This window comes from Rhizobium sp. SVR5-9E (assembly GCF_056755095.1).
Genome location: NZ_JBNDHS010000007.1, coordinates 55,331 through 112,083, shown reverse-complemented (window position 1 = coordinate 112,083; position 56,753 = coordinate 55,331). Strand labels below are relative to the sequence as shown.

Annotated in this window: 53 protein-coding genes (2 of these 53 running past the window's edge); 32 read left to right on the top strand and 21 right to left on the bottom strand. The window is 59.1% G+C overall.

Annotated elements, in window-relative coordinates; genetic code table 11:
• A protein-coding gene (locus tag ACPYOJ_RS06345; RefSeq protein ID WP_481415493.1) for a DUF2950 family protein crosses the window boundary here: on the top strand, window positions 1–688 show its 3' portion. The gene continues 248 nt to the left of window position 1, outside the view; only the last 688 of its 936 coding nucleotides appear in the window; the start codon falls outside the window, past its left edge; the stop codon is at window positions 686–688.
• A gap of 288 nt (window positions 689–976) precedes the next feature.
• Here ACPYOJ_RS06345 and ACPYOJ_RS06340 read toward each other — a convergent pair whose 3' ends face one another.
• The 3 genes from ACPYOJ_RS06340 to ACPYOJ_RS06330 form a co-directional block, all read right to left on the bottom strand.
• Complete coding sequence (locus ACPYOJ_RS06340) at window positions 977–1,444, bottom strand: hypothetical protein (protein WP_481415492.1); 468 nt, start codon at window positions 1,442–1,444, stop codon at window positions 977–979.
• Window positions 1,445–1,585: 141 nt separating this feature from the next.
• Complete coding sequence (locus ACPYOJ_RS06335; RefSeq protein ID WP_481415491.1) at window positions 1,586–2,497, bottom strand: hypothetical protein; 912 nt, start codon at window positions 2,495–2,497, stop codon at window positions 1,586–1,588.
• Window positions 2,498–2,581: 84 nt separating this feature from the next.
• Entirely contained in the window at window positions 2,582–3,157 is a 576-nt protein-coding gene (locus tag ACPYOJ_RS06330; protein WP_481415490.1) for an alpha-ketoglutarate-dependent dioxygenase AlkB, read from the bottom strand.
• Window positions 3,158–3,491: 334 nt separating this feature from the next.
• On the opposite strand from ACPYOJ_RS06330, the gene ACPYOJ_RS06325 reads away from it, so the two are divergent.
• The 9 genes from ACPYOJ_RS06325 (at window position 3,492) to ACPYOJ_RS06285 (ending at window position 11,957) form a co-directional block, all read left to right on the top strand.
• Window positions 3,492–4,079, top strand: a complete 588-nt coding sequence (locus ACPYOJ_RS06325) for a thioredoxin family protein (protein ID WP_481415489.1) — start codon at window positions 3,492–3,494, stop codon at window positions 4,077–4,079.
• A gap of 60 nt (window positions 4,080–4,139) precedes the next feature.
• The gene (locus ACPYOJ_RS06320; RefSeq protein WP_481415488.1) at window positions 4,140–5,771 is read left to right on the top strand and encodes an FAD-dependent oxidoreductase; all 1,632 of its coding nucleotides are present in this window, start codon (window positions 4,140–4,142) and stop codon (window positions 5,769–5,771) included.
• On the top strand, window positions 5,768–6,094 hold the full coding sequence (locus ACPYOJ_RS06315) for a 4Fe-4S binding protein (RefSeq protein ID WP_481415487.1): 327 nt from the start codon (window positions 5,768–5,770) through the stop codon (window positions 6,092–6,094). The genes ACPYOJ_RS06320 and ACPYOJ_RS06315 overlap by 4 nt, the downstream gene beginning before the upstream one ends.
• Window positions 6,095–6,113: 19 nt before the next feature.
• The gene (locus ACPYOJ_RS06310; RefSeq protein WP_481415486.1) at window positions 6,114–6,950 is read left to right on the top strand and encodes an ABC transporter ATP-binding protein; all 837 of its coding nucleotides are present in this window, start codon (window positions 6,114–6,116) and stop codon (window positions 6,948–6,950) included.
• Window positions 6,951–6,965: 15 nt separating this feature from the next.
• On the top strand, window positions 6,966–7,820 hold the full coding sequence (locus tag ACPYOJ_RS06305) for an ABC transporter permease (RefSeq protein WP_481415485.1): 855 nt from the start codon (window positions 6,966–6,968) through the stop codon (window positions 7,818–7,820).
• 27 nt (window positions 7,821–7,847) lie between these two features.
• The gene (locus ACPYOJ_RS06300; protein ID WP_481415484.1) at window positions 7,848–8,876 is read left to right on the top strand and encodes an aliphatic sulfonate ABC transporter substrate-binding protein; all 1,029 of its coding nucleotides are present in this window, start codon (window positions 7,848–7,850) and stop codon (window positions 8,874–8,876) included.
• Between the two features lie 265 nt (window positions 8,877–9,141).
• Entirely contained in the window at window positions 9,142–9,531 is a 390-nt protein-coding gene (locus ACPYOJ_RS06295) for a c-type cytochrome (protein WP_481415483.1), read from the top strand.
• Between the two features lie 194 nt (window positions 9,532–9,725).
• Window positions 9,726–10,730, top strand: a complete 1,005-nt coding sequence (locus ACPYOJ_RS06290; protein ID WP_481415482.1) for a PQQ-dependent sugar dehydrogenase — start codon at window positions 9,726–9,728, stop codon at window positions 10,728–10,730.
• A gap of 141 nt (window positions 10,731–10,871) precedes the next feature.
• Window positions 10,872–11,957, top strand: coding sequence for a nucleotidyltransferase family protein (locus ACPYOJ_RS06285; RefSeq protein WP_481415481.1), 1,086 nt, complete (start codon window positions 10,872–10,874; stop codon window positions 11,955–11,957).
• Between the two features lie 53 nt (window positions 11,958–12,010).
• Here the strand turns inward: ACPYOJ_RS06285 and ACPYOJ_RS06280 are convergent, their stop codons facing one another.
• On the bottom strand, window positions 12,011–13,027 hold the full coding sequence (locus tag ACPYOJ_RS06280; RefSeq protein ID WP_481415480.1) for a GntR family transcriptional regulator: 1,017 nt from the start codon (window positions 13,025–13,027) through the stop codon (window positions 12,011–12,013).
• Window positions 13,003–14,541 carry a UxaA family hydrolase gene (locus ACPYOJ_RS06275; RefSeq protein WP_481415479.1) on the bottom strand — a complete coding sequence of 513 codons (1,539 nt, stop codon included), beginning with the start codon at window positions 14,539–14,541 and terminating at the stop codon, window positions 13,003–13,005. Before ACPYOJ_RS06275 ends, ACPYOJ_RS06280 begins: the two co-directional genes overlap by 25 nt.
• A gap of 204 nt (window positions 14,542–14,745) precedes the next feature.
• Between ACPYOJ_RS06275 and ACPYOJ_RS06270 the strand changes: the two genes are divergently transcribed.
• The 8 genes from ACPYOJ_RS06270 (at window position 14,746) to ACPYOJ_RS06235 (ending at window position 22,816) form a co-directional block, all read left to right on the top strand.
• Window positions 14,746–15,429, top strand: a complete 684-nt coding sequence (locus ACPYOJ_RS06270) for an amino acid ABC transporter permease (protein ID WP_481415478.1) — start codon at window positions 14,746–14,748, stop codon at window positions 15,427–15,429.
• 10 nt (window positions 15,430–15,439) lie between these two features.
• On the top strand, window positions 15,440–16,084 hold the full coding sequence (locus tag ACPYOJ_RS06265) for an amino acid ABC transporter permease (protein ID WP_481415477.1): 645 nt from the start codon (window positions 15,440–15,442) through the stop codon (window positions 16,082–16,084).
• Window positions 16,085–16,153: 69 nt separating this feature from the next.
• Window positions 16,154–16,894 (top strand): amino acid ABC transporter ATP-binding protein, encoded by a 741-nt coding sequence (locus tag ACPYOJ_RS06260; protein WP_481415505.1) that lies wholly within the window; start codon window positions 16,154–16,156, stop codon window positions 16,892–16,894.
• Window positions 16,895–16,940: 46 nt separating this feature from the next.
• Window positions 16,941–17,750 (top strand): transporter substrate-binding domain-containing protein, encoded by an 810-nt coding sequence (locus ACPYOJ_RS06255; protein WP_481415476.1) that lies wholly within the window; start codon window positions 16,941–16,943, stop codon window positions 17,748–17,750.
• A gap of 85 nt (window positions 17,751–17,835) precedes the next feature.
• Entirely contained in the window at window positions 17,836–18,765 is a 930-nt protein-coding gene (locus ACPYOJ_RS06250) for a dihydrodipicolinate synthase family protein (protein WP_481415475.1), read from the top strand.
• Window positions 18,766–18,781: 16 nt separating this feature from the next.
• Window positions 18,782–20,356 (top strand): aldehyde dehydrogenase (NADP(+)), encoded by a 1,575-nt coding sequence (locus ACPYOJ_RS06245; protein WP_481415474.1) that lies wholly within the window; start codon window positions 18,782–18,784, stop codon window positions 20,354–20,356.
• Window positions 20,353–21,159, top strand: a complete 807-nt coding sequence (locus ACPYOJ_RS06240) for a shikimate dehydrogenase family protein (protein ID WP_481415473.1) — start codon at window positions 20,353–20,355, stop codon at window positions 21,157–21,159. Before ACPYOJ_RS06245 ends, ACPYOJ_RS06240 begins: the two co-directional genes overlap by 4 nt.
• Window positions 21,160–21,583: 424 nt before the next feature.
• Entirely contained in the window at window positions 21,584–22,816 is a 1,233-nt protein-coding gene (locus ACPYOJ_RS06235) for a rhamnosyltransferase WsaF family glycosyltransferase (RefSeq protein WP_481415472.1), read from the top strand.
• 2 nt (window positions 22,817–22,818) lie between these two features.
• On the opposite strand, the gene ACPYOJ_RS06230 is transcribed toward ACPYOJ_RS06235, so the two are convergent.
• From ACPYOJ_RS06230 to ACPYOJ_RS06220, 3 genes are all read right to left on the bottom strand, one after another.
• Window positions 22,819–23,940, bottom strand: coding sequence for a glycosyltransferase (locus ACPYOJ_RS06230; RefSeq protein ID WP_481415471.1), 1,122 nt, complete (start codon window positions 23,938–23,940; stop codon window positions 22,819–22,821).
• Between the two features lie 102 nt (window positions 23,941–24,042).
• Window positions 24,043–24,954, bottom strand: a complete 912-nt coding sequence (locus tag ACPYOJ_RS06225; RefSeq protein WP_481415504.1) for a DUF6492 family protein — start codon at window positions 24,952–24,954, stop codon at window positions 24,043–24,045.
• A 75-nt stretch (window positions 24,955–25,029) separates the two neighbouring features.
• A complete protein-coding gene (locus ACPYOJ_RS06220) occupies window positions 25,030–26,478 on the bottom strand; it encodes an O-antigen ligase family protein (RefSeq protein WP_481415470.1) in 1,449 nt (482 codons plus the stop codon).
• Window positions 26,479–26,803: 325 nt separating this feature from the next.
• Here ACPYOJ_RS06220 and ACPYOJ_RS06215 point away from each other — a divergent pair, with 325 nt between their 5' ends.
• A complete protein-coding gene (locus tag ACPYOJ_RS06215; RefSeq protein ID WP_481415469.1) occupies window positions 26,804–27,997 on the top strand; it encodes a hypothetical protein in 1,194 nt (397 codons plus the stop codon).
• A 59-nt stretch (window positions 27,998–28,056) separates the two neighbouring features.
• Here ACPYOJ_RS06215 and ACPYOJ_RS06210 read toward each other — a convergent pair whose 3' ends face one another.
• Window positions 28,057–28,941, bottom strand: a complete 885-nt coding sequence (locus ACPYOJ_RS06210; RefSeq protein ID WP_481415468.1) for an FkbM family methyltransferase — start codon at window positions 28,939–28,941, stop codon at window positions 28,057–28,059.
• A gap of 54 nt (window positions 28,942–28,995) precedes the next feature.
• Window positions 28,996–30,309, bottom strand: coding sequence for a glycosyltransferase family 2 protein (locus ACPYOJ_RS06205; RefSeq protein WP_481415467.1), 1,314 nt, complete (start codon window positions 30,307–30,309; stop codon window positions 28,996–28,998).
• Window positions 30,310–30,511: 202 nt separating this feature from the next.
• On the opposite strand from ACPYOJ_RS06205, the gene ACPYOJ_RS06200 reads away from it, so the two are divergent.
• The gene (locus tag ACPYOJ_RS06200; protein WP_481415466.1) at window positions 30,512–31,309 is read left to right on the top strand and encodes a WecB/TagA/CpsF family glycosyltransferase; all 798 of its coding nucleotides are present in this window, start codon (window positions 30,512–30,514) and stop codon (window positions 31,307–31,309) included.
• An 81-nt stretch (window positions 31,310–31,390) separates the two neighbouring features.
• On the opposite strand, the gene ACPYOJ_RS06195 is transcribed toward ACPYOJ_RS06200, so the two are convergent.
• From ACPYOJ_RS06195 to ACPYOJ_RS06180, 4 genes are all read right to left on the bottom strand, one after another.
• Complete coding sequence (locus tag ACPYOJ_RS06195; RefSeq protein WP_481415465.1) at window positions 31,391–32,311, bottom strand: glycosyltransferase family 2 protein; 921 nt, start codon at window positions 32,309–32,311, stop codon at window positions 31,391–31,393.
• Window positions 32,312–32,383: 72 nt separating this feature from the next.
• Window positions 32,384–33,202 carry a CpsD/CapB family tyrosine-protein kinase gene (locus tag ACPYOJ_RS06190; protein ID WP_481415464.1) on the bottom strand — a complete coding sequence of 273 codons (819 nt, stop codon included), beginning with the start codon at window positions 33,200–33,202 and terminating at the stop codon, window positions 32,384–32,386.
• A gap of 39 nt (window positions 33,203–33,241) precedes the next feature.
• Window positions 33,242–34,357, bottom strand: a complete 1,116-nt coding sequence (locus tag ACPYOJ_RS06185; RefSeq protein WP_481415463.1) for a GumC domain-containing protein — start codon at window positions 34,355–34,357, stop codon at window positions 33,242–33,244.
• A gap of 1,113 nt (window positions 34,358–35,470) precedes the next feature.
• A complete protein-coding gene (locus ACPYOJ_RS06180) occupies window positions 35,471–36,271 on the bottom strand; it encodes a LuxR C-terminal-related transcriptional regulator (RefSeq protein WP_481415462.1) in 801 nt (266 codons plus the stop codon).
• A gap of 570 nt (window positions 36,272–36,841) precedes the next feature.
• On the opposite strand from ACPYOJ_RS06180, the gene ACPYOJ_RS06175 reads away from it, so the two are divergent.
• Genes ACPYOJ_RS06175 through ACPYOJ_RS06150 form a run of 6 tightly spaced genes read left to right on the top strand, consistent with a single transcriptional unit; the run spans window position 36,842 to window position 42,345 of the window.
• Window positions 36,842–37,348 carry an acyltransferase gene (locus ACPYOJ_RS06175; RefSeq protein WP_481415461.1) on the top strand — a complete coding sequence of 169 codons (507 nt, stop codon included), beginning with the start codon at window positions 36,842–36,844 and terminating at the stop codon, window positions 37,346–37,348.
• Entirely contained in the window at window positions 37,345–38,382 is a 1,038-nt protein-coding gene (locus ACPYOJ_RS06170; RefSeq protein ID WP_481415460.1) for a Gfo/Idh/MocA family protein, read from the top strand. The genes ACPYOJ_RS06175 and ACPYOJ_RS06170 overlap by 4 nt, the downstream gene beginning before the upstream one ends.
• Window positions 38,379–39,482, top strand: a complete 1,104-nt coding sequence (locus ACPYOJ_RS06165) for a DegT/DnrJ/EryC1/StrS family aminotransferase (protein WP_481415459.1) — start codon at window positions 38,379–38,381, stop codon at window positions 39,480–39,482. Before ACPYOJ_RS06170 ends, ACPYOJ_RS06165 begins: the two co-directional genes overlap by 4 nt.
• Entirely contained in the window at window positions 39,472–40,197 is a 726-nt protein-coding gene (locus ACPYOJ_RS06160) for an acyltransferase (RefSeq protein WP_481415458.1), read from the top strand. The genes ACPYOJ_RS06165 and ACPYOJ_RS06160 overlap by 11 nt, the downstream gene beginning before the upstream one ends.
• Window positions 40,187–41,161, top strand: coding sequence for an NAD-dependent epimerase/dehydratase family protein (locus tag ACPYOJ_RS06155; protein ID WP_481415457.1), 975 nt, complete (start codon window positions 40,187–40,189; stop codon window positions 41,159–41,161). Before ACPYOJ_RS06160 ends, ACPYOJ_RS06155 begins: the two co-directional genes overlap by 11 nt.
• Window positions 41,158–42,345: a DegT/DnrJ/EryC1/StrS family aminotransferase gene (locus tag ACPYOJ_RS06150; protein ID WP_481415456.1), complete on the top strand. Its 1,188-nt coding sequence runs from the start codon at window positions 41,158–41,160 to the stop codon at window positions 42,343–42,345. The genes ACPYOJ_RS06155 and ACPYOJ_RS06150 overlap by 4 nt, the downstream gene beginning before the upstream one ends.
• Before the next feature lie 73 nt (window positions 42,346–42,418).
• On the opposite strand, the gene ACPYOJ_RS06145 is transcribed toward ACPYOJ_RS06150, so the two are convergent.
• The 7 genes from ACPYOJ_RS06145 to mctS all read right to left on the bottom strand — a co-directional run bounded on the left by ACPYOJ_RS06145 (window position 42,419) and on the right by mctS (window position 50,523).
• Window positions 42,419–43,927 carry an O-antigen translocase gene (locus ACPYOJ_RS06145; RefSeq protein ID WP_481415455.1) on the bottom strand — a complete coding sequence of 503 codons (1,509 nt, stop codon included), beginning with the start codon at window positions 43,925–43,927 and terminating at the stop codon, window positions 42,419–42,421.
• A gap of 10 nt (window positions 43,928–43,937) precedes the next feature.
• Window positions 43,938–44,855, bottom strand: coding sequence for a glucose-1-phosphate thymidylyltransferase RfbA (rfbA, locus tag ACPYOJ_RS06140; protein WP_481415454.1), 918 nt, complete (start codon window positions 44,853–44,855; stop codon window positions 43,938–43,940).
• Window positions 44,856–44,937: 82 nt separating this feature from the next.
• On the bottom strand, window positions 44,938–46,248 hold the full coding sequence (locus tag ACPYOJ_RS06135) for a polysaccharide biosynthesis/export family protein (protein WP_481415453.1): 1,311 nt from the start codon (window positions 46,246–46,248) through the stop codon (window positions 44,938–44,940).
• A 313-nt stretch (window positions 46,249–46,561) separates the two neighbouring features.
• Entirely contained in the window at window positions 46,562–48,037 is a 1,476-nt protein-coding gene (mctP, locus tag ACPYOJ_RS06130; RefSeq protein WP_481415452.1) for a monocarboxylate uptake permease MctP, read from the bottom strand.
• Window positions 48,027–48,224: a DUF3311 domain-containing protein gene (locus tag ACPYOJ_RS06125; RefSeq protein ID WP_481415451.1), complete on the bottom strand. Its 198-nt coding sequence runs from the start codon at window positions 48,222–48,224 to the stop codon at window positions 48,027–48,029. The genes mctP and ACPYOJ_RS06125 overlap by 11 nt, the downstream gene beginning before the upstream one ends.
• 272 nt (window positions 48,225–48,496) lie before the next feature.
• Window positions 48,497–49,141: a two-component system response regulator MctR gene (gene mctR, locus ACPYOJ_RS06120; protein WP_481415450.1), complete on the bottom strand. Its 645-nt coding sequence runs from the start codon at window positions 49,139–49,141 to the stop codon at window positions 48,497–48,499.
• Window positions 49,138–50,523 carry a two-component system sensor histidine kinase MctS gene (gene mctS / locus ACPYOJ_RS06115; RefSeq protein ID WP_481415449.1) on the bottom strand — a complete coding sequence of 462 codons (1,386 nt, stop codon included), beginning with the start codon at window positions 50,521–50,523 and terminating at the stop codon, window positions 49,138–49,140. The genes mctR and mctS overlap by 4 nt, the downstream gene beginning before the upstream one ends.
• A 400-nt stretch (window positions 50,524–50,923) precedes the next feature.
• Between mctS and ACPYOJ_RS06110 the strand changes: the two genes are divergently transcribed.
• From ACPYOJ_RS06110 to ACPYOJ_RS06085, 6 genes are all read left to right on the top strand, one after another.
• Window positions 50,924–51,805 (top strand): MurR/RpiR family transcriptional regulator, encoded by an 882-nt coding sequence (locus ACPYOJ_RS06110; protein ID WP_481415448.1) that lies wholly within the window; start codon window positions 50,924–50,926, stop codon window positions 51,803–51,805.
• A gap of 110 nt (window positions 51,806–51,915) precedes the next feature.
• Window positions 51,916–52,917, top strand: coding sequence for an ABC transporter substrate-binding protein (locus ACPYOJ_RS06105; RefSeq protein ID WP_481415447.1), 1,002 nt, complete (start codon window positions 51,916–51,918; stop codon window positions 52,915–52,917).
• Window positions 52,918–52,987: 70 nt separating this feature from the next.
• Window positions 52,988–54,706: an ABC transporter permease gene (locus tag ACPYOJ_RS06100; protein ID WP_481415446.1), complete on the top strand. Its 1,719-nt coding sequence runs from the start codon at window positions 52,988–52,990 to the stop codon at window positions 54,704–54,706.
• On the top strand, window positions 54,703–55,749 hold the full coding sequence (locus ACPYOJ_RS06095) for an ABC transporter ATP-binding protein (protein WP_481415445.1): 1,047 nt from the start codon (window positions 54,703–54,705) through the stop codon (window positions 55,747–55,749). Before ACPYOJ_RS06100 ends, ACPYOJ_RS06095 begins: the two co-directional genes overlap by 4 nt.
• A gap of 34 nt (window positions 55,750–55,783) precedes the next feature.
• Window positions 55,784–56,539 (top strand): COG4280 domain-containing protein, encoded by a 756-nt coding sequence (locus ACPYOJ_RS06090; RefSeq protein WP_481415444.1) that lies wholly within the window; start codon window positions 55,784–55,786, stop codon window positions 56,537–56,539.
• On the top strand, window positions 56,536–56,753 hold the 5' portion of the coding sequence (locus ACPYOJ_RS06085; RefSeq protein WP_481415443.1) for a hypothetical protein. It continues 25 nt past the right edge of the window; only the first 218 of its 243 coding nucleotides appear in the window; its start codon is at window positions 56,536–56,538; its stop codon lies off the right edge, out of view. Before ACPYOJ_RS06090 ends, ACPYOJ_RS06085 begins: the two co-directional genes overlap by 4 nt.

The window sequence follows — 56,753 nt, the reverse complement described above, 5'->3', positions numbered from 1 at the left end:
GGCAAGCTATGGCCTCATCCGCCAGGGCGCGGCACGGCAGTTGCGCCTTCAGGCTGTAGGAGATCGCCAGATCGTTCAAGTGGGAGATGTCCTCTGGCCGTTGCCATTCCCGCTGTCGAAGGACAAGAATGGCAAGTGGGCGTTCGATACCGAGGTTGGGCTGCAGGAAATCGTCAACCGTCGCATCGGCGAGAATGAACTCTCGACGATCCAGACCATGCACGACTATGTCGCGGCCCAGCGCGAATATGCGTCCGAGGATCGGGATGGGGACGGCATTTACGAATATGCCCAAAGGCTGATCAGCAGTCCCGGCAAGGTGGACGGTCTGTACTGGGATCCAAGTGTGTATGGTGAAGAAAGCCCGGCAGGCGCTATGGTTGAAACGGCCGCCTTCGACAAAGCCAAGCGCGGTGAGGGCTACTTTGGATATCGCTATCGCATCCTGACGGGGCAGGGAGACAATGTGCTCGGCGGCAAGCAAAGCTATATCGTCAACGGCCACATGACTGGCGGCTTTGCGCTGCTCGCCTGGCCGGTCAAATATCGGGTGACCGGCGTGCAGACATTCATCATCAACGGAGTGAGCGTCGTCTACCAACGCGACCTGGGGCCGCAGACGGAAGAGCGGGCCGCGGCGATCAAGGACTTCAATCCCGATTCCAACTGGACTGTCGTTCGCGACTAGCGCGGACCGGCGATGTCGTGCGCGACGGCGGAGAGCGCCCGCCTTCGCGCGATTGGAGTACCGCCGCCCGCCAGCGTTCGCCCACGCCGTCGGGGCAGGGCGGGGATCTCTTCGCTCGTCATTTCATGCAGATCGTCCATCAATCGACGGGCGTGCACGGAATTCTGATCATGTTTGTATAGGGTAGCCTTACTGCAAGACATCGGTCAGCCGGCGCCATTGCGCCAGCTACCGTTGCAGACCAAAGACTTTCGCGCAATTTCTCCGCCGATACCAAAGCGGGAACGATCACTCGATGGGCGGCTCCCACGTCAGGAACAAGCCGACGTCGCCCGGCATGCCGTCCGGAAAGTTGATGATCGCTGCCTTCAGCCCGTAGCCCTGGGGCTTGGCGATCTGCTCGAAAAGCTCATGCAGTTCCTTGGCCTTCCCCTGGAGCGTCTGCTGCCAGCCGGGAAGGTTATTGTTGATAGCACGGCCGCTATCGGTGCAGAAGCTCGAAGGGAAACTATAGATCAGGGCTTCGTACTTTCCGTCGGTGGCCGCTTTCATGACCAGCCGCTTGATGACGGCGCGCTCGGTTTCATCGATATGCTTGCGGAAAAAATCATCCACGAACTCGGCGTGCTTCTTTGCCTCGCGCGCCTTTATCTTTTCGTCGCGCTCCATCTCCTTAAGCTGAAGCTCAAGGGCCCGTTTGCGCAGTTCTTCCGCGCTGGTCATTGGATGGGATTTGGACGTCTCCGTTGATGTCATCGCCATAGCCTCCAAAATTTGAGGAGATGATAGGGCGATTGAAGACGCTAAGGCAGTAAAATACGCGTCCCTGGAGGTAGCATACGGTAGGTTACGTTTGGCGTTTTTTGGCGGTTAGCGGAAACCGACGCGTTGTGCCGATCAGGCTTCCAGATGATGGGGTAGTGCCTGAGAAGCCCTATGCCGCCGCCGCTCTAACGAACGAGCCGTTTTCCGCGCCGTGCGCAGTTGGTCGATCGTGGGCTGCCACCAAATGGCACCAGCGGTTTCTTGGGCCGTGCCGGGCCGCGATGGCCATGTTCTGACGAGTTCCTCCAGTGTTGCGGGACGCCAGCGTCCCCAAATGTACGTATCGTCTGCAGGAATGTCGGCGTAGAAGGAACGAAGGATTTCCGGATCGACCAGTTCCCCGCCGATGCCGGTAAAGATGACGATGCCATAGGTCGGCGTCATCACCGGGCGGCCGAGGGGTGGAGGGTCGTCGGGCACCAACGGGTAGCGCCGGCGGCGCCGTTCGCCTGCGCGGAGACGCGAGGCTCTTTCCTTGTCCGTTCCGCGTCGTTCCGCCTGCCGCCTTTTGCGCTCCTCAGGCTCGTTGCGCCTAGCAGCGGCCTCGATATGATCCCAGTGGCCGCGTAGCGCCTCGTAAGACCGATAAGGAACCGTCCAGATCCTCCGGTCCGGATCCCACGAAGCAAACGGCACTTGGCGCATCTCATCAACGACTGTTCGAGAATAAGGTGTCCTCACCTCCAGACGATCGTCATACAGGATGAGATAATACGAGATGATAGGATCGAAAGCATAGGCGTCGCGGCCCTTGAGATCCGCGTAGGCGTCCGAGGCGGCGGCCTCCTGTTCCAGCCAGCGATCGATGCGTTGCTCGGCAGTCTTTCCCGGGACGAACCAGGCCTTAAGATCGTCATTCCAACGCGCGCGCGGAAAGGTCTTGCGAAACCGCTCGACGGTCATGCGGTCATAGGGAAATGCCGCCGTCGCGCCGGACCGGCCGCCACCCTCAATATCCTGCCCGTCTTCGCTCTTCGTGCTCATGGTGTTGCGAATGCCGTCTACGAAAGAACGTTCCACCGCAGATTACGGTTCATCGGATCCGCCAATCTGTCTTTACCGACAACCTCAGAGAAGCTCGCGGAACGTAACAGAATAGCGAAGCTGTTCGACCGGTGGAATGGAATGCTCCCATTCCGTCCGGGCCGCGCCCGACAATAGATAAGCGGAGCCGGGTTCGGCGACTATGGAAGCGCGTTGCCATTTGCCGCCTCTCTGGAGTCTCAGCCTGAAGGTACACGGCGAAAGAAGCGAGATACCGACAACCCTGCCGAACACGTGCTTGTCCTTATGCCAGCCGATCGGCGCGCCCGGCGCATATTCGCTGACAAGAGCCTGCTGCAACCGGTCGGGTTCAATGCCCGCGAAGGCCGCCGCGACATCTCGCACCGGCCGAAGGAAGGACGGGATCTCCTCCGCGCGCCTCACGCGCTGGCTCTCGAAGTCATATTTCCAGCCAAAGGACAAAACGCGCCGTTTGCCCTCGAAGCCATGGAAGTCGAAGGGCTTCAGCGGCAACTGCGGAATCTCACGAAGCAACTCCGACTGAAGATCCTCCGGGACGATATCGGGCGCGTATCGGAAGCCGTCCGGCAGGGCAGGCGGTGCGCTAGCGAACAGGTCTCCTTGAATTGAATTGGTCATAGCCACTTCCTTAAACAAGAAAGGGCGCTCGACCCTGTCGGGGAGCGCCCTTCTTCTAACCCGGACGGCTTCGAACGCCGCGACAAGTCGCCGGCAGGAGGCCATCGATACGGGAGTGAACCCTAGATATGTCTGCCGTTTTCGATTTCAAGAGGTACCGCTTGGACAATCCGGCCACGGCTTGCAGGCAAGGATCATCCTGTTTTTAGCGCCGCCAGCGTATCGTTTTTTTGCGCCGCCGCCGAAATAAGGAAATTTCCTCGTTTAAAACTACTATTTTTATAGACAATATGGAATTCATAAACGCGCGGCGCTTTCCTGAAGGAGGATCTGAATGCCAAAGACACTATCCAATCCCATTGAACTCGGCACCAAGGCGGCTGACTTCATCCTTCCGGATGCCAAAGGCGCTCTGCACAAGCTTTCAGATTTTGACGGCACGCCCGCGTTGCTCGTCGCATTCATCTCGAACCGCTGCCCGTTCGTCATCTTGATTAGGGAGCAGCTCGCTGCTTTCGCCCGCGAATATGAAGCAAAAGGCCTCTGGGTGGTTGCGATCAACAGCAACGATTCCGCCGCCCATCCCGAGGAGAGCCTCGCGCGGATCGGGCAGGAAGTCGAAACGATCGGCTATGGCTTTCCCTATCTCAAGGACGAGTCCCAGGCTGTCGCGAAGGCCTATGGCGCGGCGTGCACGCCGGACTTCTTCCTCTTTGATGGCAATCGCCGCCTTGCCTATCACGGCCAATTCGACGACGCGCGTCCGGGCAACGGCAAAGACGTAACCGGCGCTGACCTTCGTGCGGCTGCCGATGCGGTGATCGCTGGCGCGAAACTGTCGGCCGAACAGACGCCGTCGATCGGCTGCAACATCAAATGGCAGCCGGGCAACGAACCTTCCTGGTTCTCCAAAGCCGCCTGATTTTGGCCTCGCGGCAGCCGCGGGCTGCCGCTCCCCTTCCGGAATATCGTGAGACTTTTGATGTCGCTGAAGCGCAAAGATTTAGCCAGCAGTGATCCTCTGCATCTCCAGGCAGACGTGCTGGTCATAGGCGGTGGCCCATCGGGCGCCTGGGCGGCCCTTGCCGCTGCGCAAAACGGCGCGCGTGTGATCCTGGCAGACAAGGGCTATCTCGGAACCACCGGAGCGACGGCGCCGTCGAACACGGGGACATGGTGCGTGCCGCCCGGCGAGAACCGCCAGCAGATCGTCGAACGCCGATGGCAGCGAACCGGCAATCTTGGCGACCAGCGCTGGATGCTGCGCTGTGTCGATCAGGCCTATGAAAATCTGCTGAAGCTCGCGGAATGGGGGTATCCCTTTCCAAGCGATGACGACGGCAAACTCTACATCGCCAACCTGCGTGGTCCCGACTACATGGCGTTCATGCGCCGCCGCGTCCTCAAGGCAGGCGTCACGGTGCTCGATCACCATCCTGCGCTCGAACTCTATTCGGATGGTGAAGCGGTGACGGGCGCTGCCGGAATCGACCGGCAGAGGAACCGCGATTGGCGCGTCGATGCGGCCGCTGTCGTGCTCGCTACCGGCGGCTGCGCTTTTCACGAACGTATTCTCGGCGCGACCGCTCTGACAGGCGACGGCTATCTGATGGCGGCCGAAGCCGGCGCCAGCCTCTCCGGCATGGAGTTCACCGGCAAGTATACGCTGGCTCCCCACGGCTCCTCGCTCAACAAGGGCCTGCCTTTCCGCTGGGCATCCTTTTATCGCGAGGACGGAACGACGATCCTCGACAGCGATGGCAATCATCTTTCGAACGGCATCGGCGAACGCGAGAAGGAAATCGCCAAAGCAATGATCGAGGCTCCGGTCTATGCCGTGCTCGATCAGGCAGAGCCCGCACTCGAGGATTGGCTTCGCCGCGGCCAGCCGAACTGCTTCGTGCCTTACGACCGTGCGTCTATTGATCCCTTCAAGGAGATGTTCCGCGTCACCTTCAAGGCCGAAGGCACAGTCCGCGGCACCGGCGGCATCCACGTTGCGACATCCGATTGCGGCACCGGTGTGCCCGGCCTTTATGTAGCAGGCGATGCCGCGAGCCGGGAGAATATGACGGGCGCCGTCTCGGGCGGCGGCGCGGTCAATTCCTCCTGGGCCATCGCCAGCGGCTGGTGGGCGGGCCAGGGCGCTTCGGCGCATAGCAAACGCCGCGGTGAGAAGGCCTTTCGGACTCTTTCGAAGCCGCTCGGCGAGGCCGGTTTGCGGGCGAGCGGCACCGGGAAAGCGACGCTAACTGCAAAAGACGTCGTCAACGCCGTCCGCGCCGAAGTGATCCCTCTCGAGAAGAACTACTTCCGCGACGGCTCCCGTCTTAAGGCGAGCTACGAGACGCTGGATTCGCTCTGGATCGACGTTCGCAATCACCTTTCGGCCGAAGGCGCCGACCGGCTGAGGACCCGCGAGGCGGCGGCCATTGCGGCGTCCGGCCGCTGGTCGCTGACGGCGGCGCTCGCGCGCAAGGAAAGCCGCGGCATGCATCGCCGGAGTGATTTCAAGGGTAACGATCCGACATTCACGCGCCGCATCCTGCTGACGGGCGTCGATACCGTGGCGATCGGCAGCGAAGCGGAACGCCTGAAGGAACGCGCATCATGATCGAGATCGTCTCCGAAAGTCGCTGCGTCGAATGCGATATCTGCTTGAAGGTCTGCCCGGCGAATGTCTTCGACGCCACCGACGGCGTGCCGGTGATTGCGCGCCAGGACGACTGCCAGACCTGTTTCCTCTGCGAGATCTACTGCCCGACGGACGCATTGTACGTCGCGGAAAAAGCCGATGGTCCGGTGGCGATCAGCGAAGAAGATGTGGAACGCCGCGGGCTTTTCGGCAGCTATTCACGCGCGCTCGGCTGGAAGCGCGGCAAACCCGGCGGCTCGGAATTCGATCCCACCCACCGCATCCGTGTCGCCCAGGTGTGACGATAGACAGGAAGAGACCATGGACCGCATTACCGTTACCGACGTCTGCAAAACCTTTCAGCTGAAGCCCGGCCAGTTCGTCAATATCGACGGGCGCGAATCCGATCGCGTTACTGTGCTGAACGGCGTCGACCTCGCAATCCGCAAAGGCGAGTTCATCACTCTGGTCGGCCCGAGCGGCAGCGGAAAATCAGTCCTGCTCGACATCATCGGCGGGTTGACCGAAGCCTCGGAAGGCGCCGTCAAGATCGACGGCAAGCGGATCATCAAGCCGGACCCCAAGACCGGCTACGTTTTCCAGCAGTACGCCTTATTTCCCTGGCGGACGGCGTTGTCGAACATCGAATATGCGCTGGAGGTCCATGGCGTTGCGAAGCGCGAGCGTACTGAAAAGGCGCGCTACTTTCTCTCGCTTTTCGGCCTTTCGGGTTTCGAGGACCGCTTTCCGAACCAGCTTTCCGGCGGCATGCAGCAGCGCGTGGCGATCGCCCGGGCGCTCGCAACCGATCCGGAAGTCTTGCTGATGGACGAACCCTTCGCAGCGCTCGACGCCCAGACGCGCGAGATCCTGCAGACGGAGCTTCTGCGCATCTGGGAAAAGATCAACACGACGGTCGTCTTCGTCACCCATTCGATCGACGAAGCGATCTATCTCGCCGACCGCATCGTGGTGATGACCGCCCGGCCGGGCACCGTCAAGGAGATCATCGAGATCGACCTGCCTCGCCCCCGAGACGGCGACATCCGTGCAAGCACGGAATTCAATACGCATCGCGGGCGCGTCTGGGAGGCTCTCAGGGACGAAGTCAACAAGGCGCAAAAAGACTGGGCGCTTTCGCCCGCTTACGCAAACTGAACCGGGAGTAAGACGATGGCCTATGTAAGCGACAAACCCGCCTTTGGCGCCGGCTTCTTTCCCTCGCGGAGAAAAGATGCCTCTCCGCGCAAACGGCATGTCGAACTCGGCACCTTGACCTATGGCCTGCCGCTGCTCGTCGCCTTCTTCGCACTCTGGGAGATCGCGCCGCGGCTCGGCTGGCTGAACCGCATCTTCTTCCCTCCTTTCAGCGAAGTCTGCGAAGCTTGGTATGCCATGCTTCTCGACGGCGCGCTGTCGGCCAACATCGGCATCAGCCTGCAACGCGCCGCAATCGGTTTCCTGCTGGCGGTCGTCGTCGCTGTGCCACTTGGCTTTCTGATGGGCCGCTACACGATGTTCGAGAAGGTCTCCGATCTTCTCGTCCAGACGCTGCGTAATACCTCGCAGTTCGCGTTGCTGCCGGTCTTCATCCTGCTGCTCGGGATCGGCGAAGCCTCGAAGATCGCAATCACCTTCTATTCATCGATCTTCTTCCTGCTGATCAATACGATCAGCGGTGTGAAATCGGTCGATCCGCTGCTCCTCAAGGCAGCCCGTTCGATGGGGACGTCGGATCTCGACATGTTCCGCAAGGTCATCTTGCCCGCGAGCATCCCTTCCATCGTGTCCGGCGCACGACTTGCCGTCAAATCCTCGATCTTCGCCGTGATCGGCGCGGAAATGCTCGCCGCCAAATCAGGGCTCGGATTCCTGATCCAGCAATCGCAGCTGATGATGGAAACGGCCGACATGTACGCCGGCATCATCACCATGACCGCGATCGGCCTTCTGGTGAACTACCTGCTCGTCTGGTTCGAGCGCTGGGCGACCGCCTGGAAGGGCCACTCCGAAACATCGCATGCCTGATCCAACACGTTCTCAAGGGGACTTATCATGACCAGCTTCAATCTCTCCCTGCTTCGGCGCTCGTTCCTCGGCAGCCTGGCGGCCCTTGCTCTTGGCAGCACCGCGCTTGCGGCGCCGGCTTTCGCCGCGGACAAGCCCGAAGTGATCCGCATCGGCAGCACGGCACCGGGCCATCTCAAATTCATCCTCGAGCGTCATAACGGCACGCTTGCGAAGGAATTCGAGAAGGACGGCATCAAGGTCGAGTTCATTGCTTTCACGAACGGCGGTTCGGAAGCCACGACTGCGCTCGCGACGGGTGCGGTCGAGGTCATCTACACCGGCAACAATCCGGCCCTGCGCGTCGCTGCGGCCGGTGGTGACGTCAAGGCGATCGGCCTTTCCAGCTATGTGAAGTCCAACGGCTCGGCGATCATCGTCAAGGCGGATTCATCGATCAAGTCTTTGGAAGACCTCAAGGGAAAGAAGGTCGCCTATCTCGCGGGCACCGTTCGCCACTCGACCTTTGCCAAGGCGCTGAAATCGGTCGGCCTGTCGCTCGATGACGTCGAATCCCTCAATCTTGCTTTCGACGCGTCGGGGCCCGCCCTGGTTCGCGGCGATGTCGATGCGGTCGTTGAAAGCGGCGACGTGGCGGCCAAGCTCGTCGAAACCGGGCAGGCCCGGGTAATCCTCCATGCGAGCTCGCATCCTGAATGGTCCGCGCCTTACGTCATTTCGGCCAATGGCGAATTCGTTCGGAAGTATCCGGACCTCGTCAAGCGCCTCTTGAAGGTCGATATCGAAACCGCACGCTGGGCTGACGCCCATCCGGAGGAGGCAATCAAGATCTTCGTCGACGAAACGAAGTCCTCTGAAAAGTCGGTGCGGGAAACCTACAAGGACAATGTCTTCTATCAGGACCCGAAGATCACCCCGGAAGCACTCGCCTCGTTGAAGGCCGAGGAGCAGTTCATGGCCGATGCAAAGCTTCTCAAGGGCGCTGTCGACTATGACAAATGGATCGATACGAGCTATCTCGACGCGGCCTACAAGGAAGTCGACGCCAATCAATAATGCCAGCTGGCATTGCACAAAGCTCAGAGCAACACTTGCGGCCCCTCCAGCGGGGCCGCTTCACGTTTTGTCCGGATTTGACGTAACCGGAAATCGCAACTGCCGGAGGATGACAGGCTTGACTTACATTCCCTTGCAGCTAACTTTTTTAATGGATCGCAAGGCTCGGCGTCGTTATCAGCCACGATCCGAAAGGGCAGGCGCCGGCCGGGGATAGCGGCCCTGCTTTTGTCAAATGGCACCTTTGGCGAAATGAGGAAATGCCATGAATTACAACATTCGTCTGATCGTTGCATCAGTTGCGATCTTTTCTGCCTGCGGGGTCCATGCTCAGGAGGGAGATGCGAACGCAGGCGCAACGGTGTTCAATAAGTGCAAGGTTTGTCACGTCGCCGATACGGACCAGAACAAGGTAGGTCCGTCTCTGAACGGGGTGATCGGAAGAGTTGCCGGCACGCATGCCGGATTTGCCTATTCCAAGGCGATGGTCGAAGCGGGCAAGTCGGGGCTCCAATGGGACGAGGCAACGTTGCGCGACTACCTTCACAATCCGAAGGCGAAGGTAAAAGGCACCAAGATGGCTTTTCCCGGCTTGAAGGATGATACCGAAATCACCAATCTCCTCGCTTATCTCGAGCAATATTCCAAGAAGTAAGACGTGAGACCGCCGCTGTCGCGTGGTTTCATTGCCGTTTTCCTCGCAGACCGGCGTTCTGTCGCGGCGCAGCCGCGGCCTAGACGGCCTCATGAATGTAAGGATCACTTCGCAGTGAGGCCCGAGGCTCTCGCTTGAAACGAGAATAGGCCGCTCCACCTCTCGCAAATTCAGCTTGTGTTTGGAGGGCGCCGATGGACGTCTTTTCCCTCAAAGCCGGATCTTTCTCCGCTAGAATCGCGCTTTTCGCGCTGACTGCGGTTGCCTCTGGCGTTGCCCTCGGTTCGGCACGGGCCGAGCTGCTCGCCCGGGTTCCCGCCGCGCGCGAAATGGCGGTGTGCGGCGACATAGTGTTCGTCGGGACCAGAGGTTCGTCGGTCTATGCCGTGCCGTTGTCCGGCGGCGGCGCGCGGCGGGTGGCCACCGGATTCTCCGCTGCGAACGGAGTCGCATGCTCCCGCGGTCGTTTGTTCGTCGCTTCGAGCAACAGAATAACCGCATTCGACATAGGACCTGGAGGCGTTCTCAGCGGCAGGCGCGATATTCGCCGAGGATTGCCGAATTCGGGGGGCCATAGTCTTCGCTACATCGCGGTTGGCCCCGATTCCCGGCTCTATGTCTCGCTAGGGTCGCCTTGCAACATTTGCTTGCCGCGCGGGCTGCAAGGCACGATCGTCAGCATGAATCAGGACGGCTCCGACTTTCGAAGGGTCGCTTGGGGCGTGCGCAACTCGGTCGGCTTCGACTGGCGCGGCGGCACCATGTTCTTTACCGACAACGGCGCCGATAGAATGGGCGACGATGTCCCACCCGACGAGCTGAATGCGCTCCGGCCCGGTGGCTTTTATGGCTTTCCCTATTTCGGAGGCGGAATCCAGCTCACCGGGTTCGAAGATGCGCGGCCGCCCTCCCAGCAGATTCCGCCCGTTTTCAATTTTCAAGCGCATGTCGCAACCTTGGGAATCCATTTCTTCCGCAGCCTTGGCGGCGATGCTCTGGTCGCCGAGCACGGCAGTTGGAACAGGTCGGTTCCCGTCGGGCGCCAGGTGGTGCGGGTGCGGTTCCAAGGCAATCGCCCGGTCTCGGCAACGCCTTTCCTCAGAGACGTCGGGCGGCCCGTGGACGTCAAGGAGGCGCCGGATGGTTCCGTCCTCGTATCCGACGACGCCGGAGGCGCGATTCACATCTTCAGGCAATGACGCCGAGGGTTCCTTTTCAGTGACTCGTGTCAGGGTGAGGCTTTGTTGGTCGGACGCGCGTTTCCCTTCGTGGGCTTGCCAAATGAGAGAGCCTAGTTATACTATTTTCGCGAATATAGTATAACGGATGACGCGGTGTCTTTGAAGGAAATCGACCTTGTCTATCGCACCATGTTCGCAGAACTGGGGCAACGGACTTTTGATGCGGCGTTCGAAAGTGAATTCCCGCCGGGAGGACGATTTGTGCCGGTGACGGTCAAAAACCGGCAATATTGGTATTTCGACACGCCAACCGGAAGCGGAAAGCAGAAGCGGCAATATGTCGGGCCCATGGATGATCCTGAAATCGCACGCCGCGTCGAGGACTTTCAAGCTCTCAAAGATGATTTGAAATCGCGCCGGCGTCTGGTGTCTACATTAACGCGCGAAGCGGGGTTGATCGCGCCCGAAAGGCTGTCTGGGGATATCGTCGAGGCGATGTCGAACGCCGGTCTTTTCCGGCTGCGGGCGATCCTCGTCGGAACGATTGCGTTTCAAACCTATGCCGGTGTCCTTGGGGTTCGTCTTCCTGGTTCGTCGATGCAAACAGGTGACGCCGATTTCGCCCAAGATTACGCGATCAGCGTAGAAGTGAACGACAGCTTGCCGCCCGTTCTCGATCTCCTGCAATCCGTTGATCCGTCATTCCGGCCAGTCCCACATCGCTCCGGATCGCCGAAGGTCACGGCTTTTCAAAACCGCAATCAATATCGCGTCGAATTCCTCACAACCAATCGCGGCTCCGATGACTACGAGGATAGACCGGCGGACATGCCCGCGCTTGGCGGCGCTGCGGCCGATCCGATGCGTTTCATGGATTTCCTGATCTATGATCCCATCAGGACAGTGATGCTCCACAAGAGTGGCGTGAACGCTAGCGTCCCCGCTCCCGCTCGATATGCCATTCATAAACTGATCGTCGCCAGCCGTCGCCAGAATGACGGTGTCGGCTATCTTAAGCGCGAAAAGGACATACGTCAGGCAATACTTCTGCTGGAAGCCATGATGCTCACGCGGCAAGGCGGCGATCTGGAAGATGCGCTTCGAGAGGCGTGGGGGAGGGGGCGAGCATGGCAGGAAGGCATTCTAAAGGGCCTCGCTATGGTGCCAGACAAAAAAGCCGACTATCTGTCGGCCCTTATTGAAGTGATGAAGGAATTGGGCGCCGAGCTCGAAAATTTCCGCTAGAGCCCATGCCTGCCAGTGCCGGCTTCCCTGCAGGCTGTTGTCGGCCCTGCGCACTACTGGATGTAAGGCAGCTCCGGCATGCTCTGGGTGGCACGAAATGCCGCCAGTCGGTCGGCTGCTTTCTGTGCCGACAGCGCGAGATGGTTGACGAGGGCACTTTTGGCCGAAGCGCCGTCATGAGCGCGCACGGCCGAAACGATTTCGAGATGCTCCTCCATGAAGGGATCCACCGCAATGTCGCGCTTCAACGCGGCCTGAATGTGTTTACCGGCCACGAGAATGCAGCGCGTGCGCTTCAGCGCTTCCACGATTTCCGGGTTCTGACTATAGCTAATGCAGTCAATGTGCAGATCGGATTCCAGAGTATCGAGGTCGGCGGTCGGAACCTGTGGAAAATCGCTGACCGCTGCCTTCAGACGGCTCTCGATTCCATCCAGCTGTTCGACCGGTATCCGACCTATCGCGGCTTGCAGCGCCACCGGCTCCAGCAGAATTCGCAGCTCGTAGAGATCCCGGAAGCGCGCCTCGTCCAACGGAACGACCCACCATCGCGACCGTTCGTCCTTCGAGACAATGCCGACTTCGCGGGCATGCATGAGCAAATCGTGGGCGACAGTGCGCCCAACGTCGAGGTGGCGCGCCAAAGCGAACTCGTTGAGGCGCGCTCGCCCGAATACCGAGCGCAGGATAAGCTCACGCTCAAATTCGTAGTAATGCGGTTGCCAAGCGAAGCTCTTGGGGTTGAGCCCCGCCTGGTTCTCGAACTGGAGCATCTCCGGCGTGATTTTGATGCGCCGCGGCTCGTGGGTTCTGCCGACGAGCAGGCCGCGCCCATCAAACCGGCTGAGAAGGCCTGCGCTTTCCAGCGAGGAGAGAGCTTGCTTGACCGGGGACCGGCTGGAGCCGAAAAGTGCGGCCAGCGGCCCTTCGAGCAAGACGGTGCCTTCCGGCAGCGAACCTACCTCGATGCTGCGGCGAACCTGTTCAGCGATCGCCGCATAGGCCGGTGTCCCGCTGGAGTTCTGCCCGTCCAGCTTCTTTTCACTCAGGTTACTGCGCCGATCTGCCATGGTACGAATTCATTGTCCCCAAACCCATAATCTTCGCTCAGCGTGTGTACACCGGAGGCGACGGCAATGATCTTCTCGAAGATGCGTATCCCCGCCGCTTCGATTGTATCCCCGCCGTTGACGATATCGCCGCAGTTGATATCCATATCCTCCTGCATACGTTCATACATTTCCGTGTTGGTTGCAACCTTGATGCAGGGAGCTGGCTTGAAGCCGGAGACCGAGCCGCGGCCCGTCGTGAATACGATGACGTTGCATCCGCCGGCGACCTGGCCGGTTACGGCGACAGGGTCGTATCCGGGAGTGTCCATGAAGACAAAGCCCGGCTTGTCGATGATTTCGGCATATTCGTAGACCGCTTCGAGTGGCATCGACCCACCCTTCGCCACGGCGCCGAGCGACTTTTCGAGAATGGTCGTAAGCCCGCCGAGTTTGTTGCCGTGCGAGGGGTTGTTGTTCAGCTCGGCGCCGTTGCGTTCGGTATAGTGCCGCCACCACTCGATGCGCTCCATGAGCTGCTCCGCCACACGGGGCGTCACGGCCCGGCGCGTGAGAAGGTGCTCCGCGCCATAGATTTCCGGCGTTTCGCTAAGCACCGCCGTACCGCCGTTGCGCACGACGAGATCGGCCGCATAACCCAACGCCGGGTTCGCCGAAATGCCCGAATAGCCATCCGAGCCGCCGCACTGCAGCGCGACTTTCAGTCCCGACAGAGGGACCGTCGTGCGCTTTGCCGCGTTTACTGTCGGCAGCATCTCGCGAATCATATCCGAGGCGGCCTCTACGGTCTTGCGCGTTCCGCCCAGGTTCTGGATTGTCATCGTGCGCAGGAAGGGACCTTCCTCCAACCCGAATTTCTTGACGATCGGGTCGATCTGATTGGTTTCGCACCCGAGGCCGATCATCAGGATGCCGCCAAAGTTCGGGTTTCTCGCATAGCCGCTGAGCACCCGCTGAAGGTAGGTATAGCCTTCGGTCTTCGTGTTGATGGCGCAGCCGGTGCCATGGGTTAGCGCCACCACACCGTCGACATTGTCGTATCCCGCCAGACCACCGCGGTTGAAACCATCGGCGATGGCGCGGGCCACCGTGGCGGAGCAGTTTACCGACGTGATGATGCCGATGAAGTTGCGCGTGCCGACGAGACCGTTGGGGCGCACATAGCCTTCGAATGTACGCCGCTCGCCTTCTGGCAGCAGGGGCGTCGGCCGCGATTCTTCGGCGAAGTGGTGGGTGGCGCTGCTTTCCTGCATGGCCAGGTTGTGGAGATGGACATGGTCGCCCGCCGCAATCGCCGTCGTCGCAACGCCGATAACCTGGCCATATTTGAGTACAGGCTCGCCGGGCGAGATTTTCCGCAGCGCCATCTTGTGGCCACTCGGGATATCCGCCCGTGCCGCAATCTCATCACCGGCAATGCTTGCCGTGGTGCCCGCGGGGATGTTTTCCCGTGCGACCGCGACGTTGTCAGTCGGGTGAAGCTGGATCACCGGAGCTATCGTTTTCGACTTCATCTTGCCTTCATCCGTAAAAAATGATTGTTGCATGCATAAATCAATAGTGTTAAGCACTCAGAAGTCAACGGGGCTGTTGGCAAAAATTCGACAGGGAGGAAGCCGGCGTCGATGTACCCTCACAAATTCAACAAGTCTTTGAAATCCATGCCCTTTGCTGCGGCCGTCGCCGTAGCTTGTTCGCAGTTTTGAAGAATTGCCGCCATGTCGTATGAATTTGATTTCTCGTTTCTGAACGATTACGGACCCGACCTGATCCATGGTGTCTGGCTTACGCTGGGCATGACGGCGGTTTCGATCATTCCCGGCTTCCTGCTCGGCACGGCCTGCGCCGTCGCCCGCCTTCACGGCGGCCCCTGGCTGCAGCGGGTCGCCACCGTCTATGTCGAAAGCATTCGCAATACGCCGCTGATCATTCAGGTATTCTGGCTGTTCTTCGGGCTGTCCGCCCTTCAGGTCCACATCGGCTCATTCCCTGCCGCCGTGATTGCCCTCGTCATCAATGTCGGCGCCTATACCGCCGAGATCATGCGCGCCGGTTTCCAGAGCATTCCGCGTGGCCAGCTCGAGGCGGCGTCCTGTCTTGCGCTCGGGCCGGTGCAGTCGCTGGTATCGATCCAGCTTCCTCAGGCGGTGGAGCGTGTCTATCCCGCGTTGGTCAGCCAGTTCGTACTCATGATGCTCGCCACCTCGATCATGTCCCAGATCTCGGCGGAGGAACTGACCGGCGTCGCCTACATGATCCAGTCCTTCACCTTCCGCGGCTTTGAAACCTATCTGGTGATCGCCGTCATCTATCTCGCGCTCGCCTCGCTTCTGCGCCTGGTCCTGCTCGGTGTTGCGGAAGTTTCCTTCCCCCGCCGCCGCCGGCTGCGCACCCCGCTGTAAGGAGCCGTCCATGTTCGGATTGAGTATCCAACAAATCGCCTACATCTTCCAAGGCGCCGGCTGGACGATCGTCCTGTCAATCTTCGGCTTCGTGGGTGGCACGATCCTAGGGCTGCCGCTGGCTCTCGCCCGGGCGTCAAAAAATTCGGTTACCAGCACAGCCTCTGCCGGCTTAGTCCAGCTCATCCAGGGCGTGCCGCTGCCGGTGATCATGTTCGTGGTCTACTTCGGCATCAGCATCGGCGGCTATGAAGTACCCGCACTCGTCGCGGCTGGCATTGCCATGACGCTCTATTCCAGTGCCTATCTGGGCGAGATCTGGAAGGGCTGTATTCAAGCGGTGCCGAAGACGCAGTGGGAAGCCGCCGAATGCCTGGCGCTCACCTCCGTCCAGCGCCTCGTCCATATCATTCTCCCGCAGGCGCTTCGCATTGCCATCCCGCCGACGGTGGGGTTCCTGGTGCAGATCGTCAAGAACACCTCCTACGCGGTTGTGATCAACTTCTTCGATCTGACCTATTCCGCCAAGGTCATCAACAACTCGACCTTCAAACCGTTCGTCGTCTTTACGATTGCCGCGCTGATCTACTTCGTCATCTGTTTTCCGATGTCGGTCCTGGCGCGGCGCTTCGAGCGGAAGCTTCACCGGATTTGAGAGAGGAAACCAATGAACGTTTCGTTGCCAAAGCAGGCTGCCCCCCAATCGAACACAGAGAAGACTGCGATGCCGGGTTCCTCGACGCGGATGGTGCATTTCCAGAACGTGCGCAAGAGCTTCGGCGCCATTGAAGTGCTGAAGGGTATCGATCTGGAGGTCTCCGCCGGCCAGGTCGTCGCACTGGTCGGACGCAGCGGATCGGGAAAGAGCACCGCATTGCGTTGCGTGAACGGGCTGGAAAAGATCGATGGCGGCGAACTCACCGTCTGCGGTTACGACCTCCGAGCGAAGGATCTGAACCTGCGTGAACTGCGTCACGACGTGGGTATCGTGTTCCAGAGCTATAATCTCTTTCCGCATCTGACAGTCGAGCAGAACGTCACGCTCGCGCCCCGCAAGGTCCGTCGCATGGGTGCGGCCGAGGCTCGCGAACTGGCCGCCGAGGTTCTCGCCCAGGTCGGACTCTCGGACAAGATCAACGCCTATCCCGAGCAGCTTTCCGGAGGCCAGCAGCAGCGGGTCGCGATCGCGCGTTCGCTGGCCATGAAGCCGAAGCTCATCCTTTTCGACGAAGTTACCTCGGCGCTCGACCCCGAACTGACGGGCGAAGTGCTGAAGGCGATCGAACGGCTGGCCGCAAACGGCATGACCATGATGGTCGTGACGCACGAGATGGCCTTTGCCCGGTCGGTGGCAAACACCGTCGTATTCATGCACCAGGGCAAAGTCTGGGAGACCGGAAGGGGAGACATTCTTGTCAATCCGCAAACCGCCGAATTGCAGCAGTTCGTCGGCAACGGGCTTTGACCGCGGTTCTTAATCCCAACCTACTTGTTTCAATGGAGGAGTAGTAATGTTGAATGTGAAGAAAACCCTCGCGCTCGCCACGGTGGCGCTGGGCACGTCGTTCGGATTGTCCGCGGCGATGGCGGCCGATGTTCCGGCCGCGATCAAGGAACGCGGCAAGGTCCTGATCGCCATCGACGTCGGCCATCCGCCTTACGGTATGCTGGATGCGCAGGCCAAGGAGACCGGATCGGATGTCGAGACGGCGAAGCTGCTGGCTGAAGACCTGGGTGTTCCGGTCGAAATCGTGCCGGTTTCCGGCTCCAACCGTGTGCCCTCGCTGCTCGCCCGCAAGGTCGATATGGTGATCGCGTCCTTCTCGATCACGGCCGAGCGCAAGAAGGTCATTGCCTATTCCAAGCCGTACGGCGTCATCCCGGTCGTGATTTCTGCTCCCACGGGCGACGCGATCAAGGGCGCAGCTGACCTGGCTGGCAAGTCGGTCGCCGTTGCCCGCGGTACGACCGCCGACATCGAATTGACGCGCCTGGTCAAGGACAGCGGCGTTGATGCCAACGTCGTCCGCTACGAGGATGAAGCGACGACCAACACCGCGGTTGCCACGGGCCAGCAAAGCATCCTTGCTGCGGCGCTCTCGACCGCCAACGACGTTGCGGCCCAGAACCCGGGCCTCGGCATGGAAGTGAAGGTCAACATGGCTGCCTATCCGATGGCTGTCGGTCTTCGCAAGGATGACGCGGAGCTCAAGGCCTGGGTCGACGACTGGGTTGCCACGAACCTGAAGAACGGCAAGCTCAACACGATCTACGAAAAGTACTTCCATCAGTCTCTCCCGGAAACCATTCCGGAACAATAATCGCCTCCGAAGGCGACCGGACGGGCATGCGTGCCCGCCCGGCTTTCCCGCACTACATCTATTTAGACATTTGCCAGGAACAGCCATGACCTCCGAAGCCCGTACTCCGTACCGCGGACTCTTTCCCGTCGCTCCGACGCCCTTCAAGCCCAATGGCGAGATCGACATCGAGGGACAGCGCCGCGTGCTCGACTGCATGATCGACCAGGGCGTCGATGGAATCTGCATTCTGGCCAACTATTCCGAGCAGTTTCTTCTGACGGACGAGGAGCGGCGGATCCTGACGGAAGTCAGTCTCGAGCATGTCGCCGGGCGCGTTCCCGTCATGGTGACCTGCAGCCATTTCAGCACGCAGATCGCGGCCGCCCGTTCAGCCCATGCCAGAGAGGCCGGCGCCAAGCTCATCATGCTGATGCCGCCCTATCACGGCGCAGGTATCCGGCTCGACGAACAGACGATCTTCGACCATTTCGCCCGCGTCCAGGAGGCTGCCGGCATTCCGATCATGGTGCAGGACGCACCGCTCAGCGGCGTCAGCCTGTCTGTGCCTTTCATGGTTCGGCTCGCCAATGAACTGCCACTCGTCCGTTACTTCAAGATCGAGGTCGCCGGAACCGCCGCCAAGCTCAGGGCGCTGATCGCTGCCGGAGGCGCGGCAATCGAAGGCCCGTTCGACGGCGAAGAGGCCATCACGCTGATGGCAGATCTGGACGCCGGTGCCACCGGCGTCATGTCGAGCGCGCTTCTCCCGGATCTTATTCGCCCGGTGATAGAGCATCATGCGGCCGGAAGGCGAGACGAGGCTGCAAAGGCGTATGCGCGTATTCTGCCGCTGATCAACTACGAAAACCGGCAATGCGGCCTGCGGGCTGCCAAAACCGTGATGGCAGAAGGTGGCGTCATTGCCTCTGATACGGTACGTCATCCTCTCGAAGCGATGCATCCGGCCACCCGCGAAGGGCTGCTGGAGATCGCCCGCGAGTTGAAGCCTCTTGCTCTGGAATGGGGCAAGTAGAACAAAGGATAGAGACATGACGATTTCAGGCGATCTTTTGATTGGGGCCACGAAAAGACGCGGCACCCAGGGCGAACTGCACGCTGTCGAAGCTGCAACGGGAAATGCGCTTTCTCCTGCCTTTGGCGGAGCCTCGGCGGCCGATCTTGATGAAGCTTGCGCTCTCGCCGAGAAGGCGTTTGACAGCTATCGCGCATTGCCGCTTGAAGAGCGGGCGGCGTTTCTCGAAACGATCGCGCAGAACATCCTGGATATCGGCGATGAACTGATCGAGCGTGCGATGCAGGAGACGGGGCTTCCGCGGCCGCGTCTGGAAGGTGAGCGTGCGCGCACCGTCGGTCAGCTGAGGATGTTTGCCGGCGTCGTGCGCGACGGCGGTTTCCTGGAATTGCGGATCGATCCGGCCCAGCCGGAGCGGAAGCCACTTCCGCGCGTCGATCTGCGTCTGCGCAACGTCCCGCTCGGACCGGTCGCTGTTTTCGGCGCGAGCAATTTTCCTTTGGCCTTCTCGGTTGCCGGCGGCGATACCGCATCGGCGCTGGCCGCGGGATGCCCGGTTGTCGTCAAGGCTCATTCCGCCCATCCCGGCACGTCCGAACTGGTCGGCCTCGCCATTCAGAAGGCTGTCGCGCAGTGCGGGCTGGCTGAGGGCGTGTTTTCCCTGCTTCATGCGAACGACCGCAAGATCGCGCAGGGCCTCGTTGCCGATTCCCGCATCAAGGCTGTCGGCTTTACCGGCTCGCGCGGAGGCGGCACCGCCTTCATGAGGATTGCCGCGGAACGTCGCGAACCGATTCCGGTTTACGCGGAGATGAGCAGCATCAACCCCGTGTTGCTGTTTCCGGCCGCGCTCGCAGCGCGTGGCGCTGAAATCGGCAAGGCATTCGTCGCCTCGCTCACACTGGGCGCGGGTCAGTTCTGCACCAACCCGGGCCTCATCCTCGCCATCGACGGCCCCGGGTTCAACGAATTCCTGAAATCGGCCGGCGCAGCGGTAACGGAGGCGCTTCCGGCAACGATGCTGACGCCCGGTATCCTGTCGGCCTATAACGGCGGCGTGGATGCCCTGGAAAAAAATCCGACGGCGAAGGTCGTCGCCAAGGCGGCGAATGCCGAAGCCATGAAGGCCTGCGCCGCTCTTTACATGACCGAAGCGGAAGATTTTCTTGCCCGTCATGAATTGCAGGACGAGGTCTTCGGCGCCGCCTCCCTCGTCGTGCGGTGCCCTGATCTCGCAACGCTGAAGCGTGTCGTCGAAAGTCTGGAAGGTCAGCTTACCGCCGCCATCCACATCGACGAAGGCGATTACGAAACGGCGCGCGGCCTGCTGCCGCTGCTGGAGCGCAAGGTTGGCCGCATTCTGGTGAACGGCTTCGGCACGGGCGTTGAAGTCTCCCATGCGATGGTTCACGGCGGCCCGTATCCGTCGACCGCCGACGGTCGTTCGACGTCGGTTGGAAGCCTCGCCATCAACCGCTTCCTGCGCCCTGTAAGCTACCAGGATCTGCCGGATGTGCTCCTGCCGCCTGAACTTCAGGGGACCGGAAGCGAAGGTCTGCCAAGACGCATCGATGGAAAATTGAAAATATGACGACCCGCAATCTCACGGACATCACGGGGCGCACTCGGGTTCTTGGTATTCTTGCCGACCCGATCGCTCACGTGAAGGCCCCTCCGGGAATCAACGGTATCGCGGTAAAGCGCGGCCGTGACGCCGTCATGGTGCCGTTTCAGATCGCACCCGAGAAGCTCTCCATCTTTTTGGATGGGCTTCGCGCTCTTAAGAGTTTCGATGGCGCGATCGTGACCGTACCGCACAAGGGCGCCATGTCTGGGCTTTGCGATGAGATCAGCGATCGCGCTCGAGCGATGGGCGCGGTCAACGTTATCCGCCGCGAAGAGGATGGACGCATCGTTGGCGACATGCTTGACGGGGCCGGCTTTCTCTCCGGTCTCGCCGCTGCCGGCATCGACGTGGCCAACCGGAGGGTCTACCTCGTGGGTGCCGGCGGTGCCGCAGGCGCCATCGCCTTTGCGATGGCGGCTGCGGGTGTTGCTCATCTCACGCTCGCCAACAGGACCCGCGCCAAGGCGGAAGCCTTGCGCGAAAGGATCGCCGCCGCTCATCCTGAGGTCTCGTTGTCGGTCGGAGACGAAGATCCCTCCGGGCACGACATCGTCGTCAATGGCACGTCGCTCGGCATGAAGCCCGATGACGCGCTGCCGCTCAATGTTGAGCGGCTCTCGTCATCCATGGTGGTGGCCGAGGTTATCATGGAACCCGAGATGACACCTTTGCTTGTCGCGGCAAAGGAAAACGGCTGCCGCATCCATCTCGGGAAACCGATGCTGGAGCATCAGCTCGAGCTGATGGCTGATTACTTTAAACTGTGATCTGGGTGCGTCGTGCCATGCTGTAGGCGAGCGGGTTGGACATAAACTTGCCCCCGCGTCGACACGCAGGATCGTCCTTCGGCTAGACTGGCAAGGTCCCTTCACGCACCGGGCATTCGATGCTTGGAAAGGCGATCCGCAACCTATCTTCATCTCCTTGAAGTGGCCGCCGCAAATTATCGGAGTATCGCCGGTCTAGGTCCACACGATGCGATCCAAGGACGTGCAAAAACCCGAGCGTGGACGTTGCTTCGTCTAAAGACGTATCCACTTACGCCATTTTAATGATGACGGAGTCTAACGCTCGTGATTTCGCAGGGTTAGTACTTTTGCCTTCGATCAAAGTAGGAACTTGCGACACGAACGCCGGCGATGCAACGCTGCAGACGTCTGGGGTTTTCCAGCGATGGAGCGGTCCTAAGCGATGTCACTATCCCTTCTTAATGCGACACAGCTTCAGATTGGCCGTCGCACTCGTCAAGTCGGTAAACTTCTATCAACACAGGACTATGGCGCCCTCATTGCGCGTGCAAGATTAAAGGCAGCGGACTGGCTAAGACCACGCAACGTGGTTTGGCCGGTGTTTCCCGACGACGTCCTGGCGGCTGATCTCGCGCGGCCTCCAGTGGCAATGGTTCCGAAAATCGCGCCGGGCACGCCGATCACTCTGAATTGGGTGACAGGGCCAGCCGGGCCGGGGTCGGGTGGCCACACGACGGTTTTCCGGATCATCAAATACCTTCAAAGCAAGGGTTATGTGAGCCGCGTCTATTTTTACGATCCCTACGGCGGCGACGGGAAGTACTACGAAATGATCGCCCGTGAACACTACGGGCTCACCTGCGATATAGGCAATGCACGGGCTGGCATGTTGGACGCTCATGCAGTGGTGGCCACTGCATGGCCGTCGGCCTATGCTGTTTTCAATGCGCGGTGCTCTGGAAAACGCCTCTATTTCGTTCAGGATTACGAGCCCTTCTTTTACCCGGTCGGCACCAACAGCATGCTTGCCGAAAACACCTACCGTATGGGATTCCATGGCATCACCGCCGGCCGCTGGCTGGCAGAGAAGCTGTCGCATGAATTCGGCATGAAAACCGATTATTTTCCCTTTGGGTGCGACACGGCACAATATCGCCGAGACGCCTCCTCCGTCCGCACCGGAGTGGCGTTTTATGCACGAGCGGGCACACCTCGCCGTGCAGTCGAACTCGGACTTCTGGCGCTCGAACTGTTTGCAAAGCGAAAGCCCCGCGTGCCATTGAATTTCTTCGGTGAACAGATCCGTGATCTTCCGTTTAAATTCATCAATCATGGATTGGTGACTCCCGCAAAGCTCAATGAAATTTACAATCAGTGCTTTGCGGGGCTGAGCCTGTCTCTGACAAACGTTTCTCTCGTGCCCCACGAAATGCTTGCATCCGGCTGCATTCCGGTCGTGAATGACGCCGATCACAATCGCATGGTCCTCGACAACCCTCATATTCATTATGCTGTCCCAACCCCGCATTCGCTGGCGGCGGCGCTCGAAAGCGTAGTCAATATGGCTGACTTTGAGACAATCTCGAGACGCGCGGCCGAGAGCGTTCTAACGGCATCCTGGAGTGATGCCGGAGCAGCGGTCGACGCCGCATTACGTCGGGTTCTAAATGCATAGTTTCAGATGCCGATCCTCTGCGTCCGCCAGCGCCGGAGCGGCGCTTTGACCCGCGAGCTGAGAGCCTGGAAGGCCCACAGTGGATGGAGGGGAAGCGAAGACATGCCGGCTTTTTTTCGTCTTGCGAGCGCGCGGGCGGCTGCCGACCGACCCACCTCCGGATCAATCCTATATGCAAGCTCTTCGAATTCTTCGGCCGGAAAGTCCCGAAATCCCCTGGCATATGCATAGTTCACGTGTTCCAGCGCGCTACGCGCCAAAGTTTCACGGGCGATCCGCAATAAAGATCCATCAGTATCGACCTTCTCGCCCAACCCAGCAAAAACCGCCTCGAAGGACTGCCAGAGTTGCGCTAGATCGATAAGGTGCCCTTTCGCCGAACCTTGGCCGAAGTCTTTCTTGTGCATATTGGAGGCGTGAAGACGATAGTAACCTTGATCCACATTCAGCAGGAAACCGATATCCGAGACGGCAGAGGTACGCAGCCACATCTCGTAATCACCAGCGTGCGGGAGGTCGGGACGATAGCCTCCGATCGCTCGAAGAACGGACGTTCGCATGACGGCTGTGGGCGTGGGAACCACATTGTAGGCTGACCGGCAACGTTCATGCAGCCATTCGGTACCAGGCCAGACAGCCCACTCACCCGGTTCGCCACGACTGACCGGTAAGCTGTCGCTGAAATCAATGCAATTTCCGTAAACCAGTCCCACGGATGGCTCCGCGGCCAAAAGCGCAGCAGCCCTCGTGAGAGCGCCTGGAGTCACGAGATCGTCGGCCGACAAAAGCAGGACGAACTCTCCCGTCGCTGCATCCAATCCGTCATTGTAGGTTTCAATATGTCCTTTGTTTTGCGCGTGCTGTATTACGCGCACTCGCGTATCGGAGCCCTGGAGCGATAGCGCGATACTAAGACTGTCGTCGGTGGACTTGTCGTCGACAATGATGACTTCGACTTGAATACCGGGCTGGTGATTTGTGACGCTCCCAACGCATTGTCGTAAATAGCAACCGTAGTTATAGCACGGTATGACAACGCTCACGCGAGGAACATAATGCAGGGGCTTGGCTTTCGTCACCCTTCCCTTTGTTAATCTTATAGACCGGCGGCTGAGAATTTCCAATTGCGATCCTACCCTCAAACCTAATGCCATCCGTTCCCTCGCCGCATATTTTATTGCTGGAGCTAAGATGCGGCCATACATCCAAACGTGGAGCGGGCTTCGTCAAAGGTTCGAGTTCCGAAGCACTTGACAGCTTCCATCCAGTTGTTCCGCGCGGGGCGATCCTGGTGAATTCGATCGGCCGCCGATGGCTGCTAGCAGGCGCCGGCGCGTCGGAAGGGAGGTCCCCGATTTAGCCGAGATCATCACCGCGATATCCTTTGGTGTGACTTTCGACATGAATGTCTCGAAAGCGGCTTCGTCCAAAGCGATCTCGTCATAGCAGTTCGCGCACAGCATCCTATCGACAGACCAAGGCACGCCGCCCAGGACCTCGTCGACATAAACGCCATAGAGAATGCCTTCGGAAAAATGCAGTTGTGCGGCAATTGCAGACTGCCACTGCCTTCCCGTCGTTTCCTCGACCCGCCGGAGCATCGAACGCACAATTCTGGGATCCCAGACCATCGGCCAGCAAATGTAATCGTGCAACGGGATTTGGTCGCAAGCCGGGAGCCCCAGTAGCTTTCGTGCCACGCGATGCCAGAGAATGTGTCTGGGCAACCCCGCATGCACGGCGTCAACAGCACGATAGAACCGGGTCTGCTGGTCGCGGTAAAACATTTCGACTGCAAACGGGCGCACAAAGACGATGTCGGAGTCGACCAAGAGCGCCACATCGGCTTGCGATCGGGCGACAGCTTCCAGTTTGATCAACTGTTGGACGATCCAACCTCTGACCGGCGGGTAAGGGCGATGCCAATTTACCCACATGTTTCCGGGGACAGACAGGAAGTTTCCCGGCAGATATTCGTCGGCGGTATGCACTTCACCAACCCCGGCAAACGCTCGCCGGTCGGCCGCGGGAACGATGACGCAATGAGCGACCTCCGGCGGTCCGAACCGTTGGAGAGAGACACTCAGATCACGGCACAGTTCGAGGTCCGGCCGATAGCTTGGCGTTATAACTGTCAACGTTGCCAATGCATTTTCCCCCTTTTGCTGGACCCTACTGAAAGCGCCCAACGGGCTCGACCGGCGCATTCCAGCCTAGCGCCGAAACGGCTTACGTCCGCTTGTCCCGTCGGCGTGTTCCAGCGTTTTGCTTGCAGCCGTTTTTCTTCGATGACCGCGCACTTTGCGTATTCGCTCTGTGTTGGAAGATGGCAGCGTGCCTGGCGCGTCAGCATCCAGAATCCACAGGCCGCTTCCGAGAAGAAAGAGAACGAGAACGTAGGCGGCGTCCCATAAATGGACCGTCTGTCCGACCAAACACCAACTTGCCGTCGAGATGAGATAAGCGGAGCGGTATGCTCTGTGTCTCTCATCCAAGCCGCGCTTCAAGCCGACGGACGCAAAACAAATCGCCACCGAGCCGCCGATCAGAAACAACGCGGGATATCCGTGTCCAACCGCTGTGCCCAACCAGAAATTATCAATACTGGAAGCCATCCAGTCAGGGCGATCCCATCTGCCAAAGCCTGTGCCCAGCCAGGGATGATTTGAAACCGATAACCAGCCGTACTCCGAAATAAGGTTACGGGACCAGTATGACATCGGGTCGAAAGTCAATCTGCTGGCAATGACTGCGATCGGCGAGCGATGCGTTATCCAGCCGGCAAGCTGAGCCATCAAAAGCAAGGAAATCGTTACAGCCCAAACCAGTTTCAGGCTGGTTGCATCCGCCAGTCGCTTCCAGAAAATCAACAGACACTGAAATGCGATGCCAAGAAGAGGCCCGGCAGAGAGGGAAAGCGCTGCAGTGAGCCCCACGATCCCGGCCCTCCAGCATTTTTCGAAGAGCGATTTTCGGTATCCCAGGACCAGAAAAGCCAACGCAAATCCGGTGCTGCAAACGATACCAAAGAGTATCGAATGTTCAAACGGCCCCTGGACTCTCCAAAGACCCGCCCGCGGAGTCATCAGGTCTGCCGCGTAAGTCGGTAGGAACATGCCGAAGATACGCAGGGTAGCTTTCCAACCGGTGCCGGCCTCCACAAGCGCAAGGGGTAGCAGTGCCGCTATGACAGCAAAAAGCACCTTCACCATCGCTTGAAAGTCATCGGCGTTGCGGATGCAGCAACGCGCCAGAAAGTATGCACCAAGGGTTTCGACGAACGAGATGCCGACCGGCTGTAGGGCTGATGTGCCATGCAGCAGCAGTAGGGACATGCCTTTCCAACATGCAAAAAGAATAATCGAAAGATCGGCGGCTCTGATCTGCCCTGAAGCCCCCTTCGCCCAATGGAAGAGGCAGGGGACGACGGCAACGCACAAAAGTATGCGGTAGGCCGACATCCGGAGAGGGCCGAAATAAAAGATCCAGGGGACTGCAAGAGCAACGATGAAGACGACAACGGGCCATGAATGGCCTCGTGGCGCCGCTTCGAGATCCCGCTCGCTTGACCTCTTGCCCGCGACAAGGCGCGGCGCTGCGGCGGCGGACTTACGTGGCGTGAAAAAAGCTCGTTGCGCGATCGCTTCGGTATTGGCCGTCATGGCGCAATCCATTTTCCGCGCTGCCCGGACGAAATCGCGCGGCTGCCTGCAGATCGTGCAGAAGGAGGTGTTGCCGCGCCTCCATCTCGACGGTCCCTTTGATAGGTCGGCTGAGGCGTTACCAGAAGCAGATTGCCGGAAGTAAGAATAGTCATTTCGGGCCCAGTCCTGGTTTCGACACTTCGAAGAAGACCAGTTTAGACGAAGGGCGCTCGTCAGCCACCAATCCCTTAGAGGTAAGAGGGTCGTCAAAATTCCTGTATCCCGGCGCGGATCAGGGTATCGCTATGATGCCCCCGTCATCGTAAAGCGAGTGGAGGCAAGCATGGAAGGGATCAGTCGCCGCCATGTCCTGGGCCTGGCCGTTCTAGCGCCGATCGCAAATGCAATGGGGCCAATCGGAAAACTCGCGTTCGCGCAGACTGCGATCCAAGGCCCGCCATTTCCTGGTCCAACCCTCTTCGTAAAGGGTGTCTATCAACAGCCTCCGGAAAAAATGGAGGTTTGGAAAGCGCGCGGGGTCAACACCCTTTTTACGGTGAATGGCGGTGGGGACATCGGCCTTTGGACGCAGGAAGCGAACAGGCTCGGACTTTACATGGTTCGCGAGCCCTCCGGTCTCGACGTTTCCGGCCCAGTTCCGAGTTTTTTGGTTGTCGACCATGCGGCATTCGAGCGCGACCTGCGGGAAGAAAGACTGCTCGCCTTTGCGTTGATGGACGAACCTTCAAACGTTAAGCCAGGTGGAAACGGCATCACCTACGAGGGTGTTACTTTGACACCCGCCGAAGTCGATGTTGTCGCACGAAATTGGGCTGTTGGCGGAAAGCCGCTGTGGATCAATCACCTCGGCAACCACGTCAACAACGCGTATGTCGAAGAAATCATGTCCGACTACGCCGATAGTCCCTACATCGATTGGCTGGGCCATGATTGCTATCCAGTCGCGACGGGGACTGACATGATCCTCGAACTCGACGACTACAAATCCACACAGCAGGGCCATGCCATTGACAGGCTACTGCTTTGGAGCGGGGGCAAACCGCAGTTCTCGATCATAGGACTGACCCAATTTAACGGATCCGCGGGTCAAGAAACGACTCCGGCGGAGTTTCGCGTGCAGGCGTGGTCGTCGATCATCCACGGGGCCGCGGGCGTGATCTACTTCACTTTCAAATTCTCGCCCGAGTTCTCGTACGATGCCACTCCGCAAGCGCTCATAGACGAGCTGAATACATTTCATTCGGAGATCGACAAGATCGAGGACATCCTGATGGACTCGACTAAAGGCGGCCGCCGGCCGTCGTTGCTGCTGAAGGCCGTTGGCGCCTCAGATTCCGGTCTGCCCTATCCCTTCGAAGGCTGCTCGGTGCGAACCGAGACAGGTGAATACAAGATCATTCTGAATCTTTCGAATGAACCAGCCGAACTGGCATACGAACCTTGGGGGCTTTCCCAGCTCCGCTTCGATCCCTACCAGTGCAGGAGGGGGTATACTCCAGCCGAACTAATGGGGTGATTTCGGTGAGGTCTATGCCTCAACAACGGAGCAGACCAATCGGAATAACGGCTTGCCCCTCATTGGGGCTTCCTTTTGACAGGCCATACCGCCACGTAGTCGTGCGCCGAGGTCAAGCCCTCCAGCGGTACCATATCAACGACGAACATCCTCTTTGGAAGTCCAAAAACCGTATAACCGATATCGATAAGCATAGATATTGATAAAGGAAGTTTATTTCTGTTCGTCTCTCCATACTCTTCAAATAATATGGCCCTTGGATGATATCTTTCTATTATTTCTCTCCCGCCCTCCAGAACTTCCGCCTCGAAGCCCTCAACGTCAAGCTTGATAAAGTCTATCCGCGATATACCGTGTTCAACAGCGTAGTCGCTGAGGCACCTGACAGGAACCTGGATCACGTAAGCGGCGCGTCCTTCGTCCCCCTTCAGTGATGCGGCGCCTGCATTCATGTCTGGCACGGACAACGACATTTCCGTGTCTTCTTCACCCAATGCGATCGGATGGATCATGATCGGCGAATGGGTGTTCTCGCTGACCGTCGCATCCAAGTAAGCCCGTATGACCGGATTGGGCTCGAAGGCATGCACCCTACCCTCACCTCCGACGCGAGCAGCTAAATGCAGGCTGACCAGTCCTAGATTGGCGCCTATGTCCAATACGACATCTCCCGGGCGCACAAAACGATCGACTATCCAAGAGATTTTCGGGTCGAGATCGCCGACAAAGTACATGGTGCGACCGACCAGGTCGTTGACCGGCACGAGAGCCTTGCCACCCTTGACCTCAGCCCAGAGGTTGACCGTTCGATTGCCCGAAAGAAATTTGATTATGTTTGAGTTTGCAATTGTTGGTCCCCCGGATTTCAGGGGATAGCGTCGGGCTATAGCCGCGACGGACCTCTCTCGCCAACTCGGTGTGGAAGGGATTGCCGCAGGGATCATTTGTCTCTACTCCATCCTGAGATCTCGTTGCGCGCCAGGAGCCATTGATTGCATTCAAATTTCCGGCGCACGTGGTTTTTCGCGGGCAGTTCTGATCCAGCCTTCCCTGGCGCTGCCAAACAAGGTGCGCGGGTAGAGCTTCAACTTCCATGCCACGTAGAGCGGAATTGCGCCTATGGCACGCGCAGGCAGCGCTTTTTGTCCATAGGCCAGCCAAGCCGCAAACGTTGCGACAAACACCAGAGCCAGACTTGTCGCCGCAATCGCCAGGGGCAAAATCGATAGGCCGGCCGCCGCAAGAACACCTGTGAACAGCAGCGCTGATAACAGCAGAAACAGAAGCAGCGTCAGTGGTGGCACCATTAGGTCCAATGTTAGCGCTAGGCAGTCCAGGTTCAGGAACGTCCGAGGCTCAAGCAAAGAGCGCATTTCTGTTCGGATCATTCCGAGGTGACCTCCCTCCCAACGGCGGCGCTGGGAGCCGGCTCCTTCTTCGGAGCAGGGGAACTGGCTCGTAACCAGCGCGTGCTCGCAAAACCGTGGCGCGTGTCCACCGCGCGAGAGATCCAGTCCGAGCTTCATGTCTTCGACACGGTTTGAATTAGCTACGTGTGCACCGGCTAAAAGGCGCCACGGAATTGCAGTCCCGGTCCCGGTGACCTGGCATGGCAGGCCAAGGTGCGCGAGGCCGAGGGGCCTCACGTGGTTCTTAACGAGAAACGCGAATTCCGCCACCGCATGATTGATTGCCGCTCCGGCAGGGGCGGTCATCAGGTTGCGCGATTGAACTGGCTTGCCGCTTGCAACAACGGCCGCAGTAAGTCTTTCGAGCGCATTCGCACCAAGGTGACAATCCGCGTCGATCATTACGACGATTTCTGGTGGAGCCTTCTCCAAATGGCGTATGCCGGCATCGAGCGCAAATCCCTTACCGCGAAGGTCGCGGTCAAAACGTTCGAGGACCTCTACGCCCGCGGCCTTAGCAAGCTGTGCCGTCTGGTCGGTGCAGTTATCGGCTACGACGACCAGCCGGTCTTGGGTAGACAGCTGGCTGGAAATACTGGCGAGGGTCGCGGCGATGCCGCTTTCTTCGTTGTGAGCCGGGACTAGGACGGCAATCGAAGGACGATGCTTTCGGTCCATCTCCACGACCGGCCTCGTTCGCCACCCCAGGCTGGCGACGAGACATTCCAGCGCATAAAGAGTGCTCGGTATCGATAGGACAGCGGTTGCGGCGAAGGCTGTAGAGCTCAAGATCGCATTCCACACGCGATGTTCTCCTTGCATGACTGACGAGAAATTCTCACGTTCCGTCAAAATACAAATACAGAACATCGAATCTCCTCTCAAGTTTATAGCAATACGCATTTGGGCCTATCGCCTGACGTTCGAGGCTATATCTCGCTGTACGTCAAAGTGATGTTCTAATTTAGACCAATAATATATTGTATAACAACTACTTAAGATGATTAACTTCAAGCATAACTAAAACAAAACACCAATATAAGTCTGGAAAACGCTGGCGTCTGTACTTGCGTATCGCTGCCGACCGAGGGTGAGGGGAGAGGCGATGACCGGTCTAGACAAGCTGCCGCGAGAGGACGGGTTTTATGCCAGGCGCCGGCATTATTTTCTTGGCGCTCCTTTCGACTGCATTGTTCCGAATGCAGTCGTTAATCTTGTGAGTGACTGCGGGCCGGGTTCGCGATTTCGCTATATCGTCACGCCGAATGTCGACCACGTAGTAAGATTGAATGAAAACGCGGTGCTCGCCGAATACTACGATCGCGCCTGGTTATCCCTTTGCGACAGCCAGCCGATCGCACGGTTGGCGAGAGCCTTGTCTCTAGACTTGCCTCTCGTAACTGGTTCCGACCTGACCGCGACCCTTTTCAAGTCCGTCATCAACAACGGGGATAGCATTACGCTGATCGCAGCGAATGATCGAATTGTCCGCAATCTGGAACTCGCCTATCCAAGCGTACGCTTTCGAGCTTTCGTACCGCCGCAGGCGGTATGGACCAACGCCGCAGCCTTGCAGTCCTGTGTAGACTTTGCCACACGTGAGCGAGCTCGCTTCATTTTTATAGCAATTGGTTCGCCGCAGTCGGAAAAGATTGCGCACGAACTCTTGACGCATCCGGACGCTCGGGGAGTCGGGTTCTGCGTCGGCGCTGCTTTGGAATTTCTTACCGGAATGAAGAAACGGGCCCCCGCCTGGATGCGCCGGTCCGGATTGGAATGGTTGCATCGGATCGCATCGGATCCGCGAAGGCTGTGGCGCCGCTATGTTTTTGCAGTCGTGCCATTTGGGCGCATCGTCCTGGGAGAAATAGCAAGAAGACGCCGCCTTGCGCACGAAAGATGAAGCCCCCACACAGGACCGTTTGCGTTTTAAAATCACTTCGGCAAGCGGCCTTTGTAGGGAACCAACCTCTTCGCCTCGCGACTAGGCGGTCAATGCCCCGCGCAAGGCAGCCCGGTGTCTTCGGCGCAGTGGTACGCGCATGCTCTCGCCGGTAATAACACCGAGACGAAAAAGCATCGTGGACAAGTAGCCATGACGCTGACGGTAGTAGCGGATGCGGTTAGACGCCATCATGGCGCATAGCATGAGGTTATCCTCAGTTTTGCCGCCGATATGGATTGCTCGCGCGCCTGTATCATAGACAATGGAAAGGCCGCACCGGCGTACTCTTTCCTGGTAATCGACTTCCTCGCTGTAAAGAAAGAAGGACTCGTCCCAATCACCAACCGCTTGCCGCGCCCGTGCAGCAATGGCCAGGATCGCGCCAACCGCCCATTCGACCGTGCCGCCTTGATCGTACAAGGACGGATCTGCGACGACCTCGCTGAGGCCGAACCAGGCGGCGAGTTTCGATCCAACGAGCGCATCCGACCAAACGGTTACAAGGGACGGCTCGCGCCTGAGCGAGCGACTGACGCTGCCGTCCTCATCAAGGACCTGAGGGACTGCGACCCCGACCCGCGAGTCACGCAGCCGATCATTCAGTATTCGTGCCGCACCAGGATAAAGACGAATGTCGGGATTAAGGACCAGGATATTCCTGTCAGGTTCAATTGTTGCGACCGCGGCATTGATCCCTGCGGCATAGCCGGCGTTTCGTCCGTTCCTAATGACGCGGGCGCCGATCGGATGAGCAAGCGCGATGTCGACGGATCGATCCCTCGAATCGTTGTCGATGATGACCACTTCGTAGTGTTCAACACCCTCGAGACCCGCAGGCAACGAATCCAGCAACCCTGGCAGGACAGACGAGCTGTTGTAGGTCACAATCACCACGGCGAGTGGTCGCGCTGGTTCCGTGGCGTCCGCCAGTCGCTTATGCTGTTCAATCTGTCTCGGCAACGTGACCATGTCTCCCCCTCAGTCAGTTTTCGTAGGAAAATTCGGCGCCAAGCCTCGATCAGCTTCGTCCGGTCAGCAGCTGCTTTCACTGCCATATCGGCACTTGTTCAACACCACACCAAGGACATTGGTTTTTTCGGAAAGGTTATGCTCGCAGGTGTCAACCTCGCGCAGCGTGCTGTGTTCGGCGGCCGCGACTAGAACTGCGCAATCAACATTCGGCAAGAATGCCAGCACGTCATCGTTGGGTTGCATTGGCGGCAGATCGAACAGGATGATGTCTGGGCTCATCCTCTGTCGCATTTCCCGCAACACACGTGTTGTGTCCCGGCTCTGCAGCAGCTCCGCTGGCAAGGCAACAGATTGGCTATTGGCTCCAATTGCCAAATTGTCACCGTAACGCCGAAAAACATCGCGGATCTCGCTCTGCCCCTTCAGGTATAGTTCCATTGAGGGCAAGTCATCCATGCCGAGGACGTTGCCGATACCCGGTTGCCTCAGATCCAGGTCGACGAGCACGGTGCGGCAATCCTGTTGGTTTGCGAGAGCGAATGCCAGGTTGGCCGCAACGAAGGTCTTGCCGCAAGAAGGAGTCGGAGACGTAATGGCAACGGAGGCCCAGTTGTTCTCCCGCATGGTTTGCAGCAGCCTTGTGCGCATCATGCCGAACGCCGCCTGTGCCAGGTCGGAGCCGGTTATGGTGACGATGCGATTATTGGCGAGCACTTCGGAATCCATATGCAACGGCAAAAGGCCGGCCCAAAGCAAGTCACCTCCAGTCCGGGGACCTGGAACAATTGTCTGATCCGTTAGCCGCTCGCCCGCGCGCAAGGGCGTCGGCTCTTGCAGCGGTATTTGGGATTTCTCCATATTGACTTCCTGCATCTTCATGAGAATGCCTAGGGGAGGTTTCACAGGGGTCATGTTAGCTCACCAACTCGCTGTCAGTCTTGAGAAAAGCGCCTGAAATGCAGGCCCAAGCGGCCGGAAATAATAGTGAATGACCATCAGGGAGATGGGGATGGCGCTGCTGAACAGTAGCACGGCTAGACCCCGACTTTTGTTTGCAGCAACGACGTCGCTCGGCGCAAGGATGTGCGGAATAGTGGCTAGCGGCTGGTATTCAAGCATTTGAGCCAGCTCGGACGGTCGACGGATCGTCCGGTTCAGCAGCTCAAGCAGCACTATTAAGCCAAGACCTAATCCAACGCCTGCGACTGCGCCGATGGCGACAATCAGCCGGCGCTGCGGGCTTACCGCGGATTCGGGCGGTATTGCGGGCTCGAGCAGCGAGAAGCGTCCGCCATCCGAACGCATCTCGATTTGCTCGCCGATCAACGCCTCTGCCCGCCGCGCAATCGCTGCGTTATATTGCGTCTGCAGATTTAACTGGTTCCGCTCCAAGGAATTGAGCACCGTCTCGCTTTCCGGTGTCAGTGTAATGGAGCGGGTGAGCTCGGCGATGTTCCGCGTAATCGCCGATTTTTCGCGCGCTATGAGCTGAAGCCGTTCATCAATATCCGACAATTGAACGTCAAGTGCGGAAATGTTCCTCTTGTCCTTCGTGCCGTCTGCTTTCGCTGGGTCTGTCACCTTCAAGCCATCTTCCAGCGACGCAATTCGGGTCCGCAGAGCCACGATGTTGGGGCTCGAGGGTGAAAAGGTGGTCAATTGTTCCGCCAAGGCGCGGTTCATGTCCATCAGAGTTTGCTGCTCCGGCGTTAAGGGATCGGCACTCGCAATCTGACCGGTCGCGGCATAGGTGGCGACGAGATTGCCACGCCTGGAGCGCAGATCGGCCTCCTCATGCTCCAGCGACACCAGCCTTTCCTGCTGGCTGATTTGGCGCGTGCGGCGAAAATCAAGGCTGTCTGGCAACGTATCCTTGTTCTCGTTCTTGAACTTGAGAATGTCGGCTTCAAGCCGGTTTAAATCCGCGCCGAGCCTCATGACTTCCTGGTTGAAAAACCGGTACGTGTCTCCAGCGCGATCAGTGCGTTGACGCTGGTTGCGGCGCAGGATCATTCCCACGAGCTCATTGGCCACCTTTGCCGCCAGCACCGGTTCGTTCGCCTTGAACGACACGCTGAATACGGTCGCTCCCGGGCCACCCTGCGGCGCGTCCCACAGAACCTGTTCGAACGATATGCGGGAGCGCATATCCTTGGCGATATCCTCTCCGGAGAGCATTGCCCTTTCGTTGCCGTAGATCCCGAGCTTGTCCGCCAATTCAACAAGACCGTCGCGTGTCGTGATTTGCTGCTGAGTGATCTTCAACTGTTCAAAGACGTTTGTGGGAACGGTCGAACGAGCGAGTTCGGATGGAATCTGCGGGGATTCCACCAGGATTCTGCCGGTGGAGACGTAGGCCCGCGGGAGGGCGAGGGCAAAGGCGACGGCGATTGCCACCGCCAAGACGACGAATGCCGTGAGGTAAGGCAATCTTCGCTTCAGGATCCAAAAATAGAAACGTAGATCCAACTCGCCCACAACAATACCGCCCCACTTGAATGCCCCACCGGCGATGTGCCGGATGGTTATCTTCGGGCGATTGCGAATGACATGATAGATCATCGATGGTAGGTGCCCGGAGCGCATATTCGCCGGTCGTTAGTTCTTTGGGTGAATCTCCTATCCACCCGTCGTACTCCTAACGCGTCCCTCAGAGAGGTCCGCGCGACGAGATGCTACGGAGCGCCGTTTGAGCCAATATCTTCGTGTGCGGGAACTCGATCGTGCTATCCGTCGTGAAACAGGTTTCCCTGCTTATGGCGGCATTGCTGAGGTGCCATCATGACGGTTAACCACGAAGCCCTTTGGCGCAGCTCCCGCTGCGCCAAAGGGCTGATCGTCTTTGCCGGATGGGTGGAGAAGTGCGCTAAGACCTCCAATCCGTGAGGCTGCGAACACCAGGCCGAACGGAGGGAGCAGGATGATCTGAGGAGCCGGTTGGCGCGGGCGATTGCACGCGCGCCTAGCCTGGCAAGCGAATGCCCGCTTTACGACGCTCGTTATGTTGCACCTGACGAACTGTGCCCGTCCATCGAGCAATCCGGAGCATCAGATCGTGACCAGTGCTGAATTTCCTTTACAGCCACCGGGATAGGTTAAAGCGGGAATGCGCTTGCGATGTGATTGAAGACGTCGTCGGCTGACGGATCAGCACGGTACCCTGTTCGTTCCCGCGCCTGTGAGACTATCGGGAAAGAGATCGTTGATCTTGAAGACGACCTCCGTTCTGTTCGTCGCCTTGACCTTTTTCATGATGTTGCGAACATGCACCTTAACGGTGCTTTCCCGTAAATTGAGCTCATAGGCGATGATCTTGTTTGCCTTTCCGCGGCGAAGCGCCTCGACGACTTCCGCTTGGCGATCGGTGAATATCCCCGCCAAAGGGCGCGCCGTCGAATTGCCTGACTCGAGCAAGTGACGCATTGCAAATAGGGCGCTCGCAGGCACAAAAACCCCTCCTGCCACTGACAGCGCGATCAGCTCCATGCAGACGCTAATGCTGACCGACGTCGGTATATAACCTTTGGCACCATACTCGAGCGCCCTGACGATCTGGGCGTAGTCGTCGCTATCAGCCAATACGATGATTGGTATCGATCCGAACTCCGAGGAAAGACTCCTGATTTCCTCCGAGACGGCAGGCTCGTCGATCTTTTTGCCCCCGACGTTCAAGAGAATTGCTGAAAGCGGAGGGTACTCGTCGCGTTTTTGCTCCCACTCCTCAATTGACCCGAATGCCAGGATAAGTAGATCAGCCTTGTGGGCCGCCATGCATTGCGCAAGGCATTGCCGGTCAAGTGCACGGTTGTCGAGAATTACTAGCGAATGCTTGGGCCTTGACCCTTCCACGAGCGTCCGGGTCAGTGCAGTCGAGCCGTGCTCAATTTTCAGGGGAGGAGCTACATTTTCCTGCCTGTGGTTTAAATTTGGTACAATCGCTGAACTCACAGCCTCATCCTCCCCCACATAGTTTCCCTACGCCCCAACTAAGGTCGAACATTCAACTCCTCTGCAGATACGGGAGTTTAGAATGTGCTAAAGTACAAACCAATTACCATAGTTCACCGGATGATACACTAATTAATATAGGTTAAATTCGTACATGAGCTCGCCAATACGATGTAAATAGAAGATATTTCTGTATGAAGACTGTTATTCTACTAAGCCATTCGCGGTAGGGTTGATAAAGATACTACGCAGCTAAGGCGCAAGCGCTAAAATCCGTGGAAACAATACCCGTCCCAGCCGCCAGGTCTGGAGCGAGCGCCGGACAAAAGCCACCATCAAGTTTGGATAGGGGCCACGAGTTTTGGCGTATACCGCCATCCAACCTTTGTAAGTATGTACGCCTTTAGGTGAATAAGCTTCAACGTTTTGCTTCTTTACTCAATTCGCGAAAACAATTCTTCTGGTGAAAGAAAGAAATATTTGCTCTGTCGAAATGAAACTTGGGCGGATCATGCGACTGCCGAGTTTTGTTGAGAAGCAGGGCCTGTTGGGAGCAGGGGTCTAGGCGGGATGATTGCATCAAACGTCAAGCTGGATGATGGCACCGTCATCCACCATCCAGATCTCGTGAACCTTTACGGCTGCGCGGTCGGTGCGGGAACGCGCATCGGCACTTTCGTGGAGATTCAGAAAAACGTCCTGATCGGAAAGAACTGCAAGATTTCCAGCCATTCCTTCCTCTGTGAGGGCGTGACGCTGGAAGACGGCGTTTTCATAGGTCACGGGGTCATGTTTACGAACGACACATACCCGCGCGCCGTCAACTCCGATGGCAGTCTGCAGACGGAGGCCGACTGGATTGTCATCCCGACCCTGGTCAAGCGCCATGCATCGATCGGCAGCAACGCCACCATTCTGCCTGGCGTGACCATCGGAGCGGCTGCGCAAGTCGGCGCAGGGGCGGTTGTAACAAAAGATGTGCCTGATGGCGCCATTGTCGCTGGCGTTCCGGCCAGGATGATCGGCCGCGTTAATGACAAGCCAGTTGACATGCACTCGTCGGGGGGAATGCGATGATCGGCATTGCTGTTGTCGGGTATGGGTATTGGGGACCGAATCTGGTTCGTAACATCTCGGAAACCGCCCGCGCTCACCTCGTTTGTGTCTGCGATCTCAATAGCGAGCGACTGGCGGCCGTTCAAAGCCGCTATCCCGCGATTAAAACCACCGACGATTTCGAGGAGGTCTTGCGCGACCCGCGAGTGGATGCCATCGCCATCGCGACGCCGGTTTCGAGCCATTTCAAGCTTGCCATGAAGGCATTGATGGCCGGAAAGCATGTCTTCGTCGAAAAGCCGATGGCCGCGACAGCGGAGGAAGCCTCGCGGATGGTCGACGAAGCAGCGCGCCGCCGCCTCGTGCTGGCCGTGGACCATACGTTCGTCCACACAGGAGCCGTTCGCAAGATGTGCGAACTCGTCGAAAGCGGCCTGGGCGACATGTATTACTACGACTCGGTTCGGGTCAATCTCGGGCTGTTCCAGCACGATGTCAGCGTCATTTGGGACCTCGCCGTCCACGACCTGTCCATCTTGGACTATGTCCTGCCGGAGAAACCGGTGGCCGTTTCGGCGATCGGGATGAGCCATGTGACCGGCGAGCCTGAGAACATTGCGTATCTGACGCTTTTCTTTGAGAGCAAGCTCATTGCGCACATCCACGTCAATTGGCTGGCGCCGGTCAAGGTACGCCGTACGCTGATTGGCGGTAGTAACAAGATGATCGTTTATGACGATCTAGAGCCCAGCGAAAAGATCAAGGTCTACGACAAGGGCATCACGATGAACTGCAATTCTCACACATACGGCGAGAAGGTCCATCAGATGCTGGTGGGTTATCGCAGTGGCGACATGTACGCGCCCAGGCTTGATATGACCGAGGCATTGAAAATCGAACTCGAGCAGTTCATCGATTGCATCGAGCAAAATGCGCGGCCGATCACCGACGGCCATGCCGGGCTGCGCGTCGTTCGCATCCTCGAAGCTGCAAGCCGATCGCTCGCGCAGCGCGGTCGTATCGTCGAGCTCGAAGAGGCGAGGCTCATCGCATGATCCCATTCCTCGACCTCAAAGCACAATATGCGTCAATCAAGGACGAGATCGATGCTGCGGTGCTCCGCGTGCTTGCCTCCGGGCAATACATACTGGGCGACGAGGTCGCCCGTCTCGAGGAGGAATTCGCAAACTACTGCGACGTCAGACATGCGATCGCCGTCAACACCGGAACGAGTGCCTTGCATCTGGCCCTTCTTGCGGCGGGCGTTGGCCCCGGCGATGAGGTGATCACTGTGCCATTCACGTTCGTCGCAACTGTGTCGGCGATTTGCTACACAGGCGCACGACCCGTGTTCGTCGATGTCGAACCCGTCACCCTGACAATGGATCCGGCCCAGGTCGAGGCAAAGATAACTCCCCGTACCAAGGGCATTGTTCCTGTCCACCTCTACGGCCAGATGGCCGAGATGGATGCGATCAAGGGGATAGCCGACTGCTACCGGGTGCCCGTCATCGAAGACGCCTGCCAAGCCCACGGGGCGGAATATAAAGACCGACGTGCCGGCAGCGTCGGCGTATCCGGCTGCTTCAGCTTCTACCCAGGCAAAAATCTCGGCGCCTGCGGCGAGGGAGGCATGATCATTACGAACAGCGACGATCAGGCCCAGACGATGCGGATGCTGCGCGACTGGGGGCAGGAACGGCGCTATCACCATCTGCTCAAAGGCTTTAACTACCGCATGGACGCCATTCAAGGCGCGATCCTGCGTATCAAGCTCCGGCATCTTGAAGCCTGGACCGAGGCGCGTCGCGCCCATGCCCGCCGCTATTCGTTGCTGCTTGCCGGATCGCCGCATTTAAAGACGCCTGTTGAGGTGGCCGATCGCCGTCACGTCTATCATGTCTATGCCGTAAGAAGCCGCGATCGCGATGGACTTCAACGGGCACTCACCGCGGAAGGCATTCAGTCCGGCCTGCACTATCCCATCCCGGTTCATCTACAGAAGGCTCATGCCGACCTCGGTTACGAAATCGGTGATTTTCCGATATCAGAAGCCGCGGCACGTGAAGTTCTCTCGCTCCCGATCTATCCCGAGATGACTGCGCGGCAGGTTGAAGAAGTGGTCGCCGCAATGGAGTATGCCTATGTCGGTTAACCGCGCAGGCGAGGCTCGACGGGTGCAGGCGGTCCACGGCCGCAATGAAAGGCCGGCGGATCCCGCCTACCAGGCCGTGTTGGTCGACGAACTCAGGCAATCATACGGGCGCGCTGGCCTGATCGAACTCTACGGCCGCTTCGCGACAGGGGAAGGGTTCGTCGACGCCCTGATGCGGAAGGCCATCTGGCAAAGTCTCGCGAGACGCTGCGGTACGGCTTTGCAGGTCGCAAGTGGTGCCGGCTTCAAGCATCCGGAAACGTTCGAAATCGGCAACGGGGTGTTCATCGGCGCTCAAGCCTATATCCAGGGACGCTATGATGGCCGATGTGTGATCGGCGACAATGTCTGGATCGGCCCGATGGCGTATTTCGACGCTCGCGATCTGGTGATCGAGGAGTTTGTAGGGTGGGGGCCCGGCGCCAAGGTGCTTGGCTCAACCCACACCGCCATGCCGGTGGATGAGCCAATCATTCGCACGGATCTCGAAATCAAGCCGGTGCATGTTGGCGCATGGGCCGACATTGGCACGAATGCGACAATTCTTCCCGGCGTGCACATCGGGAAGGGGGCGATCGTTGGAGCAGGAGCCGTCGTGGTCTCCGACGTCGAGCCATTCGCAGTGGTGGCGGGTGTGCCAGCGAAGTTCATGCGTTGGCGCACGGACGCCGATCCGATGCTGGATATGTCGCGCGGGGGAGATCATGAGAAATAAACGGGTGCTCATTACCGGTGGAGCCGGTTTGATCGGTTCGCATATTGCTGATCTCGTCGCATTGGAAAAACCCCGCGAGATTCTCATCCTCGACAACTTCGTGCGCGGACGCCTGGACAATCTCAGCACGGCGATAAGCGCCGGTCCTCTCAAGATCATCGACGGAGATATCAGAGACAGAGCGCTATTGGCGAAGGCCTTCGAGGGCGTCGATATTGTCTTTCATCAGGCGGCCATTCGAATTACCCAGTGTGCCGAAGAGCCACGGCTGGCCTTCGATGTTCTGGCGGAAGGCACGTTCAATGTTCTTGAAGCCGCCGTTAAGGCAGGCGTGTCGAAGGTGATCGCTGCCTCCTCTGCCTCCGTGCTGGGGCTTGCCGACAGCTTCCCCACGAGCGAAGAGCATCACCCCTACAATAACCGGACGATCTACGGTGCGGCGAAAGTGTTCAATGAAGGACTGTTGCGCAGCTTTGCCGAGATGTACGGGCTTCGCTATGTCGCGCTTCGCTATTTTAACGTCTACGGTCCGCGAATGGACGTGCACGGCGCCTATACAGAGGTGCTGATCCGCTGGATGGAGCGGCTCGCGGCCGGAATGCCGCCGATCATCTATGGCGACGGCAGTCAGACCATGGACTTCGTGCATGTCCGCGACATAGCCCGGGCAAACGTCTTGGCCGCGACGTGCGATGTCACGGACGAGGTGTTCAATGTCGCCAGCGGCAAGGAAACAAGCCTCCTGGAACTCGCGCAGATTTTGAGCGGGATCATGGGATCCTCACTCGAACCTCAACATCACCCGGCACGGACCGTGAATGGCGTGACCCGTCGTCTCGCCGACACAAGCAAAGCCGAACGGCTTCTGGGATTCAAGGCCGATATCCCGATAGAGGAAGGACTGCGTGATCTTGTGGCGTGGTGGCGGCTGGAATCGGCTGCAGCCGGAGGCGAAGCTGCATGAGCCCGTCGCTGCCTGCAATTCCGGTCGCCAAGCCTGTTCTCGGAGAGGAGGAGGCAGAGGCGGTACGCCGCGTCATCCTGTCAGGATGGGTGACGCAGGGACCGGAAGTCGCGGCTTTCGAGAACGAATTTGCAGCCTTTGTTGGTGCCGCGCACGCCTGCGCCGTTTCCAACTGCACGACCGCGCTTCATCTGGCTCTAAAGGCAGTCGGTATCTGCCCGGGCGATGAAGTCATCACGGTTAGCCATTCGTTCATCGCGACGGCGAACGCCGTCAGATATTGCGATGCGGTCCCGGTCTTCATCGACATCGAAGCGGACGGCTACAACATCGACCCCAGCCTGATTGAAACCGCAATCACGCCCCGCACGAAGGCAATCCTTTGCGTGCATCAGCTCGGCATGCCTTGTGATCTTCGCCGCATTGTGGAGATCGGAAAGCGCCACTCGATACCGGTTATCGAGGACGCGGCCTGTGCGACGGGAAGCGAAATCCTTTGGGAAGACTGCTGGGAAAAGATTGGCAAACCGCACGCCGACATTGCGTGCTTCTCCTTCCACCCCCGCAAGGTTGTCACGACCGGTGATGGCGGCATGTTGACCACGGCCAATCCCGAATATGATCGAAAATTCCGGCTGTGGCGTCAGCATGGCATGAGCGTCACCGATACCGTCCGCCACGGCTCGAAACAGGTGATCTTCGAGGACTATGATGAACTGGGCTACAACTACCGCATGACCGACCTGCAGGCCGCCGTCGGACGGGAGCAACTTCGACGGCTGCCAGAACTGATCAAGCGGCGGCGGCAGCTTGCAGAGCGGTACAGCGAGCGCCTGCCCACGATCGCGGGGCTAGCGCCACCGGTCGAGCCCAGTTGGGCTCGCAGCAATTGGCAGAGCTTTTGTGTGAGATTGCCGAGCACGGCCGATCAACGGGCAGTCATGCAAGTGCTGCTCGATCAGGGTATCTCGACCCGGCGCGGTGTGATGAACATTCATCTTGAGAAAGCCTATTCCGGCCAGGGCTTCCATCGCGCCGCCACAAGCCTGATGCGAAGCGTGTCAGCGCAGCAGCGAACGATCATCCTGCCGCTGTTTGTCCAGATGACGGAGGTCGACATGGCTTGGGTGGTTGATGCACTTCACGGGTGCTTTGCTGAAGCCGCTAACGCCGAAGCAGTCTGATTGCATGAGCGAAATGTTGCGGTTGGGCGATGCAGTATATACGAGGCAGGGCGGCGCTGAAGCGCGTTGCCTATCACGCCGATTTCGCGATCCATGCCCTGATGACCGCGGGCATTGACTCGGGCGGCAGCAGTTTGACCAACATGCGCAGCGAATAGAGTGTGCTCAGAGCGACCGCGACCGAGCCAATCGCCGTCGCCGGCCATAGCGGCAGGGCCCAAAAGGCGCAGAATACCAATCCCGATGCCGGCAGGAAAAGCAGCGCGTGCCTAAGATTGGCAGTCGACCAGCGGAAGCCGGTCAGCCGGTGCACGATGACGTAAATCAGGATGCCATGCCAGACATAGAGGCCAAAAAACGCCATGCCGGCTCCCAGCGCACCGAACTTCGATACGAAGAGCCAAGCCAAGCCCACATGCACCAGCGTGGCCGCTACCTCCGTCCAGAAGAAAATAGTCTGTGCGCTCTTCGCCAACACGATGAAACCCATCGGCCATGCGACAATCCTGAGCATCATTCCAAGGCAGATCCAGCGCAGAAGATCCACGGCACCGTGAAACTCCGCGGAATAGAACAAGCTCATCATGAGCGGCGCGAGGGTCAGCGTGGCGAGCAGGCCTGGGCCGGCCAGCAATATGCTAACCTCCGCCTGCTCATTGACCAGCCGGTTGCACTCGGCGTCGTTGCCTGCAGTTGCGGTCAAGCGCGGATAGAAGTCTGTACCCATCGCCTGCAATATGAAGCCGGCGTAGAGACCGCCAAGCGCCCAGGCCGCTTGATACAATCCCGCCGCGACAATGCCTCCTTCCTGCAGCACAATGATGCGGATCGCATAGGCCGAGCCGAAGGTCAGTAGTCCGCTTGCCATAAAGACGACGCCGAGCCTGAGCAGAGCTGTCGCCTCCCGGCCAAACTGGCGAGCCGACATTCGTGATGAGTGCGTGGATATCTGTCTGCTGTACCACCAGGTCGGAAGAATTGAGACGACCGCTATCGCCACGAGAGAAGGTGCGATCGCCTGCGCTCCGAACAGGTAGATCAGGGGGATGCTGACCACCGTGCCAAAAAATCCTGCGAGCACGTTGATGCGGGCAAGATTTGCGATGCCCCGCAAGCCTTGGATCAAAGCAATCTGCCCGGCAGACACCACTCGGAAAAATACGGCCAGGGAGAGCAGCACGATGCCGCTGGCGTGTTGATAGTCGCCGAAAGTGAAATTCGAGACCGGAAACGCGACAGCCGCGAGAAAGAGCGCACCTAACAGTCCGAGCACCACCGATATGCGCCTGAGCGCTGTCGCCGACTGCGCGACCCTCTCTGCGTCCCCGGTGCCCGCGGCCTCGGCGATCTGGCGCACCCCGCTACCGCTCACTCCCAGACCAGCTATCGCTTGCGCGATGTCGACTATCGACCCGTAAAGGCCGATAAGCCCCACGCCCTCCGGTCCAAGCAGAACCGCCAGGGCTTTGTTGCGAACGATGCTCAAGGCGACGTTCACGAGCGAGGAGCCGCCCATCAGCATCGTCGACTTCAGGATCTGGGTATAAGTCTGACCACTGGGCGGGATGATGCGCAAAGTCATCAGATTACCCCTAGCCGTTTATCCTGTGGGGCACGGTCTCCGGCGCGCTATCCCAGCCCTGTTCCTCAACACAGCTCCGGAGATAGGCGGCGTATGCTGTCTTGCCGAGGCGGTAAGCGCGTTTCAAAACCTGGTCAGGCCCAAGCCAACCCATACTAAGGGCGATTTCTTCCGGACAAGCGATCTGGATGCCCTGACGGCGTTCAACCGTCCGCACGAAGGAAGATGCGTCGTGCAAGCTGTCATAGGTGCCGGTGTCCAGCCAGGCATAACCACGCCCGAGTTGGCATACATGCAGTTCATCGCGTGCAAGATAGGCGTTGTTGACAGCCGTGATCTCAAGCTCGCCGCGTTCGGACGGCTTGATCGAAGCGGCGATGTTGACGACGTCATTGTCGTAGAAATAGAGACCCGTCACTGCCCAGTTCGACTTGGGCCTTGCGGGCTTTTCTTCAATGCTCGTCGCTTTGCCTGTGACCCGGTCGAAGCTGACGACGCCATATCGCTCAGGATCATCGACGTGGTAGGCGAATACGGTGGCTCCATGTTGGCGAGCGACCGCCTGCCGGCAGAGGTCGGGCAACCCATGACCGAAGAAGAGATTGTCGCCCAGGATCATCGCAACGCTGCCGCTGCCGACGAATTCGCGGCCGATGATGAATGCCTCGGCTAGACCATTGGGCTGAGGCTGTTCGGCGTAGCAGAGATTGATGCCGAAATCCGAGCCATCGCCAAGAAGCTCCTGGAAGCACGGCAGGTCGCGGGGCGTCGAGATGATCAGGATGTCGCGGATCTCCGCAAGCATCAACACGCTCAAGGGATAGTAGAGCATCGGCTTGTCGTAAACAGGCAGTATCTGCTTGGAAACCGCGATCGTCAGAGGATAAAGGCGTGTGCCGCTTCCCCCCGCCAGTATTATTCCCTTCATGTCGCTTCCACCTTGATCTTGCTTCCGCCGACTGCGCCCGCGCCCGGCACGAAGCTTGCTGACCACACATGCTCTTCGCGGTTCACTGGCTTGCCTGATTGGGATGTGTCCCCTCCTCGATAGGCACGCCGGGAGCGGCCTGAGACGATCCGTCCGAAATGCGGGGTTGGACGACTCTCACGACATCACCAGGCAGGAGCGATGTCGTCTCTGAGGCAGGGAACTGATTGATTTGTCCCTTATCCCGCCGGCTCACGGTAAAGGTAAGCAGCGGTTCCTCACCACGGGTTCTCGATCCGTCGCCGGTCGAGAGTTCGTCGAGGAGCAGCTTCTGCGTCATTTCGCGCTTCAATTTAAGCTGATCAATATTTGCTTGTTCCGACTGCAATTCGGAAGCAAGTTCGCTCCGCCGCCCGTCATAAAGTCCCTCGAGATTGCGCGTTGTCTCACTGATTGCCTGACGGCCCCGCATGATGGCCGTGACGAGGTCGAGCCGGTCGGAGCGGTAAGTCGTGAGCAATCGTTCCAGGTCCAATTGGCGCGACGCCACCGTGAGGCCTCGCTCGACTAGAGTTTTGACGCTGGTCAGCTGTTCCTCGGCGGATTTGAGATTGTCATCCGAGCCCTTGAGCTTCTCCTCCAGCGTATCGATTTCCGTATTCAAGAGATCGCGCAGCTCGGTGAGCGCCTTTGACTGTCTGTCCTGCGCATTCGCGCGAGCCTGAAAAATGACCCTTTCCTGGTTGTAGATTCCGGTAGCGAGTTGCTGATCGGCGCCGAGCGGCTGCTCGAAAGTTATTTCCTTCGCCCCAGCCATCTCCGCCTGGAGCCGCGCTACTTTGGCGGCGCTACGTAGGAGCGAGTGATCGATGTCTCGCAATTCGCCTGCGAGCCTGACCGTCTGCGATTGCTGCTGACTTGCCGTGCGGATCGGCCCTCCACTCATTGCCAGGGATTGCAGGACGGTAAGTCCCGACCGAAACTTGTATTCCCCAGGCGAGGTTACGTCTCCGACGACATAAATTGGCGGGTATTCGAGAATTTCGATAGTGACCGCGGGCGCTTGGACCAACCCGATCTTTTCCTGCAGGCGCTTGGCAATCTCGCTTGTGAGGCCGGCGTTATCCAGATTGCCGACGGAAAGCGAGCCAAGAAGGGGCAAAAAGACTGCGCCTTCATCCGAGACCGTGTAGTCGCCGCCCAGCGCATCCCATCGTTCATATTGGCCCTTGGCCGGCATCCATTGGACAATCGTCAGACGGATTTTCGTTTGCGGAGCAAAGGGACTGCCATCGGCGAGAACCGGCGAGACAGCTCCGGCAAGAAAGACGAATGCACTGATGACAAACGTCGCGTGAAAGAACACGTAAGGGACGCGGTGCGATAACTTCATGTACATGTCCAGCCTGCAAAGCGTCCTTAAACGGACGCCGGTCCAATGCCTTCGACGCTGCGCGAACGCCGGACGCCAAATCCGAAGCCGCAACGCTAGTGTGCAGTCTGGCGAAGCCTTGAGGAAGGTGGAGGTAGTTTGCTTCGCCTCATCAATATTGATGAGGTAGGCAGGGTGCTTCAGCCAAAATCGAGCGGAAACACATGTCTCGGCGCTGCTCGGAGGCATTGCGCGGGAAATCCGGAGGTCATGCGCGCAAGAAAAGGCGCGCTAGCCGCGAAGGACCGTTTCCAGATCCCTCGCGGCAGAGTCTTTATGCTCGGACGGTCGATCTTGCCGGCACGATGACGTTAACCACAACAGCAACGGCAACGTTCGCAGCAAGTGCAAGCAGGCCTGTATAGACGGTGAAGGGCTCACCGCCGAGACTGAGGGCATGCAGCGGCTTCCAGCCGGCATCCCAGACGAGGAAGGTGCCGCCGAACAAGCCGACGAACCAGCCGGCAAGGAGGCTCGGTGCACGGAACCAGTTGGTGTACAGGCCGGAAACCAGAGCCGGAAGCGTCTGCAAGATCCAGATGCCGCCAAGCAATTGCAGGTCGAGCGCGAACTGCGTCGGCAGGAATAGGATGACGAGCAGGGCGCCGATCTTCACGATGAGCGACGTGACCTTCGCGACCTTGGCTTCGCCGGCGTCACTGACATCCGGATTGACATAGGCCTTCCAGAAATTGCGCGTGAAGAGGTTGGCGGCGCCGATGCTCATCACGGCAGCCGGAACGAGCGCGCCGATTGCGATTGCTGCGAAGGCAAAGCCCGCAAACCAGCTCGAAAACAGCGTTTTGAAAAGCGCTGGAACGACGTCATTTGGGCTTTCGAGCTGTAGGTTCGCGGCATGACCCATGTAACCAAGCAACGCCAGCAGGCCGAGGAGCAGCGTATAAGCTGGCAGCAGGACCGCATTCTTGCGGATCGTGTTGCCGCTGTTGGACGCGAAGATGCCGGTCAGCGTGTGCGGGTACATGAAGGCGGCGAGCGCCGAACCCAGGGCCAGCGTTGCGTAGGCAACGTATTGATTGCCGGCAAGCAGCAGGCTGCCCGAGCCTTTCGCCTGGAAGGCGGCATCGGCCGAGGCGAAGACATTGGCATAGCCGCCGAGCTTCGAGGGAATGAGCGCGACAGCCGCAATCACCACGATATAGATCATGATGTCCTTGACGAAGGCGATGAGCGCCGGAGCGCGCAGCCCTGCGGAATAGGTATAGAGCGCCAGCACGATGAAGGCGATTGCCAGCGGCAGTTCGCCGTGCAGCCCGAGCGCCTTCAGGACCGCTGTCATGCCGACAAGCTGGAGGGCGATGTAGGGCATGGTGGCGATGACGCCGGTTGCCGCCACGGCGAGTTCGAGACCCCGCGAGCCGTATTGGCCATGCACGACATCACCAGCCGTCACATAACCGAAGTCCTTGGCCCGTTTCCAGAGAACAGGCATCACCATGAAGACAAAGGGATAGACAATGATGGTGTATGGCAGAGCGAAGAAGCCATAGGCGCCGACGGTATAAACCAGCGCCGGAACGGCGATGACCGTATAGGCGGTATAGAAATCGCCGCCGACCAGGAACCAGGTGATCCAGGTGCCGAAGCTGCGGCCGCCCAGGCCCCACTCATCGATATGGGCGAGCGTTTCGGGCTTGCGCCAGCGGCTTGCGACGAAACCCATGACGGTGACGAGCGCGAAGAAAAAGATGAAGACGGCAAGCGCCGTGCCGTTGATCTCAGTCGTCATGGTGCGTGCTCCGATAGGCGATCCAGGTCAGGAAAGCGGTAATCGGCACCCAGGCGAGCTGGTACCAATAGAAGAAGGGGAAGCCGAAAAGAGACGGCTCGAGAACATTGTAAAAGGGCGGCCAAAGCAGGCCTATATAGGGGATGACGAGCAGCCAGAGCGCTGCCTTGTTATGTCGTTTTTCCATGTCGGGATACCTTTCAGGCGCCATGATTAAGGCCACCGGGTTCCAGTTGTCGGCGTGGAAGGTAGTTCCGTCAGGCAGCGGCCACCGGGGGCCTTGCCAGGTTCAGTGCAGCAGGTTTTCCGCTGAATCGAAAGCAGGCATCATGCATGGAACTCCTCCCAACAGCCCCGTTGGCGAGGCGTGAGGAACTCCTATGCCGCCGGTTTTCGTGCGACAAGGTGTCGAAAGAGACGAAATACGCCGCCCTACCCAGAACTGGGTAGGCGAGGGCTTTACCCGATCTTTTTAGCAATACCGCGGTCGATCGCATAGCGGATCAGGCCAGCCGTCGTGGCGATGCCGAGCTTTTTCTTGAGGTTCTTGCGGTGCGTTTCGGCCGTGGCCGAGCTTATCCCGAGCGTTTCGGCGATCTCCCGGTTGCTACTTCCGGCACCGATCAGCCCCAGAATGTCGCCTTCGCGCGGCGTCAGCGGGTCGCCATCCTCCTCCGTGCCGCGCTCCATCAGCACGTCGACGACCCCCGATGAGAAATAGGTTCCTCCGCCCGCCACCGTCTCGATGGCCGAGACGATCTCGTCCGTCGACACGTCCTTGAGGACGTAGCCGGCAGCACCACGCATCACCGAAGAGGAGATATACTCCCGGCTGTCATGCATGGAGAGCATCACGATTCGTGCCTCCGGAAGTTCTTTCCTAAAGACCTCGATCGCTTCGATGCCGCTTAGCTTCGGCATGTTGATGTCCATCAGCACCACCTGAGGCTGGACCTGCCTGCCGATATCAAGACCCGACTGCGCAAGCCCGGCCGTGCCGACGACCTCGATACGGTCGAATGTTTCGAGCACCGCCTTCAGCCCGTCCAGCACGAGCGGATGGTTGTCGATCAAGAGCACCTTGATTTTCGGCGGTTGGTTCATGCGGCTTGGGCCTTCTGACGAGCGGACAGATTGGCCGATTTCGGCATCATTGCCGTCAGCGTCGTACCGGTCGTGCTCGTATTGATCAGCAATCGACCACGGAAATGGGCCATGCGCTCCTGCATGTTGCGAAGACCGAGACCGGATGCTCCTAACCCGACGCTCTTGCTGCCATCGAATCCGGTTCCATTGTCAGAGATCATCATGCGCGCACGCGCGGCGTCGCTCCAGAGCTTGACTGTAAGCCGATTGGCTCCCGAATGCCGCTCGACATTGTTGAAGGCTTCCTGGGCGACCCGATAGAGAGCAGTGCTGGCCTCGGGCTTCAACGTGTCGATAAAGCCAGCGGCCTCGATATTCGTGTCTATTCCTGTGCGGTCAGCGAAATGATGGCATAGGGCTTCGAGTGCGGCGGTAAGGCCGAGATCGTCAAGCACGCGGGGGCGGAGATCGTGCGAAAGCCGCCTGATTTCCTTGATGGCGCCGTTCAGCGCCTCGACGCCGCGATCAATGGTGAGGGCGGCATCATCGACGTTCGTCCTGACCTTGCGGCCAGCAAGATCCATGGCATAGCGGACGCCCAAGAGGTTCTGAGAAACGCCGTCATGCAGCTCGCGCGCCAGCCGTGAGCGCTCCTCTTCCTGAGTATCAATGACCCGTTGCGTCAGTTCCTTGAGTCGACCGTCGGCGATACGACGTTCATGGAACGTCACAAGCATGCAGGTGGTGAAAACGACCAGCACCGCCGGCACCGCGATCAGCGCCACGATCACGAACGTCTCTTTAATGTTGGAACGCATGCCGTCATTGGCGGCGGCACTTTGCGCAAAGACGTCGTCGAGATAGACGCCCGTCCCGACGACCCAATGCCACTTGTCGAGGCTAACGACGAAGGACAGTTTGTCGGCGATCTGCCCGGTCGAGGGCTTCTGCCATTTGTACTGGTGCAGTCCGCCCCCCGCTTTTGCCGTTGCGATCAGTTCGGCAATCACTTTGTCTCCGTCTGGATCCGTCAGGGCGAGCCAATTGCGCCCGTGCCGAAAGCTCTGGCGCGGATGGACGATGTTGTTGCCGTCATAGTCATAGACGAAGAAGTAGCCGTCCTTGCCATAGTCGAGTGAGGCGAGAATTTCCGCCACCTTATCCTTGGCGGCCTGATCGTCGGGGGCGGCATCGTGGTAGGTCGTCTGGATGGCCGACACGGCGAGATTGGTGAGGTTGAGAATTTCCGCTTCCTTGGCTTCCAGCATGTACTGCTCGAACGTATCGATGCTGTTCTTGGCGAGATTGGCCGATTGCCAGGTGATGAAGGCGGTGATCGCCAGGATCGAGATCACGAGCGGGATGATCGCAAGTGCGATTATCTGGTGCCGTAGGGTCAATTGAGCATCCTTCCATGTACCGCCTCGTAGCCTTGGCATTAACGACGGATCGCCCCGATAAGCCCGGCTAGTAAGGGGCAACGACGGCACGGGTCAAGTCCGGACAAACATCTGCAGGCTACCAAGCGGTGCGACTCGCTACGCGCGCGTAGTGTCACCGTTCGCGCGCGCGCTTCGGCTATTCCGAAAGCAGGCAACGACACCATCCCGGTCGCGTTTTCCGGTTGAGATAACAAGGTGGCGTTTAAACCGCGATATTTCAATGCGATGGACGTTACTGGTCGGCGGCAATCCTGACCGGCCTCATGCCGCGCACTGCGCCGTCATCTTCCTGAAACATTTATTTCGGATAAGGACGACCTGTAGCAAACGCAACAATGCCACTTGGATGACAGATCGAATGACTTCGGCGGAAAATTCCCTTGACGAGCGGATCGAGGCAGCTCTGCCCGCCATGTCTCCGGCAGAACAGAAGATGGCGTCGTTCTTCCGCACGCAGAAGGAGACGGTCCTCCTGATGTCGGCCGCCGAGATCGCTGAAAGGGCGGGGACCAGCGACGCCACCGTCGTACGAACGGCCCGGTCACTTGGCTTCGAGGGTCTCTCCGGGCTGCGCGAAGCCATTCTCGCCGATCTCACCGGCGGAGGACCCGAGGGGCGGCTCAAACGCACGCTTGAAGATCTAAGCGAGTATCCGGATGGCGTTCTTGGTCACGTGCTGAAGGCCCATCGCGAGAGCCTTGAGGTGATGGCTTCATCGGATTTCTCGGATGCCTTCAGGCGCACCGTCCAACTGCTCTTTTCGGCCCGCCGGCGCTTCGTCTTCGGCATTGGTCCCTCCGGCAGCGTCGCCGACTATGCCGCCTTGCAGTTCAACCGGCTCGGGTTGCCGACCACCGCTTTGTCTGAGAGCGGAATTGGTCTGGCCGACCGTCTGCTGACGATCGGGGAGGGCGATGCAATCCTGATGATTGCCTATGCGCCCATCTATCGCGAAGTCTCGGTTCTTCTCGATCACGCTGAGGAGAACAATGTTCCGGTCGCCCTGGTCGGCGACAGCCTCGCGCCTTTTGTCCGAAAGCGCGTTGTCGAGGTTCTGCCCGTGCCACGCGGACGGGCGGACCATCTTGCCATGCATGGAGCTACCACTGTCCTCATCGAGGCGATGATCGTGGCGCTTGCCGCACAGGATCGATCCGCGGCGCTCGCCTCGCTGGAGAAATTCGGCGCCCTGCGCGGCGCGATCGACAAGCTGTGGCTGAAGAGAGGCGTAAAAAGGTAAAGTACGCTTGAAGAAGAAAACGTCTGCACTGTAATATAATTGAAATATTGTCATGGTATTGCTGCGGAGCATTCTTTGCTTCCAATAAAGCAAACTTTAAGGATAGACAAATGAGCAAGTATTTATTCGCTGGAGCGTTCGCATCCGCTTTGCTCGGTGCGATCGTCCCTTCAAACGCCGCGGACCATCTTATCGTCTACTCGGCGCTCGATACGGTTGATGCGGCCACCAAGGCGTTCACCGAAAAGACCGGCATTCAGGTCGATCTGGTTCGCCTTTCGACGGGCGAGTTGCTCGGCAAGGTCGCTGCAGAAGGCAACAACCCCAAATTCGACATCCTTTGGGTCGAGGGTTCGGCGGTCATGAGCAGACTGGCGGAGCAGGGCATTCTCAAGCCGGAGCCGGGCCTTGCCGACAAGGTCGATTATACTGACCTTGGCCGCCGCCTTGTGCCGCAGAGCCAGGCCTACTTCCCGGTCACCGTCTCGACTACGGCGATCGCCGTCAACACGAAGAAGATCGGCGATGCCGCACCGCCGAAGAGCTGGACCGATCTGGAAAAGTTCGCCGGCAAGGTTGCCGCCAAGGATCCGAACCTCTCCGGTCCGGCCTTCCAGTGGCTCGCTAGCTATTTTGCCGACAAGGGCGTCGATGCCGGCAAGGCGGAGCTCGAGAAGATCCTGACCAATAGAGCGCTCAGCGGTATTCCAAGCGGCGGCGCGGTGAACAAGTCGCTGGTCACCGGCGACGCGAGCCTGGCGATTCAGCAGGATACATCGATCTATGCGCTGATCGCCCAGAAGGAGCCGATCTCTGTCGTCTACCCGTCGGAAGGCGTCGTCGCAATTCCTTCCAGCGCAGGCATTGCCAGCGTCTCCACGCATGAGGATCAGGCGAAGGCCTACATCCAGTTCCTGCTGACGAAGGAAGGCGAGACAGCAATGCTGCAGACTGAAGGCGGCGACGGCTATTTCGCACCGGTCATCAACGGCGTGAAGGGCAATGGTGCCCGCGTCGACAACACAGCTACTTGGCAGATCCTCGACGACAAGATGGCCTCCGCAAACGAGACCGAATGGAAGCAGTGGTTCCGCGACCAGTTCGTTCCCTGATTACGCCCGAGGCGCGGTGTTTTCGCCGCGCCTCTTTCAACCAGAGACGCTGAGGCTTTTCGGTGCTGGAATGACGATCTCCTTGAATATCGGTCGACGAAACTGGGGAGGCAGTGCGCCGCTTCTGTGGCTTGTCGCCTTCGTGCTGATCGGCCTGCCGCTCCTGTTGGTGCTGGCACAGGCTGTGTTGCCGAAGCTTTTCGATCCGGTCGCTCCGAGTTTCCAGCCGGAGCTTACAGCGCTCGGCAGGCTTGTCGGTTCTCCACGCCTGTTTCGCGGCATTCTCAACACAATCCTGCTCGGACTGGCCGGCGCCGTCGTCTCGACGGCCCTAGGCACGGCCCTGGCACTCGTCCTGACACTCACCGATATCTGCTTGCGGCGGGCTTGGCTTGCGCTGCCCTGGATCGTGTTCGCGATGCCGAGCTACCTCAAGGGGCTCGCTTGGGTGCTGCTCATGTCCCGCGGCGGCTATCTCGTCTATCTCGGCGTTCTCACGCCGGAGGGAGCCTCTGCCTTTTTCGGCCCGCCGGGCCTCTTGATGGTGATGGCCTTGGCGCTGTTCCCGGTTCCCTATTTCATCGTTCGTTCGCGGCTGCAGGGGCTCGGCGGAGAATTCATCGATGCGGCGCGCATGGCCGCCGCGCGACCGCGCCAGACGATCCGGCGGATCATCGTGCCGATGCTATTGCCGGCCATCGGCCTCTCGCTGTTGACGACCTTTGCGGAGATCGTCGGCGATTTCGGGATAGCCAATACGATTGCGCGATCCATGAATTTCGGGCTGCTGACCTATAACATCTACGCGGCCACCGCGAGCTTTCCAGTCGATTTCGCTGCCGCCGGTGCGCAGGCACTGTTGCTTGTGGTGCTCGTTTCCGGTTCTGTTGCGGCAACGGCGCTCAGTGGTGCCCAGCGCGAAACCCGCTTCCTCTCCGGCCGCAACCGGCAGCTCGTCCGATACCAGCTGGGTGCCTGGCAGCCATTCGCGGTCCTTTGCCTTGCAATAGGTTCACTTGGCGCGGCAATACTGCCGTTGTTATCGATTGTTGTGCGGGCTTTCACAATCTCTCTGACAGATGGGCTGTCCCCGGGAAATTTCTCCCTTGATGCCATGCGGACAGTGTTCGACTCCGCAAGCGTCGCCGGTCAGGCGCTCGTCTGGAGCTTCGTCTATGCACTGCTGGCTGCCCTGGTTGCCGTGGCGTTCTCGACGCTGTTCGCCTATCGAATCTCACTCGCCTCCAGCGCGACCCGCCTGCTTTCCGCCGGCCTCGCGATGGTGACCGTCGCCATTCCCGGCATCATCCTCGCGTTCGGATACATTCTTCTCTACAACCGTCTCGCCGGCTTCCGCGATCTGGGGCTTTACGGATCGCGGCTGCTGCTGGTGATCGGCTATGCCGCCGCCGCGCTGCCCTATTGCCTGATCTTCCTCTGGGCGGCGCTTGACCGGTTGGGGAGCTCGCTTGGCGAAGCTTCGCGGCTTTCGGGCGCGGACCCCATGCAGCATCTGCGGCGCATCGTTCTGCCGCTCATTCGCAGAGCTGTCGTCGTCGCGTTCGGGGTGACGATGGTTCGTTCGCTCTTCGAGCTGCCGATGTCGCAATTCCTGATACCGAGCTCCGGCTCGGCTCTGCCCGCTCTGATCGTCAATGACTTCACGCAGGACCGGGATGCCGTTGCCTGCGCTCTGGCGCTGACAGCGCTTTGCGCCGTCGGCATCGTGGCTGGAATTGCCGCCCTCTTTCGAAATGAACGCGATCCCGCCAAGGAGGCCGGACGATGACCCACCCCGCACTGGAATGTTCTTCTCTCGTCAAATCGCTTGGCGGCAAGTTGGTGTTGAACGACTTGGCCGTATCGGTTGAGCCGGGCGAGGTGGTTGCTCTCGTCGGGGCCAGCGGTTCGGGCAAGTCGACACTGCTTCGATCGATCGCCGGTCTTGTCTCACCAGATAGCGGTGAAATCCATATCCAGGGCGACCTCATGTGGTCGCACCGCGGGGAGGTGCCCGCCGAGGACCGCAATGTCGGGCTGGTGTTTCAGGACTATGCCCTGTGGCCGCATATGTCGGTGCGCCAGAACCTGAGCTTTGGCCTCGAAGTGCGCGGGCTTAAGCATGAGGAGATCAAGCGGCGGGTCGACCACGCGCTGGAAATCACGCAGCTCGGATCTCTTGGGGCACGGCGGCCAAGCGAACTTTCCGGCGGACAGCAGCAGCGCGTGGCGATCGCCCGCTGCCTTGCGATGCGGCCGCGCCTGCTGTTGCTCGACGAACCTTTGAGCAACCTTGATGCGGCGCTGCGTGATGATCTCAGGTCGGAGATGATGCGGCTCATCCGCGCCGAAGGCATGACGGCTGTCTATGTGACGCATGATCAGGTCGAGGCCATGGCTGTGTCCGACCGGCTGGCGGTGATGGACCGGGGATCGATCGTGCAGTTTGCGTCGCCGCAAGCCATTTATGCCGCGCCGGCGAACGCTTTCGTCGCCCGCTTCCTCGGCGGCTTTTCGCTGATCAGCGGCACGGCCTACGACAACCGTTTCGCCGTCGGCGGCAATGGGGGCGTGCTCAGCCACAGCTCCAGTGGAATGAACGGCTCGGCCATGCTCGTCGTCCGCCCGGAGGACGGCCGGCCAGTAGACGAGCATCCCGACAACCATCTGACCGGCGAGGTTGTCGACAGCGCATTCCACGGCCGCTGCTGGCGTCTGCAAATCAAAGTCGGTTCCGACGTTGTTCGACTGGATTGGCCGCGCAGGGAGGTTCCCGGCTCGCCTCTCGCCTTCTCCCTTCCGCCGGAGCGATGCACCGTACTTCCGGCCTGACCCGCTTTATTGAAGACTGATATGGACAAATGAAATGACAACAATAACAAGCATAGGCTCGACCGTGACGGCGGCCTTCCTCGGTTCCTTCGTGGAGGTCGTCGAGGCCTTCACCATCATCCTTGCCGTCGGCGTGACGCAGAGCTGGCGTCCGGCCTTCATCGGCACAGGCCTTGCGCTTGCGGTCCTCGCCATTCTGGTCCTGGCACTCGGGCCTTTGCTCGGCCTGATCCCGATCGACCTGATGCAATTCATCATCGGCACGCTGCTGATCCTGTTCGGCCTGCGCTGGCTGAGAAAGGCGATCCTTCGAGCCTCCGGCTTCATCGCACTGCATGACGAGGAAAAGGCGTTTGCCGCCGAGACCGACAGCCTCCGCCGGCAAGCAGCCGAGGCGAGGGCGAATTTCCTTGCGGGAACGGCGGCATTCAAGGCTGTCCTTCTCGAGGGCATCGAGGTCGTCTTCATTGTGATCGCCACCGGAGCGGGTCAGGGCATGCTCGGCTATGCCAGCATGGGTGCTGCGGCCGCTTGTATCCTCGTGCTTGTCATCGGCCTATTCGTCCACAAACCGCTCTCCACTGTCCCGGAAAACAGCCTGAAATTTGTCGTCGGCCTGCTTCTCAGTACATTCGGCATCTTCTGGGTGGGTGAGGGCCTCGGCGCCGAATGGCCGGGCGCCGATCTTTCCCTGCTGCCGATCCTTGCCGTGCTAGCGATCTTTTCCTCCGTCGCCGTCAGGATGCTGCGCAATTATCACAATGCCCCCATGGAGCCCTCTGCCCAATGAACATTCTCAAAATCGTTTTTAAGGAACTCCTCGGAATGTTCATAGATGACGGCGCGCTGGCGCTGTTGTCTCTGATCCTGATCGCCGCCATCGGGCTTTTGGTGAAGCTCGGCTTTGTCACAGCCCTGATCGGCGCCCTGATCCTTGCCGTCGGGTGCCTGCTGATCTTGGCCGAGAGCGTTTTCAGAGCGGCGAAAGCCAAAGTCCGAAGCGC

Bases quoted from the DNA above. Each gene is read 5' to 3' on its own strand.
- ACPYOJ_RS06340 (WP_481415492.1), bottom strand. From the start codon at position 1,444: ATGACATCAACGGAGACGTCCAAATCCCATCCAATGACCAGCGCGGAA.
- ACPYOJ_RS06335 (WP_481415491.1), bottom strand. From the start codon at position 2,497: ATGAGCACGAAGAGCGAAGACGGGCAGGATATTGAGGGTGGCGGCCGG.
- ACPYOJ_RS06330 (WP_481415490.1), bottom strand. From the start codon at position 3,157: ATGACCAATTCAATTCAAGGAGACCTGTTCGCTAGCGCACCGCCTGCC.
- ACPYOJ_RS06325 (WP_481415489.1), top strand. From the start codon at position 3,492: ATGCCAAAGACACTATCCAATCCCATTGAACTCGGCACCAAGGCGGCT.
- ACPYOJ_RS06320 (WP_481415488.1), top strand. From the start codon at position 4,140: ATGTCGCTGAAGCGCAAAGATTTAGCCAGCAGTGATCCTCTGCATCTC.
- ACPYOJ_RS06315 (WP_481415487.1), top strand. From the start codon at position 5,768: ATGATCGAGATCGTCTCCGAAAGTCGCTGCGTCGAATGCGATATCTGC.
- ACPYOJ_RS06310 (WP_481415486.1), top strand. From the start codon at position 6,114: ATGGACCGCATTACCGTTACCGACGTCTGCAAAACCTTTCAGCTGAAG.
- ACPYOJ_RS06305 (WP_481415485.1), top strand. From the start codon at position 6,966: ATGGCCTATGTAAGCGACAAACCCGCCTTTGGCGCCGGCTTCTTTCCC.
- ACPYOJ_RS06300 (WP_481415484.1), top strand. From the start codon at position 7,848: ATGACCAGCTTCAATCTCTCCCTGCTTCGGCGCTCGTTCCTCGGCAGC.
- ACPYOJ_RS06295 (WP_481415483.1), top strand. From the start codon at position 9,142: ATGAATTACAACATTCGTCTGATCGTTGCATCAGTTGCGATCTTTTCT.
- ACPYOJ_RS06290 (WP_481415482.1), top strand. From the start codon at position 9,726: ATGGACGTCTTTTCCCTCAAAGCCGGATCTTTCTCCGCTAGAATCGCG.
- ACPYOJ_RS06280 (WP_481415480.1), bottom strand. From the start codon at position 13,027: ATGGCAGATCGGCGCAGTAACCTGAGTGAAAAGAAGCTGGACGGGCAG.
- ACPYOJ_RS06275 (WP_481415479.1), bottom strand. From the start codon at position 14,541: ATGAAGTCGAAAACGATAGCTCCGGTGATCCAGCTTCACCCGACTGAC.
- ACPYOJ_RS06270 (WP_481415478.1), top strand. From the start codon at position 14,746: ATGTCGTATGAATTTGATTTCTCGTTTCTGAACGATTACGGACCCGAC.
- ACPYOJ_RS06265 (WP_481415477.1), top strand. From the start codon at position 15,440: ATGTTCGGATTGAGTATCCAACAAATCGCCTACATCTTCCAAGGCGCC.
- ACPYOJ_RS06260 (WP_481415505.1), top strand. From the start codon at position 16,154: ATGCCGGGTTCCTCGACGCGGATGGTGCATTTCCAGAACGTGCGCAAG.
- ACPYOJ_RS06255 (WP_481415476.1), top strand. From the start codon at position 16,941: ATGTTGAATGTGAAGAAAACCCTCGCGCTCGCCACGGTGGCGCTGGGC.
- ACPYOJ_RS06250 (WP_481415475.1), top strand. From the start codon at position 17,836: ATGACCTCCGAAGCCCGTACTCCGTACCGCGGACTCTTTCCCGTCGCT.
- ACPYOJ_RS06245 (WP_481415474.1), top strand. From the start codon at position 18,782: ATGACGATTTCAGGCGATCTTTTGATTGGGGCCACGAAAAGACGCGGC.
- ACPYOJ_RS06240 (WP_481415473.1), top strand. From the start codon at position 20,353: ATGACGACCCGCAATCTCACGGACATCACGGGGCGCACTCGGGTTCTT.
- ACPYOJ_RS06235 (WP_481415472.1), top strand. From the start codon at position 21,584: ATGTCACTATCCCTTCTTAATGCGACACAGCTTCAGATTGGCCGTCGC.
- ACPYOJ_RS06220 (WP_481415470.1), bottom strand. From the start codon at position 26,478: ATGACGGCCAATACCGAAGCGATCGCGCAACGAGCTTTTTTCACGCCA.
- ACPYOJ_RS06215 (WP_481415469.1), top strand. From the start codon at position 26,804: ATGGAAGGGATCAGTCGCCGCCATGTCCTGGGCCTGGCCGTTCTAGCG.
- ACPYOJ_RS06210 (WP_481415468.1), bottom strand. From the start codon at position 28,941: ATGATCCCTGCGGCAATCCCTTCCACACCGAGTTGGCGAGAGAGGTCC.
- ACPYOJ_RS06205 (WP_481415467.1), bottom strand. From the start codon at position 30,309: ATGCGTATTGCTATAAACTTGAGAGGAGATTCGATGTTCTGTATTTGT.
- ACPYOJ_RS06200 (WP_481415466.1), top strand. From the start codon at position 30,512: ATGACCGGTCTAGACAAGCTGCCGCGAGAGGACGGGTTTTATGCCAGG.
- ACPYOJ_RS06190 (WP_481415464.1), bottom strand. From the start codon at position 33,202: ATGAAGATGCAGGAAGTCAATATGGAGAAATCCCAAATACCGCTGCAA.
- ACPYOJ_RS06175 (WP_481415461.1), top strand. From the start codon at position 36,842: ATGATTGCATCAAACGTCAAGCTGGATGATGGCACCGTCATCCACCAT.
- ACPYOJ_RS06170 (WP_481415460.1), top strand. From the start codon at position 37,345: ATGATCGGCATTGCTGTTGTCGGGTATGGGTATTGGGGACCGAATCTG.
- ACPYOJ_RS06165 (WP_481415459.1), top strand. From the start codon at position 38,379: ATGATCCCATTCCTCGACCTCAAAGCACAATATGCGTCAATCAAGGAC.
- ACPYOJ_RS06160 (WP_481415458.1), top strand. From the start codon at position 39,472: ATGTCGGTTAACCGCGCAGGCGAGGCTCGACGGGTGCAGGCGGTCCAC.
- ACPYOJ_RS06155 (WP_481415457.1), top strand. From the start codon at position 40,187: ATGAGAAATAAACGGGTGCTCATTACCGGTGGAGCCGGTTTGATCGGT.
- ACPYOJ_RS06150 (WP_481415456.1), top strand. From the start codon at position 41,158: ATGAGCCCGTCGCTGCCTGCAATTCCGGTCGCCAAGCCTGTTCTCGGA.
- ACPYOJ_RS06145 (WP_481415455.1), bottom strand. From the start codon at position 43,927: ATGACTTTGCGCATCATCCCGCCCAGTGGTCAGACTTATACCCAGATC.
- rfbA (WP_481415454.1), bottom strand. From the start codon at position 44,855: ATGAAGGGAATAATACTGGCGGGGGGAAGCGGCACACGCCTTTATCCT.
- ACPYOJ_RS06135 (WP_481415453.1), bottom strand. From the start codon at position 46,248: ATGAAGTTATCGCACCGCGTCCCTTACGTGTTCTTTCACGCGACGTTT.
- mctP (WP_481415452.1), bottom strand. From the start codon at position 48,037: ATGACGACTGAGATCAACGGCACGGCGCTTGCCGTCTTCATCTTTTTC.
- ACPYOJ_RS06125 (WP_481415451.1), bottom strand. From the start codon at position 48,224: ATGGAAAAACGACATAACAAGGCAGCGCTCTGGCTGCTCGTCATCCCC.
- mctR (WP_481415450.1), bottom strand. From the start codon at position 49,141: ATGAACCAACCGCCGAAAATCAAGGTGCTCTTGATCGACAACCATCCG.
- ACPYOJ_RS06110 (WP_481415448.1), top strand. From the start codon at position 50,924: ATGACTTCGGCGGAAAATTCCCTTGACGAGCGGATCGAGGCAGCTCTG.
- ACPYOJ_RS06105 (WP_481415447.1), top strand. From the start codon at position 51,916: ATGAGCAAGTATTTATTCGCTGGAGCGTTCGCATCCGCTTTGCTCGGT.
- ACPYOJ_RS06100 (WP_481415446.1), top strand. From the start codon at position 52,988: ATGACGATCTCCTTGAATATCGGTCGACGAAACTGGGGAGGCAGTGCG.
- ACPYOJ_RS06095 (WP_481415445.1), top strand. From the start codon at position 54,703: ATGACCCACCCCGCACTGGAATGTTCTTCTCTCGTCAAATCGCTTGGC.
- ACPYOJ_RS06090 (WP_481415444.1), top strand. From the start codon at position 55,784: ATGACAACAATAACAAGCATAGGCTCGACCGTGACGGCGGCCTTCCTC.